Origin of the sequence: Mangrovimonas sp. ST2L15 (assembly GCF_001280515.1) — a bacterium.
GTDB lineage: Bacteria > Bacteroidota > Bacteroidia > Flavobacteriales > Flavobacteriaceae > Mangrovimonas > Mangrovimonas futianensis.
The window spans coordinates 1,036,924-1,094,594 of record NZ_LBIQ01000030.1; the positions used below are offsets into that span (position 1 = coordinate 1,036,924).

General features: G+C 36.9%; 40 protein-coding genes and 1 tRNA gene (2 of these 41 only partly in view). 30 read left to right on the forward strand and 11 right to left on the reverse strand.

Features of this window, described 5'->3' with window-relative positions; genetic code table 11:
• A protein-coding gene (locus tag ZA07_RS08435; protein ID WP_053971261.1) for an RMD1 family protein crosses the window boundary here: on the forward strand, positions 1–646 show its 3' portion. Its footprint begins 140 nt before the window's first position; only the last 646 of its 786 coding nucleotides appear in the window; its start codon lies off the left edge, out of view; the stop codon is at positions 644–646.
• On the opposite strand, the gene ZA07_RS08440 is transcribed toward ZA07_RS08435, so the two are convergent.
• From ZA07_RS08440 to ZA07_RS08450, 3 genes are all read right to left on the reverse strand, one after another.
• On the reverse strand, positions 643–1,338 hold the full coding sequence (locus ZA07_RS08440) for an alpha/beta hydrolase (protein ID WP_231628658.1): 696 nt from the start codon (positions 1,336–1,338) through the stop codon (positions 643–645). The two genes, ZA07_RS08435 and ZA07_RS08440, sit on opposite strands and share 4 nt — an antisense overlap.
• Before the next feature lie 132 nt (positions 1,339–1,470).
• The gene (locus tag ZA07_RS08445; protein WP_053971263.1) at positions 1,471–2,295 is read right to left on the reverse strand and encodes a purine-nucleoside phosphorylase; all 825 of its coding nucleotides are present in this window, start codon (positions 2,293–2,295) and stop codon (positions 1,471–1,473) included.
• Positions 2,296–2,402: 107 nt separating this feature from the next.
• The gene (locus ZA07_RS08450) at positions 2,403–3,092 is read right to left on the reverse strand and encodes an NUDIX domain-containing protein (protein WP_053971264.1); all 690 of its coding nucleotides are present in this window, start codon (positions 3,090–3,092) and stop codon (positions 2,403–2,405) included.
• 245 nt (positions 3,093–3,337) lie between these two features.
• On the opposite strand from ZA07_RS08450, the gene ZA07_RS08455 reads away from it, so the two are divergent.
• From ZA07_RS08455 to ZA07_RS08525, 15 genes are all read left to right on the forward strand, one after another.
• The gene (locus ZA07_RS08455; protein ID WP_053971265.1) at positions 3,338–6,388 is read left to right on the forward strand and encodes a TonB-dependent receptor; all 3,051 of its coding nucleotides are present in this window, start codon (positions 3,338–3,340) and stop codon (positions 6,386–6,388) included.
• 24 nt (positions 6,389–6,412) lie between these two features.
• Positions 6,413–7,987, forward strand: coding sequence for a RagB/SusD family nutrient uptake outer membrane protein (locus ZA07_RS08460; RefSeq protein ID WP_053971266.1), 1,575 nt, complete (start codon positions 6,413–6,415; stop codon positions 7,985–7,987).
• A 100-nt stretch (positions 7,988–8,087) separates the two neighbouring features.
• Positions 8,088–9,629, forward strand: a complete 1,542-nt coding sequence (locus ZA07_RS08465; protein WP_053971267.1) for an alpha-L-arabinofuranosidase C-terminal domain-containing protein — start codon at positions 8,088–8,090, stop codon at positions 9,627–9,629.
• An 11-nt stretch (positions 9,630–9,640) separates the two neighbouring features.
• Positions 9,641–11,242, forward strand: coding sequence for an arabinan endo-1,5-alpha-L-arabinosidase (locus ZA07_RS08470; RefSeq protein ID WP_053971268.1), 1,602 nt, complete (start codon positions 9,641–9,643; stop codon positions 11,240–11,242).
• A gap of 5 nt (positions 11,243–11,247) precedes the next feature.
• Positions 11,248–12,249 (forward strand): glycoside hydrolase family 43 protein, encoded by a 1,002-nt coding sequence (locus ZA07_RS08475; protein ID WP_053971269.1) that lies wholly within the window; start codon positions 11,248–11,250, stop codon positions 12,247–12,249.
• 4 nt (positions 12,250–12,253) lie between these two features.
• The gene (locus ZA07_RS08480) at positions 12,254–13,240 is read left to right on the forward strand and encodes an arabinan endo-1,5-alpha-L-arabinosidase (protein WP_053971270.1); all 987 of its coding nucleotides are present in this window, start codon (positions 12,254–12,256) and stop codon (positions 13,238–13,240) included.
• A gap of 10 nt (positions 13,241–13,250) precedes the next feature.
• A complete protein-coding gene (locus ZA07_RS08485) occupies positions 13,251–15,215 on the forward strand; it encodes a glycoside hydrolase family 127 protein (protein WP_053971271.1) in 1,965 nt (654 codons plus the stop codon).
• A 30-nt stretch (positions 15,216–15,245) separates the two neighbouring features.
• Positions 15,246–16,586: an MFS transporter gene (locus ZA07_RS08490; RefSeq protein WP_053971272.1), complete on the forward strand. Its 1,341-nt coding sequence runs from the start codon at positions 15,246–15,248 to the stop codon at positions 16,584–16,586.
• A gap of 1 nt (position 16,587) precedes the next feature.
• On the forward strand, positions 16,588–17,589 hold the full coding sequence (locus ZA07_RS08495) for a family 43 glycosylhydrolase (protein ID WP_053971273.1): 1,002 nt from the start codon (positions 16,588–16,590) through the stop codon (positions 17,587–17,589).
• 1 nt (position 17,590) lies between these two features.
• Positions 17,591–19,618, forward strand: a complete 2,028-nt coding sequence (locus tag ZA07_RS08500) for an alpha-L-arabinofuranosidase C-terminal domain-containing protein (protein WP_082316550.1) — start codon at positions 17,591–17,593, stop codon at positions 19,616–19,618.
• Between the two features lie 56 nt (positions 19,619–19,674).
• A complete protein-coding gene (locus ZA07_RS08505) occupies positions 19,675–21,366 on the forward strand; it encodes a ribulokinase (RefSeq protein ID WP_053971274.1) in 1,692 nt (563 codons plus the stop codon).
• A complete protein-coding gene (locus ZA07_RS08510; RefSeq protein ID WP_053971275.1) occupies positions 21,350–22,051 on the forward strand; it encodes an L-ribulose-5-phosphate 4-epimerase in 702 nt (233 codons plus the stop codon). Before ZA07_RS08505 ends, ZA07_RS08510 begins: the two co-directional genes overlap by 17 nt.
• An 18-nt stretch (positions 22,052–22,069) precedes the next feature.
• A complete protein-coding gene (gene araA, locus ZA07_RS08515) occupies positions 22,070–23,566 on the forward strand; it encodes an L-arabinose isomerase (RefSeq protein ID WP_053971276.1) in 1,497 nt (498 codons plus the stop codon).
• A 24-nt stretch (positions 23,567–23,590) separates the two neighbouring features.
• The gene (locus ZA07_RS08520) at positions 23,591–24,763 is read left to right on the forward strand and encodes an aldose epimerase family protein (RefSeq protein WP_053971277.1); all 1,173 of its coding nucleotides are present in this window, start codon (positions 23,591–23,593) and stop codon (positions 24,761–24,763) included.
• A gap of 22 nt (positions 24,764–24,785) precedes the next feature.
• Positions 24,786–26,489 carry a sodium:solute symporter gene (locus ZA07_RS08525; protein ID WP_053971278.1) on the forward strand — a complete coding sequence of 568 codons (1,704 nt, stop codon included), beginning with the start codon at positions 24,786–24,788 and terminating at the stop codon, positions 26,487–26,489.
• Positions 26,490–26,560: 71 nt separating this feature from the next.
• Here ZA07_RS08525 and ZA07_RS08530 read toward each other — a convergent pair whose 3' ends face one another.
• Positions 26,561–28,489, reverse strand: coding sequence for a glycoside hydrolase family 97 protein (locus ZA07_RS08530; RefSeq protein WP_053971279.1), 1,929 nt, complete (start codon positions 28,487–28,489; stop codon positions 26,561–26,563).
• Positions 28,490–28,994: 505 nt separating this feature from the next.
• Here ZA07_RS08530 and ZA07_RS08535 point away from each other — a divergent pair.
• Positions 28,995–31,883 (forward strand): PEP/pyruvate-binding domain-containing protein, encoded by a 2,889-nt coding sequence (locus ZA07_RS08535; RefSeq protein ID WP_053971280.1) that lies wholly within the window; start codon positions 28,995–28,997, stop codon positions 31,881–31,883.
• Here the strand turns inward: ZA07_RS08535 and ZA07_RS08540 are convergent.
• From ZA07_RS08540 to ZA07_RS08550, 3 genes are all read right to left on the reverse strand, one after another.
• Positions 31,878–34,733, reverse strand: coding sequence for an NTP/NDP exchange transporter (locus ZA07_RS08540; RefSeq protein ID WP_053971281.1), 2,856 nt, complete (start codon positions 34,731–34,733; stop codon positions 31,878–31,880). The genes ZA07_RS08535 and ZA07_RS08540 overlap by 6 nt on opposite strands.
• 2 nt (positions 34,734–34,735) lie before the next feature.
• A complete protein-coding gene (locus tag ZA07_RS08545) occupies positions 34,736–35,731 on the reverse strand; it encodes a serine hydrolase (protein WP_231628659.1) in 996 nt (331 codons plus the stop codon).
• A 286-nt stretch (positions 35,732–36,017) separates the two neighbouring features.
• A complete protein-coding gene (locus ZA07_RS08550; protein ID WP_053971282.1) occupies positions 36,018–36,752 on the reverse strand; it encodes an energy transducer TonB in 735 nt (244 codons plus the stop codon).
• A gap of 180 nt (positions 36,753–36,932) precedes the next feature.
• Between ZA07_RS08550 and ZA07_RS08555 the strand changes: the two genes are divergently transcribed.
• The 7 genes from ZA07_RS08555 to ZA07_RS08585 all read left to right on the forward strand — a co-directional run bounded on the left by ZA07_RS08555 (position 36,933) and on the right by ZA07_RS08585 (position 47,771).
• Positions 36,933–38,243 (forward strand): TolC family protein, encoded by a 1,311-nt coding sequence (locus ZA07_RS08555; RefSeq protein WP_053971283.1) that lies wholly within the window; start codon positions 36,933–36,935, stop codon positions 38,241–38,243.
• A gap of 9 nt (positions 38,244–38,252) precedes the next feature.
• Positions 38,253–39,326: an efflux RND transporter periplasmic adaptor subunit gene (locus ZA07_RS08560; protein WP_053971284.1), complete on the forward strand. Its 1,074-nt coding sequence runs from the start codon at positions 38,253–38,255 to the stop codon at positions 39,324–39,326.
• A gap of 12 nt (positions 39,327–39,338) precedes the next feature.
• The gene (locus ZA07_RS08565; RefSeq protein ID WP_053971285.1) at positions 39,339–42,536 is read left to right on the forward strand and encodes an efflux RND transporter permease subunit; all 3,198 of its coding nucleotides are present in this window, start codon (positions 39,339–39,341) and stop codon (positions 42,534–42,536) included.
• Positions 42,537–42,548: 12 nt separating this feature from the next.
• The gene (locus tag ZA07_RS08570) at positions 42,549–42,854 is read left to right on the forward strand and encodes a hypothetical protein (protein ID WP_053971286.1); all 306 of its coding nucleotides are present in this window, start codon (positions 42,549–42,551) and stop codon (positions 42,852–42,854) included.
• An 11-nt stretch (positions 42,855–42,865) separates the two neighbouring features.
• Positions 42,866–43,051, forward strand: a complete 186-nt coding sequence (locus ZA07_RS08575; protein WP_053971287.1) for a DUF2892 domain-containing protein — start codon at positions 42,866–42,868, stop codon at positions 43,049–43,051.
• 189 nt (positions 43,052–43,240) lie between these two features.
• Complete coding sequence (ppdK, locus tag ZA07_RS08580) at positions 43,241–45,973, forward strand: pyruvate, phosphate dikinase (protein WP_053971288.1); 2,733 nt, start codon at positions 43,241–43,243, stop codon at positions 45,971–45,973.
• Positions 45,974–46,103: 130 nt separating this feature from the next.
• Complete coding sequence (locus tag ZA07_RS08585; RefSeq protein WP_053971289.1) at positions 46,104–47,771, forward strand: formate--tetrahydrofolate ligase; 1,668 nt, start codon at positions 46,104–46,106, stop codon at positions 47,769–47,771.
• A 96-nt stretch (positions 47,772–47,867) separates the two neighbouring features.
• Here ZA07_RS08585 and ZA07_RS08590 read toward each other — a convergent pair whose 3' ends face one another.
• Both ZA07_RS08590 and ZA07_RS08595 read right to left on the reverse strand, forming a co-directional pair.
• Positions 47,868–48,251: a hypothetical protein gene (locus tag ZA07_RS08590; protein ID WP_053971290.1), complete on the reverse strand. Its 384-nt coding sequence runs from the start codon at positions 48,249–48,251 to the stop codon at positions 47,868–47,870.
• 22 nt (positions 48,252–48,273) lie between these two features.
• Entirely contained in the window at positions 48,274–50,391 is a 2,118-nt protein-coding gene (locus ZA07_RS08595; protein ID WP_053971291.1) for a translation factor GTPase family protein, read from the reverse strand.
• Positions 50,392–50,601: 210 nt separating this feature from the next.
• On the opposite strand from ZA07_RS08595, the gene ZA07_RS08600 reads away from it, so the two are divergent.
• Complete coding sequence (locus ZA07_RS08600) at positions 50,602–51,789, forward strand: thioredoxin family protein (RefSeq protein ID WP_197276716.1); 1,188 nt, start codon at positions 50,602–50,604, stop codon at positions 51,787–51,789.
• 4 nt (positions 51,790–51,793) lie between these two features.
• Here ZA07_RS08600 and ZA07_RS08605 read toward each other — a convergent pair whose 3' ends face one another.
• Positions 51,794–52,978 carry an MFS transporter gene (locus ZA07_RS08605; RefSeq protein WP_053971293.1) on the reverse strand — a complete coding sequence of 395 codons (1,185 nt, stop codon included), beginning with the start codon at positions 52,976–52,978 and terminating at the stop codon, positions 51,794–51,796.
• Positions 52,979–53,456: 478 nt separating this feature from the next.
• Here ZA07_RS08605 and ZA07_RS08610 point away from each other — a divergent pair, with 478 nt between their 5' ends.
• Positions 53,457–53,858: a hypothetical protein gene (locus ZA07_RS08610; protein ID WP_231628660.1), complete on the forward strand. Its 402-nt coding sequence runs from the start codon at positions 53,457–53,459 to the stop codon at positions 53,856–53,858.
• A 61-nt stretch (positions 53,859–53,919) separates the two neighbouring features.
• On the opposite strand, the gene ZA07_RS08615 is transcribed toward ZA07_RS08610, so the two are convergent.
• A tRNA-Phe gene (locus ZA07_RS08615) sits at positions 53,920–53,992 on the reverse strand.
• A gap of 101 nt (positions 53,993–54,093) precedes the next feature.
• On the opposite strand from ZA07_RS08615, the gene ZA07_RS08620 reads away from it, so the two are divergent.
• The 4 genes in view from ZA07_RS08620 to lptC are tightly spaced (at most 18 nt apart) and all read left to right on the forward strand, a layout consistent with a single transcriptional unit that may run on beyond the window.
• Positions 54,094–54,822 (forward strand): type III pantothenate kinase, encoded by a 729-nt coding sequence (locus ZA07_RS08620; RefSeq protein WP_053971295.1) that lies wholly within the window; start codon positions 54,094–54,096, stop codon positions 54,820–54,822.
• Positions 54,819–56,144 carry an outer membrane protein transport protein gene (locus ZA07_RS08625; protein WP_053971296.1) on the forward strand — a complete coding sequence of 442 codons (1,326 nt, stop codon included), beginning with the start codon at positions 54,819–54,821 and terminating at the stop codon, positions 56,142–56,144. The genes ZA07_RS08620 and ZA07_RS08625 overlap by 4 nt, the downstream gene beginning before the upstream one ends.
• 18 nt (positions 56,145–56,162) lie before the next feature.
• A complete protein-coding gene (locus ZA07_RS08630) occupies positions 56,163–57,536 on the forward strand; it encodes a M48 family metallopeptidase (protein ID WP_053972100.1) in 1,374 nt (457 codons plus the stop codon).
• Positions 57,536–57,671: the beginning of an LPS export ABC transporter periplasmic protein LptC gene (gene lptC, locus ZA07_RS08635; protein ID WP_053971297.1), read on the forward strand. The gene runs 419 nt beyond the window's last position; the window shows 136 of its 555 coding nt (coding positions 1–136); the start codon lies at positions 57,536–57,538; its stop codon lies beyond the right edge, outside the window. The genes ZA07_RS08630 and lptC overlap by 1 nt, the downstream gene beginning before the upstream one ends.

Genomic DNA, 57,671 nt, shown 5'->3' on the forward strand with positions numbered 1-57,671 from the left:
TATTTTCCATTATGGAATTGTTAGTTTTTTTAATCTCCAAACAGCAGAAATAGATGATGTTTTGGAGAAAATAAAGCCTTTTTGCAAAAACTATGATTCCAAAGTGCTTTCAGAAGATATGAAAGTAGAGATTCAACCAAATGCCTTAAGTGCCGAATTTGAAAAGGCTGTTCTTCCAAGGTTGGATAAAGAGATGATTCGCCTAGTGATGCTTAATACGTCACAATCTGTTGCATTAGACAAGTTTTCTGAAATAACAGAAGATCTTTTGGTGGAAACAAATAGTCATACACTTTTTCTTGAACAAAAGGGAAAATTGGATATTTCGGGAGCCAAATTGAAACGCTTTATTGCCAAGGTTCTAAACATTAAAAATAAGATATCAGAACACTTATATATTTTTGATTCTCCAGATAGTACTTGGGGAAATGAGGAATTGGACACCTTAAATACACAATTAAAAAAGTCGTTTGATCTACATGATCGATACCAACTTATTCACGATAGAATAGAGATCATTAAGGAAAATTTAGATCTTTTTAAAGATATTATGTATCACAGCGAGAGCAGCAAACTGGAATGGATAATTATCATCCTCATATTGGTTGAAGTGATTGATCTATTTATTGGTAAGATCTTTTTTTAAAGAATTCTCTTAAGGGCGTCGTAATAGGCTTTAGTAATGTGTAAGCCATTGTGCCCCCCATCTGTTATCATATTCAATTCTATTTGCTTGGGGTTAAGATCCTTTAGTTTTTTGGCATTTAGGTCAGGGTTAACCAAAAAATCTCTTGTCCCACTAAATATCTTAATAGGGCAAGTTACTGCCTTGATGTATTGGAATGTAGGAATGTCATAACGAACCAAAAATTCGGGAACGGGGGGAGCTATTTGTTCCGAAACCAATATTTTCCATGAATAGTAAGGCGCGTTCAAAATGAGCATTTTGGGATTGTTCTTAGAAGCCGCGTAAGTAGCTAACCCACTTCCTAAAGAATATCCAAGAACTATAATGTCCTTTTCAGCATAAGATTTTTTAGTGTAGTCATAAACCTTGAGAGCGTCATTCAATAATTGATCGGTATTTTCATAAGCACCATCGCTTTTACCATATCCGCGATAGTCAAAAAAGAGGATGTCATAACCGTTGTCTAGGTATAATGGCGCTCGTTTCCCCCAATCATGAATGGCCCCGGCATTACCATGGTAGTATAGTATGATACCTTTTGAGGGTTCTTTAGTTTTAAAAAGAAGGGCATTCAAATCAACGTTTTCTGCAACGGGAATATTGATTTCTTTAAATGGTTGTTCAAATTGAAAGGTGTAATCTTTCTTCAAAATTTTAGGGTTGAAGAAAAATTTCTCTTGTTTAAAATAGAGGAAGATGAAAAACAGGAGATGTAAAACTGCAATAACAATTAAAACTCTTAACGTTCTTCTAACAATCTTTTTTAAATTTATTTTCAAATATTACAGGGATTTAATCAGTTGCTTAAACAAAGTGATCATCTGGGGTTCTGCTTTATTGGCAATAGCCACAATTTCTTCCAAACTCACTGGTTTTAGGTTATCTGGATCACATTCATCTGTTAAAACCGAAACAGCAGCAACATTTAATTTTAGGTGATTGGCTACAATGACTTCGGGAACAGTACTCATACCCACGGCATCAGCTCCTATAATTTTTAACATTCTGTATTCTGCTTTGGTTTCAAGTTGAGGACCGAACATACTGGCATAAACTCCCGAATGAAGCACGATTCCTTCCCTTTTTGCAATTTCTTTAAACTGCGTGTTTATTTCCACATCATAGGGTTGACTCATATCCACAAAGCGTTCTCCTAAGAGTGAAACACCTTTAAAAGCTAATGGAGAATCACCTTGAAGATTGATGTGGTCTTCAATAAGCATCAACTCACCTTTTTTATAATTGAGGTTAATAGCACCAGAGGCATTTGATACCAAAAGCGTATGGATGCCCAGTTTATGCATGATTCGAACAGGGAAGGTTACGTCTTGCATGGTATACCCTTCATAAACATGAAAGCGACCTTGCATAACAATGACCTTTTTGCCTTCTAAAAGACCATAAATCAGTTTTCCTTTATGAAACTCAACTGTTGCCGTAGGAAAATTGGGAATGTGGTTATAACTTACCTCTTTGATTATTTCAATGTCATCTACCAATTGACCAAGTCCAGTTCCTAAAATAATTCCTACTTCTGCCTTTTCAAAACCGCGGCTTGTGAGATACTCAACAGTTTCGTTGATATAATTTATGGTGTAGTTAAACATGGTTGTTCTTTAATTTTTGAGATATAAAGATAGGAAGATTGGTTTTGACAAACCAACAGGAAGTTTATAAGAATGAAGTTTTTATTTATTCTTTCTAAAAGACAAGTTTAAATTTTAAACGTAAAACCTTCTGAAACTTTTTGGTCATACTTTTCTTTGTCAAATTTGTGGAGGTAGGAACCCTTTCGAGAAGATTCCATATCCTTTTCATCCAGTCTGATTAAGACATCCAAAGAATTAATTTTACTTATAAAATTTCGTTTATCCAATTTGGTGTCCAAAATAGATTCGTACAGATTCTGAAGTTGTTTCATCGTGAATTTTTCCGGCAATAACTCAAAACCAATGGGTTTTGTGGAGGCTCTATAACGAAGTCTTCTAATGGCGTGTTTGACCATTTGGTCGTGGTCAAAAATCAATTTAGGAGCCTTGTCAATACTAAACCACTGTGCAGAAAACTGCTCATTCAGTTCGTTGTTATGATCTTCAATATTTATAAGGGCATAATAACTGACAGATATGGTGCGCTCCTGTGGATCTCGATCAATTTCACTAAACGTATAAAACTGTTCCAAATAGACATCATCCAAACCAGTTAAGTGTTTTAAAACTCTACTAGCGGCATCATCTAAGTTTTCTTCTTGTTTTAAAAATCCACCAATTAATGACCATTTACCTTTCTCTGGTTCAAAGTCCCTTTTAATCAATAGGATTTTTAAACGATCGTTGTCAAAACCAAAAATGATACAGTCAACTGCTAGAAGAACCTTATCCTTTTCATTATAGTTGTTTAACATAGGGGAATTGGAATTTAGGGGTCAATATAATAAGAATGCACATGTTTTCATAGTGTTTACGAGTAATTACGTGAAATTAAATGTAAAAAACACAATTATTAATATGATAAATATAAGCGTATAAAAATAAATAAATATCAAATAATAGTAAAATAATTTGCGTATATCAAAAAACTTTGATTACTTTGAAAAGTGTGAAATAGACACTTATAAACTCTTTTAAACTAATTCAAAACTATTTTAATATGATAACAACCAAATTATCAATTGGGAATCATTTAAATACCAAGTTGAAACACGGCTTGTTTTTAATGATTTTGTTTTTGTTGTCCGCGAGTGGTTTCGCCCAACAGAAAAAAACAATTACAGGGACGGTCACTTCGCCTGTGGATAACTTACCGCTTCCGGGTGTAAATGTCATTATCAAAGGGACCACTACGGGTGTAGCGACCGATTTTGATGGGAATTATGCCATTGAAGCTGCTTCAGGTGACATTTTGGTCTTTTCTTTTATTGGATTTCAATCAAAAGAGGTGCCGGTAGGGGAAAATTCTATACTTAATATTTCACTTGAAGAAAATGTTTCTGCCTTAAACGAAATCGTTGTAGTTGGGTATGGAACCAAAAAGAAGTCTGATTTAACAGGTTCAGTAAGTGTCGTGGATGTTGAAGATGCGCAAAAAACGATCACTTATGATGTAGCAAAAATGATTCAAGGTCAAGCGCCTGGTGTTACCGTGCAATCTTCTGGGGAACCTGGAGGTTTTGTGAATATTAAAATTCGTGGTATTACATCTTTTAGGGATAATAACCCCTTGTTTGTAATTGATGGAGTGATTGTTAACGATCCTTATGATTTTCCAACTGGAGATATTGAGTCCATTCAGATTTTAAAAGATGCCTCCTCTGCTGCTATTTATGGTGCTCGTGGGGCTAATGGGGTTGTAATCATTACAACCAAAAAGGGAAAAGAAGGTAAAATTGGTGTTAGCTATAAAAACACCATTGGATTTCAGAATGTGCCAGAGAATAGATGGTACTCTATGATGAATAGAGAGGAATATCAGCGCATGATTCGTCAGGCGGAGGCTAACAATCCCAATGTACCAATAACACCTGGAAATTACCCAGATAATGATCTATATATAGATGATGTGGATACAGATTGGCAGGATGCCGCCTTTAGAACGGGAATGGTGGAAAATCATACCGTGACCTTTAATGGAGGGGCTAAAGCTCTGAACTATAATGCTAATTTTGACTACTTTAAGAATACCAGTTATATGGAAACGCCTCAGGCATACCAAAGATATGCGGGAACCATTAATATCAATGGAGAAAAAGGAAGGTTTAAATATGGGGCAAAGTTATCATACACAGAATCAGATAAAGAAAATTTCAACGAATACATAGCTGGAACAAGCTCGATGATTAACTTGTTACAAGCTATTCCAACTATGCCTGTTTATGATCCAAATCGTTTGGGGGGGTATGGAGGCGCCGACAACTTAACTCAAAAAGCAATTACCCTAAATGTAATAGGTTTCAACAATTTAATTACTAACGAGAATCTGAGAAACCGTTTTGTTGGGAATGTTTGGGGAGAATTAGAAATTTTAAAAGGACTAAAATATAAAATCAGCGTGAGTGCTGATAAATTGCATTGGAAAAACAGATTTTATAATCCTCCAAGTGATTTAGGCTGGTACTATATTACAACTCCAGATGAGGCTGCTTTGGATGTTAATACAGGGCAAAGCACTAGGACTATTTTAAATAATTTATTAACTTATGATGTGACCTTGGCTGAAAAACACCAGATTAATTTGCTTGCTGGTATGATTGAAGAACGCAACGATTACTATAACCATTTTTCTAGAGGGGTAGGTTTCCAACCGGGGTCTTTCTCATTGCTTCAATATGCAGATAGCAAAAATGCCGAAGAATACAACTCGGTTGAAACCTATAAATCTTATATCAGTCGATTGGATTATACCTTTGACGAAAAATATTTGTTAACCGTTAATTTCCGTCAAGATAAGTCATCAAAATTTTCTCAAAACTTTAATACGGGGAATTACTTTTCTGTATCTGGAGCCTGGAAATTGCATGAAGAAGAATTTGTTCATCTACCTTCTTGGTGGAACACATTGAAGCTAAGAGGTGGTTATGGCCAATTAGGTAATAATACAATAGGATTATATGAATTTGCAACTACAATAAATCCATTTGCCAGTTATGTTTTTGGTGATACCGAAGCTCCTGGTTCTACGGTTGTGAAAATAGTTGACCCAGATATCAAATGGGAAGATACTGAATCTACCAACGTAGCAGCTGAATTTGGACTTTTTGATAACAAATTGCAGTTTACGGCTGAGTGGTTTAAAAGAAAATCAACAGACTTATTGGCTGATGTGCCAATACCATATTCTTCAGGATCTTTTCCTATCTTATTGACTACTAATGCAGGGACTGTAGAAAATACAGGTTTGGAATTCACTTTGAATTATGGGAATTCAAATAAAGATTTTAAATACAACATCTCAGCTAATTTGGGTACATTAAAAAATGAAGTTGTCAAAATTGGAAACGATGATACACCAATAACCTCGGGAGTTGGAAGAACAGAAGTCGGACGTTCAGCAGGGGAAATTTATGTATATGAAACGGAAGGGATCTTTCAGAATCAAGATGAAATTGATAATCATGCCTTCCAAGCTAATGCAGCCCCAGGGGATGTGAAGTTCCGCGATGTGAATGGGGATGGATTAATTACAGATGCTGATAGAACATTCCAAGGAAGTGTAATTCCAAAAATTTCTTACGGACTGAATTTTAGTTGTAACTATAAAAATATTGATTTTTCGATGTTCTTTCAAGGGGCGGCTGGACATAAAATTTACAACGGAACCTATAATTCACTTATGACAGGTGATTATGTGAATAATCATACCGATATGAACAATTATTGGACACCAAATAATACCAATACGGATGTGCCTAGACCAGTTATTGGTGATCCTAATGCCAATAATAGAGCTTCAGATCGATTTGTGGAGAATGGTGATTACGTTAGGTTGCAAAGTTTAGAATTAGGCTATAACATTCCATTGCCTGAAAACAAAGTGCTTGAAAGAGCAAGAGTCTATGCATCTGGACAAAATTTATTTGTAATTACAAATTACAGCGGATATGACCCTGACTTCATTAGTGATGGCCTGTTTAATAGAGGATATGAATTTGGATCTTTCCCTAACCCACGAACGATTGCCTTTGGGGTTCAGGTTGATTTTTAAAAATTAATATGAAATTGAGAAAATATGAAAACTAAAAAAATAATATACTCTGTAGCAATTGTCTCTTCTCTATTGATGACCAATTGTGTTAAAGAAGATGATTTAATTCAAATAGACCCAAATCTAAAAAGTGCTGATACGTTTTGGGAAAATGAATCTGATGCCCTTAAAGGAGTTAATGCCGTTTATGGAAGTTTATTGACGGATGGAACTTATATGCGTAGTACACCATTATTATTGGATTTAAAGAGTGATGGTGCGCGAAGTTTAAGTCCATGGGGGGCCATGGCCAATGTGGGGAAATTCAATACCAGTGTATCAGATCCAGCTATATACGGATGGGCTTTTGAAACCTATTATCAAGGTGTCTATCGTGCCAACCAGGTTTTGGAATTTGTACCTAACATAGATATGGATCAAGAATTAAAAACAAGAATTCTTGGTCAAGCTCATTTTTTACGAGGGTTGTATTACTTTCACCTAGTAAATATGTTCAAAAATGTACCATTGCCTTTAACTAGTTTAGGCTCAACTTTAATATATCACGAGCAGAAATCACAAGAAGAAGGTTGGGCTCAAGTAAAATCAGACTTACAAGCAGCTGCAGAAATGTTGCCGATCTCTTATGATGATGTAGATGGGCCAGACAGTGGTCAAAAAGGTAGAGCAACCAAAGGAGCAGCCTTAGCATATTTGGGGAAAGCTTATTTATTTACGCAAGATTTTGCAAATGCTAAAAACGCATTCGAGGATGTGATCAATTTGAACACATATGCTCTAGTGGGCAATTATAGAGATAACTTCACGACAGCAAACGAAAATAATGAAGAGTCCATTTTTGAGGTGCAATTCAATAGAGACGCATTTGGTGTTGATCTTGGTTGGGGTGGAGCTCCTGCCTCAGGTTGGGGGAAAACTTCTGCACGAGCCATAACTTATGCGCCAAGGGCATTCGGTTGGACCGATGTTCAACCAACTTGGACTTTGTACAATGATTATCATATTGAAGCTACCATAAATGGAGAAGTGGATCCGAGGTTGGATGCGACTATGTTCTACAACAAACCAGGAGGAATGATGTTGTACGGTCATGATTTTGCAACTTTTTATGCAAACAGCCCTGGAGATTTAAATGATTTGTTCTGTAGAAAATATCAAAATTCTGATGGGGAATTTGCAGATGAGTTTGATTGGAGGTCTGGGATTAATGAGAGAATTATGAGATATGCCGATGTGTTATTGATGTATGCTGAATGTTTAAATGAAACAGGAAACACGTCATTGGCTTATGATTACATCCAAATGGTAAGAGACCGTGTTAATTTGCCAGATTTAAGTGTCACTCAACCAGGAATGACCCAACAACAAATGCGAGATCAAATTGCACATGAGAGATTCTTGGAATTTCCATTAGAAGGTCATAGAGCTGATGATATTCGTCGTTGGGGTTGGTTGCAAGATCCTGATAAATTACAATGGTTAAAAGATAGAGATCCAGAATTTGAAACCTATGTGCCAGGACACGAGTATTTCCCATTGCCGCAGTCAGAAATGGATAATAATCCATTGATGGTCATTGGTCAAAATGAGAATTATTAAATCAGAGATATTTATATTTTTTTGAATTGTTAGTCTTTAGTTTTGAAAAAGGCCGTGTCGAATAATCACGCGGCCTTTTTCATAAAATAATTTATAAAGTATGTTAAGAGTTAAAGCAGGAATTTTAGTGTTGGTATTGTGTTTTGTGCAAAATATGATAAGCCAAACCAAGGTGTCCTTTGAACAAAGTGATAGCGACCCCTTAATCAGTAAGCACATTTATGGACATTTTGCAGAACATTTAGGAAGGTGCATTTATGATGGATTTTATGTAGGGGAGGATAGTAGCATTCCTAATACCAATGGAGTAAGAAATGATATCATTGAAGCTTTGAAAGCCTTAAAAATTCCCAATTTGAGATGGCCGGGAGGCTGTTTTGCAGATACCTACCACTGGAAAGATGGTGTGGGGCCTAAAGAAGATCGACCAACCATGGTAAACAAATGGTGGGGTGGTGTTGTTGAAGACAATAGTTTTGGAACCCATGATTTTTTAAATCTGTGTGAGGTTTTGGGTACAGAGCCTTATTTAGCGGCTAATGTGGGAAGTAGCACGGTTCAGGAATTTACAGAATATACACAATATGTTACCCGAGAAGTAGGAGTTCCCATGTCGGATTATCGTGCTGAAAATGGTAGAAAAGAGCCATGGAAAGTGACATTTTGGGGGGTTGGTAACGAAATGTGGGGTTGTGGAGGTAATATGAGACCAGAACACTATGCTGATATTTATAGGCAATACGCCACCTTTATGACCGATTGGACGAATAGTGATGGGATGTTTAGAATTGCTTCTGGAGCAAATGTGGCCGATTATCATTGGACAGAAGTACTCATGAGAGACATTCCAAAAAGTTTGATTGAAGGAGTCGCATTACATTCCTATTCTTTTGTAGAATGGGATGAAAAAGGGTCTTCAACCAAATTTGATGAAAGCCAATATTTTTCTACGATGCAGACAGCTCTTAAAATGGAAGAATTGGTAGACAAACATGCCGCCATTATGGATAAATATGATCCAGAAAATGAAATAGCATTGGTAGTTGATGAATGGGGTGGATGGTATGAAGTGGAAGAAGGAACTAATCCAGGTTTCTTATACCAACAGAATACAATGAGAGATGCTATGATTGCCGGAATTACTTTAAATATTTTTAATAATCGAGCAGATAGAGTTAAAATGGCCAATTTGGCACAAACTGTTAATGTATTACAGGCCGTAATCTTGACTGATGGAGATAAGATGTTATTGACACCTACCTATCATGTTTTGAAAATGTATAATGTGCATCAGAATGCCACTTTAATCCCAGTTAAATTTGAGTCACCTAGTTATGAATTTAAAGGTGAAACTTTGCCAGCTATTTCAATTTCAGCATCAAAAGATCAGCAAGGAAAAAAGCATTTGTCTTTAGTAAACATAGATTCTAAAAAATCAAATGAAGTCGAACTTGATGTGGAAGCTTTGGGATTCAAAAAAGTTTCTGGAACTATTCTAAAGTCTGGAAAACTTCAAGATCATAACACTTTTGATTCACCAAACCAAATAACCCCTCAGGAGTTCGGTGATTTTAAGTTGAAAAAAGGAAAATTAACAGTAACCCTACCGCCATTTTCGGTGGTTGTCTTAGAGGGAGAATAAAATAAAAGTAAATGGTACGTCAAAAATTAAACTACTTAAAGGCTATTCTAGGCCTGATGTTAATTCTAGTTTTAGGTTGTTCTAAGGAAGATGAAGTAACGGCTCCACCATCAGGTGGAGATGGCAATAATGATCCGATAGAGGAAACTTTTGAAGGGCCAACCTATGCAGATGATTATACACCAATTGCCTCTTGGAGTAATAGAAGTCAATGGAATTTGGCCAATATTCATGACCCAACTGTTGTTAAGCAAGGAAACTATTGGTATATGTATCAAACAGATGCTTCATATGGGAATGCTCATGATGGCCATGGTCATTTTCATGGAAGACGTTCTACAGATCTAGTAAACTGGGAATATTTAGGTAGTACCATGGATCAAGCCCCTACCTGGGTAAAAGATTCCATGAATGACAATCGTATTGCTATGGGGTTGCCTATTATTGAAAATCCGAACTACGGCTATTGGGCACCTGCTGTTACCGAAGTCAATGGTGTTTATAGAATGTACTACAGTTTAGTTGTCAATGAACTTATTGTGGGCACAGATAATTGTGCCTCTTGGGGAGAGCGTCCTTATATTGGAATGATGGAAACAACAGATCTAGCTTCGAATAATTGGGAAGATAAAGGTATGGTTGTTACAGCAGTTCCAGATGGATTGGAAGATTATTATAGGGATAGCTGTAACGATTGGAGCGGCTATTACAAGTTTAATGCCATTGACCCCAGTTATATTCAAACCCCAGAAGGAGAGCATTGGCTTATTTATGGATCTTGGCATACCGGTATTGCTGCTGTTCAGTTAGATCCCATTACTGGGAAGCCTTTTCAATTGGAAACTATTGAAGATTATGGGACACGAATTGCTGGAAGAGGTAATTTAAATACCAATAGATGGCAAGGTTTGGAAGGGGCAGAAATTATTTATAATGAAGATACTGGGTATTACTACCTCTTTTTAGCTTATGATGAATTGTCAAAAGCCTATAACACTAGGGTGGCAAGGTCAACAAATATTTTAGGACCTTACATTGGTATGGATGGGGGAAATGTTTCAGAAGGGGCCGAATGCTGGCCTATGCTGACCCATCCATATAAATTTGATTATCATACTGGCTGGGTTGGTTTTTCACACTGTTCCATATTTAAAGATCCTATATCCCAAAAATGGTATTATGCTTCTCAAGCAAGATTACCAGAAGGGGTGCCAGGAATTAATGTGTCTAATGCCGTGATGATGGGACACGTTAGGGAAATAAGTTGGACCTCAGATGGTTGGCCTGCAGTAGCTCCAGAAAGATTTGCCGATGTTCCAGAAACTGAAATTACAGAAGAAAATATTGTTGGTTCATGGCAACAAATAACGATGCAATATCAATATCAAGTACAACAAACTGCTGTCAATGTGAATTTTTATGCAGATGGAACCGTAGCAGGAGGTGTATCGGGGACTTGGGAATTAGATAGCAATACCCGAACACTTTACATCAATGGAGTAGAATGTAAATTAATGGATGCTTGGGATTGGGAACGATCGCCAAGAAAAGTAACGATTACTTATACTGGATTTACGGATGACGGTAGACCAATTTGGGGTAAGAAAAATTAACGACCATGAGAAACTTTTTATTCGTCATACTAGGTTTGGCCAGTTTGGTGTCCTGTGATAATCAGAATAAGGTGAATCAAGAAGTAGCAACAGAAACTAAAGCGTCTGAAACTTCAAAACCTTTACAAATTAATAATCCTATTATAAAGGATAAGTTTACTGCAGATCCTGCAGCTTTGGTACATGAGGATACGGTTTATTTGTATGCGGGTCATGATGAGGCTCCCAATGATTTTCATTTTTACCGAATGAATGAATGGTTGGTTTTTTCATCAACCAATATGGTCGATTGGGAAGAGCACCCAGTACCATTAAAACCCACCGATTTTTCCTGGGCAAAGGGTGATGCTTGGGCGGCTCAGGTCATTGAACGCAACGGTAAATTTTATTGGTATGTAACGGTTGAACATGACGACACACATCCTGGGAAAGCAATTGGAGTTGCAGTATCTGATTCACCAATAGGTCCTTTCAAGGATGCTTTGGGACTTGCCTTGGTAACCAATGATATGACAACAGATACGGATATCTCATGGGATGATATTGATCCAACAGTTTTTATGGATGGCGACCAAGCTTACCTGTATTGGGGAAATACAAAATGCTATTGGGCAAAATTGAAGGATAATATGATAGAGTTTGATGGGGATATTCATACGGTTGACCTCCCTCATTTTACTGAAGCGCCATGGATTCATAAAAAAGGAGATTGGTATTATTTAAGTTATGCCTATCAATTTCCAGAGAAAACGGCTTATGCCATGAGTAAATCTATCGAAGGCCCTTGGGAGTATAAAGGTATTTTAAATGAATTGGCGGGGAATAGTAATACCAATCACCAAGCAATTTTAGAATATAAAGGCAAAGATTATTTTATTTATCATACTGGAGGCATTCAGCCAAATGGAGGCAGTTTTAGAAGGTCAGTATGCATTGATGAATTAAAATATAACGAAGATGGTACCCTTAAGAGGGTGGTAATGACATCTGAGGGAATTCAAAAATAAAATCATGAAAAAAGGTACGTATTATTTAACAATGTTGTTGGCTTTGGTGTCATTATGTTCTTGCGCCCAAACTGACAAGCCTATTACCCACGATCCTGTTGTGGCTAAACAAGGTGACACCTATTATTTGTTTTGTACTGGACCAGGTATTACAAGTTTTACTTCCAAAGATTTAAAAAGTTGGAAACAGGGAGATCCTGTCTTTGCTGAGAGTCCCAAGTGGGCTAAAGAAGTTGCACCTGGATTCAACGGGCATATTTGGGCTCCAGATATAACCCACCACAACGGAACATATTATTTGTATTACTCTATTTCGGCCTTTGGTAAAAACACTTCGGCTATTGGTTTAGTAACTAATAAAACTTTGAATCCTAAAGATCCTAATTATCAATGGGAAGATCAAGGTATAGTAATTCAATCAGTGCCAAATAGAGATATGTGGAATGCCATTGACCCTAATTTAATTTTTGATGAGAATGGAACAACATGGATGTCTTTTGGTTCTTTTTGGAGTGGGTTGAAGATGGTCAAACTAAATCCAGATTTGAAAACCATGGCACAACCAGAGGAATGGTATCCTATAGCAAGTAGGGAGCGTAGTCCTGAAATTCCAGATGTCGATGCAGGAGATGCTGCTTTAGAAGGTCCCTTTATCTTTAAAAAGGGAGCGTATTATTATTTGTTTTTGTCTTGGGATTACTGTTGCAGAGGTGAAAATAGCACCTATAAATTAGTGGTAGGTCGTTCAAAATCAGTAACAGGTCCTTATCTAGATCAAGAAGGGAAACCACTTAATGAAGGTGGTGGCTCTTTAGTAATTGAGGGCAATAAAAATTGGTATGGCGTGGGCCATAACAGTGTTTTTACATTTGATGGTAAAGACTACAATTTCATGCATGGATATGATGCCCATGATAAAGGGTTGCCAAAATTAATTGTCAAAGAAATGACTTGGGTTGATGGCTGGCCAACTTTAGACCCAATGGAGTAAAACTACAAAGATGGAATTTTCAAAACATATAATAATATTAGTGACTTTTGTGCTTCTTTTTAATTGTAAAACAGATAAAAGGGAAGTTTCAGAAATTCAAAAAGTTAAAACGGGTTATCAAATAGAACCTGTCGATATTCAGCATGTCAAGGTAACCGATGAGTTTTGGTTACCCATTATTAAACGGGTTCAAGAAAAGACCATAGACTATGCCATTGCAAAATGTGAAGAAGAAGGGCGGTTTGATAATTTTTTGATAGCAGGAGGTCAAATGAAAGGTGAAGTGAGAGGAGAAATGCCGTTTGATGATACAGACGTCTATAAAATTATTGAAGGAGCATCCAACTCTTTAATTAGTGCACCAAATAAGGAATTGGAAACCTTGGTAGATTCCTTAGTGTCTATTATTAAAGTAGGTCAAGAAAAGGATGGGTACTTAACCACATGGCGAACCATTGACCCTGCAAAACCTCCTGCAACTTGGGTTCAAACTCCTAAAGGGGAACGTTGGGATGGGTTATTTATGAGTCATGAGTTATACAATGCCGGTCATTTGTATGAAGCAGCTGCAGTTCATTACCGAGCAACAGGGAAAAGAAACTTTTTGGATATAGCAATAAAAAATGCTGATTTAATGGTGAAAAGCTTCGGTGATGAGGAAGGAAAAATAAAGGCTGTTCCGGGACATCAAATTATAGAATCTGGCTTGATAAAGTTATATAAGATTACTGGAAATGAAGATTACATCAATTTAGCTAAATACTTTTTGGATAATCGTGGAAACCCTGAAAATCATGAATTATTTGGGCCTTATTCTCAAGATAGCATTCCAGTAATCCAACAGGAAGAAGTTGTTGGTCATTCGGTAAGAGCCGTTTATATGTATGCAGCCATGACAGATATTGCTGCTATCCAGAATGATAGTTTATATGAAGCAGCAGTAAACAAATTATGGGACAATATGGTGTCCAAAAAAATATATATCACTGGAGGTATTGGAGCAAAACATGAAGGCGAACAGTTTGGGGCTAATTATGAACTACCTAACCTAACAGCTTATAATGAAACTTGCGCAGCCATAGGCGATGTGTATTGGAATCACAGAATGCACAATTTGTATGGTGACGTTAAATATTTTGATGTTATCGAAAGAACGTTATACAACGGTTTAATTTCCGGTTTGTCATTAGACGGCACCAACTTTTTCTATCCAAATGCCTTGGAGTCTGATGGAGTTTACAAATCCAATCGTGGTTCATGTACGCGTCAAGCTTGGTTTGATTGTTCGTGTTGTCCTACTAACGTGATTCGTTTTGTGCCCTCCATTCCTGGTTTGATTTATTCGAAAGGGAATAATTCTGTTTACGTGAATTTATATGCATCCAATGAAGCCGAAATAGATTTAGACGGAAAGGCTGTTAAAGTTACCCAAAACACATCCTATCCATGGAATGGAACGGTAAACATGACTGTTGAAGCAGACTCTGAAGTAACAGTAAAATTCCGTGTGCCTGGTTGGAGTAGAAATGAAGTGTTGCCAAGTGATTTATATTCTTATGCAAATTCTTATGAATCACAACCTACTTTATCCATCAATGGAGAAAAGGTAGAAACATCTATTCAGGATGGTTATTTAGAAGTTACAAGAAACTGGAGTGCAGATGATGCCATTGAAATCCATTTCCCAATGGAAGTTCGTGCCGTAAAAGCAAATGAAAACGTGGAAGAAGATAGAGGTAAATTATCTTTGGAATATGGCCCGTTAGTGTATGCGGTAGAAGAAGTGGATAACCCAAATTTCGATACTATTTCAGTATCAGCAAATGACCAATTTTCAGTTCAAAAAGAAGATATCTTAGAAGGTGTCAATACCATTTCAAATGATCAATTGAAAGCAATCCCTTATTATGCCTGGTCAAATCGTGGGGTAAACAAAATGAAGGTTTGGTTGCCGGAAACAAAAAACAATAACTAATTCATTTCAACCTAGAGTTGAAGACTATATATGAAATCAGATAATCAAAAATTAAGCATCCTTGAAAAAATAGGATATGGTTCAGGCGATGCAGCAGTAAACGTTGTAATTTCTTCAATGTTCTTAATCATCACCTTCTTTTATACCGATGTGTATGGCTTGAAACCAAAGGACATGGCGGTATTATTCCTTTTGGTTAGATTGATAGACGCCATTACAGACCCGTTAATGGGATTGATTACTGATAAGTTTACAACTAAATGGGGAAGGTATAGGCACTATTTTCTTTATCTATCAGTCCCGTTTGGTATTTCAGTGTTTTTAACCTTTACAACACCAGGTTTTGATTATACAGGAAAGCTCATTTATGCTTACATCACCTATATTTTTGTGACCATCATGTTCACATCTGTGACGATTCCCTATATCTCATTAATTAGTGTTTTGACTAGTGACCCACAAGAAAAATTATCGGCTAATGGATACCGATTATTTTTTGCAAAGATTGCCGCCTTTTTAGTGTCAATTGTAGTGCCAATTTTAGCAGAAAAACTAGGGAAAAATGACTTAGCTAGAGGGTATCAACTAGCAATGGGAATTATGGCCCTCATGGGAACACTGTTATTCCTTTTTAGCTTCTTTACAACAAGAGAACGTGTAGAACATAAAGTAGATGACAAACCGCTATTGGAGCAATTTAAATTATTGATTAAAAACGGACAATGGACACTGCTGTTTGGGGTTTGTTTCACAGGGACTGTGGGTTATGTAATTCGTGGTTCGGTAGCTATTTTTTATGCTAAATATTTTCTGGGTGGTGATGCCAGTGTGCAATCAACTTTTATGGGAACAGGGGTTGCAGCAGCCATTTTGGCGATGCCGGTATCCACTTTGATTACCAAGAATTATTGTAAAGTCAAGATGTTTAAGTATACCCAATTGGCAGTGGGTGTTATTAGTGTGATTATGTTTTTTATGATTAAACCAGGTGATATGATGTTGGCCTACATTTTATATTTCATCTTATCATTTGTAGTCGATTTACATGCACCTGTTTTCTGGTCTGCCATTGCAGAAGCCGTGGATTATGGACATGCAGAAACGGGTAAACGGGTATCTGGATTGTCTTTTGGAGGCATTTCATTCGCTCAGAAATTCGGAATGGGAATCGCTGGAGCAGCCGTTGGATATTTGTTGGATTTCTTTGGATACATTCCTGATACAGTACAAAGCGAAACAGCATTGGTTGGTATTGCCCTGATGTTAACGATTATTCCGGGAGTCTTCCATGTGATAATGGGATTATTGATGTTCCGATACAAAATCACCGATTCATATTACGAAACGATCAAAGCAAAATTGAATATTTAAAATGGATACAAGCCGATCAAATAAACCTATTGTATTGCAACGCGCCGACCCGTTTATTTATAAACATACGGATGGTTATTACTATTTCACAGGTTCAGTGCCTACCTATGACGTTATTGAACTTAGACGTGCTAAAACCATAAATGAATTACAAGATGCTGAAACATTTAATGTATGGAAAAAGCATGATAGCGGACCTATGAGCCGCCATATTTGGGCACCAGAAATCCATTATTTAGACGGAAAATGGTTTGTGTATTTTGCGGCTAGTGAAGAGGAAGATATTTGGAAACTAAGACCATATGTATTGGAGTGTTCAGGCCAAGATCCTTTAAATGATGAATGGATTGAGCTGGGACAAATGCAACCCGCCGATGGAGATAACAAAACATTTATCGATTTTTCTCTTGATGGTACCGTTTTCGACCACAATGGAAAGCGCTATTTCTGTTGGGCTGAGAAAACAGGGGGGCAATTTGCAGCTTCTAATTTGTATTTGGCTGAAATGGAATCACCCATAAAATTAAAAACCACCCAGTTTATGCTCACCACTCCAGATTACGATTGGGAGCGCATCGATTTTTGGGTCAATGAAGGACCTGCAGTCATTAAAAACAACGGTAAAATTTACATCACTTTTTCTGCAAGTGCGACTGGAGCATGTTATTGTATGGGACTTATGGAGGCTGATGAAGATGCCGACTTATTAGATAGAAATTCTTGGAAGAAATCCAGATATCCTGTTTTGCAGACTGATGAAGATAAAGGGATTTATGGGCCTGGGCACAACTCTTTTACAGTTGATGAGAATGGAAAACCATTAAGCGTTTATCACGCTCGAGATTATGAAAAGGCAGTTGGTGATCCAGAATTTGTCCCAAAAACAGATAAGCGGCCTTTAAAAGAAATAATAGCAGATCCATTATATGATCCAAACCGTCACGCCCGAGTGATGGAAGTAAAATTTGATGAAAACGGCAGACCCAATTTCGAATATTATTAAAATGAAACATTCATTTTTTAAATACACGTTTTTAATTGCCATAACTCTTGGAATTTGTTTGAGTTGCAAGGAGCAGGAAGCAACTCCAGGAAAAGGTTCTGGGTCTACAGAGGTGGCTCATTTGCAGGTGGACTTAAGTGATACTGGGATAAAAGTCCAACCAACCATGTATGGTATTTTCTTTGAAGACATCAACTTTGCCGCAGATGGAGGGTTATATGCTGAAATGATTAAAAATCGCTCGTTTGAATTTTTGTTACCAAAAATTGGATGGAGTGAACCAAATAGCAATAAACACAGTCATAATAATGAATCGGGGATCTTAAATCCTATTCAATATACCGGTGAAAATTCCAACCATCGCTATGCTCGTGTTGAGGTGAAAGGACCGAACTACGAATTAATTAATGAAGGATTCCGTGGTATGGGTGTCAAAAAAGATGGGAAATATAACTTGACACTTGATGCCAAAAAAGTAAGCGGTGATATCAAAAAAATACAAGTTCAATTAATAGATACACTTCAAAATGTTTTAGGTGAAGCATTTATTATTCCCGATGGTGAAACTTGGAAAAACTACAAGGCTCAATTAACCGCCTCAAAAACTGAAGGAAAAGCGCAGCTTAAATTGACATTTGAGGGTGCAGGAGTTATTGATTTGGATATGATTTCCATGTTTCCAGAAGATACATGGAAAGGAAGAGAAAGAGGGTTGAGAAAAGACTTAGTGCAATTATTAGCTGATTTAAATCTGGGGTTTTTGAGATTTCCTGGAGGCTGTATCGTTGAAGGTAGAACTTTGGAAAGACGCTACCAATGGAAGAAAACGGTTGGAGGTATAGAAGATCGTGAGGTATTGGTAAACCGTTGGAATACCGAATTTATGCACAAATTCACTCCAGATTATTATCAAAGTTTTGGATTGGGCTTTTTTGAATATTTCCAGCTTTCTGAAGATTTAGGTGCAGAACCTTTGCCTATTTTAAGTTGCGGGATTGCGTGCCAATTTAATACAGGTGAACTTGTTCCTATGGAAGAATTGGATCCCTATGTTCAAGATGCTTTGGATATGATAGAATTTGCCAACGGAAGTGTTTCTACAGAATGGGGAAAACTGCGGGCAGAAATGGGACATCCTGAACCATTCAACTTAAAATACATAGGAATAGGTAATGAACAATGGGGAGAAGTTTACATAGAACGATATAAAGTCTTTCATAAAGCGATTAAAGAAGTCTATCCAGAGATTGTGATTGTGTCTGGTAGTGGTCCATTTCCTGATGGAGATTATTTCGAGTACGGTTGGGAACAGCTTAAGGCCATGAATGCTGAAATTGTTGATGAACACTATTACCGATCACCCGAGTGGTTTTTAGAAAATGCAGACAGATATGATGGCTATGACCGCAAGGGACCAAAAGTTTTTGCAGGTGAATATGCAGCGCATCCAAAAGATGTGGAAGATGGCCCCAAGGAAAACAATTGGGAAGGCGCACTTGCTGAAGCTGCTTTTATGACTGGTTTGGAACGTAATGCAGATGTGGTAACAATGACATCTTACGCCCCTTTAATGGCTCATATTGACGCATTTCAATGGGCGCCAGATATGATTTGGTTTAATAACTTGGAGTCTTATGGTACACCCAATTATTATGTTCAAAAGCTTTTCGCTAATAACCCTGGTACCGATGTGGTCCATATTACAAAAAATGGGGAAGTGCTCGCAGGTGAGGGTGATTTGTATGCGTCAGCCGTAAAAGATAGCAACGCTGGAGAGTTGATTATAAAGATCATTAATACTTCCAAATGGAGTCAGAAGATTCAAATTGGAATACAAAATGGAGCTATTCATGATACAGCCGAACATGTTGTTTTAAAAAGCGAGGAATTATCAGATTCAAACACATTTGAAACTCCAGAAAAAATTAGCCCAAAATCAATTGAAATCAATGTAAATGATGAGCAAATTGAGTTAGAATTACAGTCTAACTCAGTAAATATGTTAAAAGTAAAAATTAAAAGTGTATAAAATACACTTAAATTAATCTAAAACGTATCTTTGTTAAGCAAACTAAAGTAGTAAAGATGAAAACATATGTTATAGGGTTAGATTACGGTTCAGATTCTGTTCGTGCCGTTTTAATTGATACCCAAAATGGTGCAGAATTGGCTTCAGAGGTTTTTTGGTATCCTAGATGGAAGCAAAATAAATATTGCAATCCAGGAATTAATCAGTTCCGTCAACATCCCCTGGATCATATTGAGGGATTGGAGCATACTATTACTTCTGTAATGAACCAAAGTGGTGTTAATCCCGAAGCTGTTAAAGGGATATGTATTGATACCACAGGATCATCTCCTATGCCTTTGACTGTTGATGGGACTCCATTGGCTTTAGTAGAAGGATTTGAAGAAAACCCAAACGCCATGATGGTGCTTTGGAAAGATCATACATCAGTAAAAGAGGCCAATGAAATTAATGAATTGGCTCGCTCTTGGGGAGGTGAAGATTACACTAGGTTTGAAGGAGGTATTTATTCTTCAGAATGGTTCTGGGCCAAGATTTTGCATATAGCAAGAGAAGATAAACAAGTGAAAGAACAGGCTCATACTTGGATGGAACATTGTGATTTCATAACCTACCTGTTAGCTGATAATAAGGATTTAAAATCTTTTAAAAGAAGTCGATGTGCGGCAGGACATAAAGCCATGTGGCATGAGAGCTGGGGCGGTCTGCCTGCCAAGGAATTTTTATCCCAGTTAGATCCTTATTTGGCAAATTTAAAGGACAACTTATACGAACACACGTTCACATCAGATGATATAGCAGGTCATTTAAACGAAGAATGGGCGGAAAAATTGGGACTTACAACCAAAACGATCATTGCCGTTGGAACTTTTGATGCGCATTCAGGAGCTGTTGGAGCTAAAGTAGATCACAATGCGTTGGTTCGCGTTATGGGAACTTCAACCTGTGATATAATGGTATCGCCCAACGAGGTAATAGGAGATAATTGTGTAAAAGGAATTTGCGGACAAGTAGATGGTTCTGTGATTCCCGGGATGATTGGTTTGGAAGCAGGACAATCAGCATTTGGAGATGTATTGGCTTGGTTTAAGGATGTCCTTTCCTGGCCCATAGATAATTTGGTTATGACCTCAAATGTTTTGACCGATGATCAAAAGAAATCCCTAAATGACGAAATAGAAGCTAAGTTTATTAGAACCTTAGCAGAACAGGCAGAGCGTATTCCTATTTCTGAGGCTATTCCAATTGCCTTGGATTGGGTTAACGGAAGACGAACTCCAGACGCTAATCAAGAGTTGAAGAGTGCCATTTCTGGAATATCCTTAGGGACCAAAGCACCTCACATTTTCAAAGCTTTAGTAAACTCTATTTGTTTTGGATCTAAAATGATTGTTGATCGTTTTGAAAGTGAAGGTGTGAATATTGATTCCGTCATCGGCATTGGTGGTGTAGCTAGAAAATCCCCGTTCATTATGCAGACCTTGGCAAATGTCTTGAACATGCCTATTAAAGTTGCCGAGTCTGATCAAGCACCTGCTTTAGGAGCTGCTATCTACGCAGCAGTTGCGGCAGGCATATATGAAGATGTTATTGAAGCAAGCAAGGTGATGGGAAGTGATTTTGAAGCTGAATATTTTCCACAGTCAGAACAAGTGAAAATTTACGCCAATTATATGGAGTCCTACAAGACCTTGGCGGCATTTATTGAAAGTACTTTAAATCAAAAGAAATATGAGCACCAAGTATAAATCATTAAAAGAAGAATGTTATGAAGCCAATATGCAACTCAATGCTCTTGACTTGGTTGTGTATACCTTCGGAAATGTAAGTGCTGTAGATCGTCAAAATGGTGTATTTGCCATTAAACCTAGTGGCGTTCCTTATGAGGTTTTAAAACCAGAAGACATAGTCATTCTGGATTATGATAACAATATAGTAGAAGGCAGTATGAGACCTTCTTCTGATACCAAAACGCATTCGTTTTTATACAAAAACTGGGATGATATTGGAGGTATCGCCCATACTCATGCCAAGTATTCCGTTTCTTGGGCACAAGCACAAAGGGATGTTCCAATTTTTGGGACTACTCATGCCGACCACTTAACAGCTGATATACCTTGTGCGCCACCTATGAGTGATGATTTGATTGCGGGTAATTATGAACACAATACAGGCATTCAAATCATTGATTGTTTCAAAGAAAAAAATCTGTCTCACCAAGAGGTCGAAATGGTGCTTATTGGAAACCATGGACCTTTTACCTGGGGTAAAAACGCTGATAAAGCTGTATATAATAGCAAAGTATTAGAGGTAGTAGCTGAAATGGCCTATTTGACATTACAAATTAATCCTGAAGCACCTCGATTAAAAGATTCATTAATTAAAAAACACTATGAGCGTAAACATGGTAAAAATGCCTATTACGGTCAATAAATATTAAAACTTAATCTCATGATAGATATATCAACAAAGGAAGTTTGGTTTATAACAGGAAGCCAACACCTATACGGACCAGAAACTTTAGAGCAAGTAGCGCAAAATTCAACAACCATAGCAAAGGCTCTTAACGATTCTTCATTGATTCCAGTCAATGTGGTTTTTAAACCAACGGTCAAATCAACTGAGGAAATATATGAAACACTAACAGCAGCTAATCAAGCTGAAAACTGTATTGGGATTATCACATGGATGCATACGTTTTCACCAGCAAAAATGTGGATAAGAGGCTTAACTGCGCTTCAAAAACCGATGCTTCACTTACATACCCAATTCAACAGAGATATTCCTTGGGGAACTATTGATATGGATTTTATGAATTTAAATCAAGCGGCCCATGGAGATCGTGAGTTTGGATTTATGGTAAGTCGCCTTAGAAAGAACAGAAAGGTTGTTGTTGGACACTGGAAAGAAGATTCTGTACAAAAGCAAATTGGAGATTGGACACGTGTAGCAGCTGGTTGGGATGATTGGCAAGGAGCAAAATTTGCACGTTTTGGTGATAATATGAGATTTGTTGCGGTGACAGATGGAGATAAAGTAGAAGCTGAAACAAAATTTGGTTTTTCTGTAAACACCTATGCTGTGGGTGATTTGGTTGAATTTATCAATGCAGTTACTGATGAGCAAATAGATACTTTGGTAAAAGAATATGAATCGTCTTATCATATGGCTGATAGCCTTTTGGAGGGTGGAGCCAATAGGAGCTCTTTAGTCGAGGCTGCAAGAATAGAGCTTGGATTGGAAAAATTCTTGGTTGATGGAGGCTTTAAAGGGTTTACAGATACTTTTGAAGATTTACATGGAATGAGACAATTACCGGGAATTGCCGTACAAAGGTTGATGGAAAAAGGGTATGGTTTTGCTGGAGAAGGCGATTGGAAAACAGCAGCATTGGTAAGAGCTATGAAAGTGATGGGTTCTGGTTTGGAAGGTGGAAATGCCTTTATGGAAGATTATACCTATCACCTAGATCCAAAAGCTCCAAGGATTTTAGGTTCACATATGTTGGAAGTAGATCCAGTTTTGGCAGCAGATAAACCTAGTTGTGAAGTACATCCTTTGGGAATTGGAGGTAAAGAAGACCCTGTACGTCTTGTATTCAATGGAAGGGAAGGTGACTCTTTGGTGGCGGCTTTAATGGATTTTGGCAACAGATTTAGATTGTTGGTTAATAAAACAGTGGGAGAAAAAGTTAAAGAAGCTTTGCCTAAATTGCCCGTAGCAAGAATCATGTGGAAACCACTTCCTGATTTTGAAACAGCTTGTATGGCTTGGATTTTAGGAGGAGGTGCTCATCATACGTGTTATAGTGAGAATGTGAGTGTGGAACAACTTGAAGATTTCGCTGAAATGGCTGGAATAGAATCTTTGGTTATTGATGAAGATACGACCATCAGAAATTTTAAAAACACCATTCATTCTAATGAGGCCTATTTTAGGTTCCAATAGGATTAACTTTAAAAATCCATCTATATGAATATCTTAAAACGTTCCATACATTGTATATTGGTTGCATTGATTTTTATCAATGTGTCTTGTAAAGACAATAAAACGGAACAAAAAACAGAAAATGAAATGGAAGTGGAGAATAAATCTACAATAACAAAAACGACATTCGGGCAAATGCCTGATTCAACAACTGTTGATCAATATACTTTAAAGAATAGCAATGGAGTTGAGATGAATGTCATTACTTATGGCGGAAGAATCACCTCATTTAAAGTTCCAAATAAACAAGGAGCGTTTGAGAATGTCATTTTAGGATTTGACAATTTAGAAGATTATCTAGGGGATAATCCATTTTTTGGGGCCTTGATAGGACGCTATGGGAATCGAATTGCCAATGCCAAATTCACTTTGGATGGTTCAGAATATACTTTGGCAACCAATGATGGTCCTAATTCCCTTCACGGAGGTGTTAATGGTTTTGATAGGGTAGTTTGGAATGCTGAGCCCATTGAAGGAGGGGATGCTGCCGTTTTAAAACTAACTTATACTAGCAAAGATGGAGAAGAAGGTTTTCCTGGAACTTTAGAAGTGACCGTTGTTTATACCTTAACCAATGATGATGCCCTAGAGGTATCTTATGAGGCTACAACTGATAAAACAACAGTGGTAAATTTAACGCAACACAGTTACTTTAATTTATCGGGAGATTTTTCTAAAACAATTTTAGATCATGAGGTGGTATTGAATTCAGATGCTTATTTACCGGTTGATGCTACTTTGATTCCAACTGGAGAAATTAGAAAAGTGGAAGGGACACCGTTTGATTTCAGACAATCAAAATTAATTGGTAAAGAAATTAATGCTGAAAATGAGCAATTGGATCTTGGGAAAGGTTATGACCATTGTTGGGTCTTGAATGGAGAAGGCATGCGATTGGTTGCCTCTGCCTATGAGGCCAATAGTGGAAGGTTTATGGAAGTATATACCGATGAACCTGGAATTCAATTTTACACAGGTAACTTTTTGGATGGAACATTGCCTATGCCAAATGGCGGGACCTATGGACACAGAACAGGATTTTGTTTAGAAACCCAACATTATCCAGATTCTCCAAACCAATCAGAATTTCCAACAACTGTTTTAAAACCAGGAGAAACGTATCAGTCTAAAACCACTTTTAAATTTTCAACTAAATAACTCATTATAACTAACTAAACTTATGCAAGCATTAGAATTATATGATTGGCTAGTGATTGGAATATTTGCCGTTGTACTCATAGGAATTATAGTCTATGTGGTAAAGCAAAAACAATCCAATTCGGCCGACTATTTTCTAGGTGGTAAGGACGCCACTTGGATAGCAATAGGGTCCTCCATTTTTGCATCAAATATTGGTTCAGAACATTTAATTGGTTTGGCAGGTGCCGGAGCCTCAAGTGGAATGGCCATGGCACATTGGGAAATCCAAGGTTGGATGATTTTGATTTTAGGATGGGTTTTTGTCCCATTTTACACCCGAAGTATGGTGTATACCATGCCCGAGTTTTTAGAAAGAAGATACAATAAAGAATCTAGGACCATACTTTCAGTAATTTCCCTGATTAGTTATGTGTTGACCAAAGTAGCAGTTACGGTTTATGCTGGAGGTTTGGTCTTTCAACAGGTTTTTGGAATTGAAACCTTGTGGGGAATCGATTTCTTTTGGATAGCAGCTATTGGATTGGTTGTTATTACAGCTTTGTATACTATTTTTGGTGGGATGAAATCGGTACTTTATACCTCGGTTTTACAAACCCCAATTCTTCTTTTAGGATCTTTAATAATCGTGGTTTTAGGACTACGTGAATTAGGTGGCTGGGACAAAATGATGGAAATTACAAGTGCCGTAACCGTAAATGATTATGGCAATTCCATGACAGATTTGATTAGAAGTAACAAAGATCCAAATTTCCCTTGGTTGGGAGCTTTAATAGGTTCTTCTATTATCGGATTTTGGTATTGGTGTACCGATCAGTATATTGTTCAGAGAGTACTTTCTGGTAAAAATTTAAAGGAATCCAGACGGGGAACTATTTTTGGAGCTTATTTGAAGTTGTTGCCTGTATTTTTGTTTTTGATTCCAGGGATGATTGCCTTTGCAATCCATCAACAAAGTGTTGGTGCAGGAGGAGAGGGATTCTTACCTTTTCTAGAAAATGGAAATCCAAATGCCGATGCTGCGTTCCCAACTATGGTTGCTAAATTGTTGCCTGCTGGTGTTAAGGGATTGGTTGTTTGCGGTATTCTTGCGGCTTTAATGAGTTCTTTGGCTTCGTTGTTTAATTCATCAGCGATGTTATTTACAATAGACTTTTATAAAAAAATAAGACCTAATACTCCTGAGAAAAAGTTAGTGACCATTGGTCAAATAGCCACTTTGGTGATTGTGATTTTAGGAATCCTATGGATTCCAATTATGAGAAGTGTGGGTGATGTCCTTTATACCTATTTACAGGATGTACAATCTGTTTTGGCGCCGGGTATAGCTGCAGCCTTCTTATTGGGAATCACATGGAAGAGAACCACAGCACAAGGAGGTATGTGGGGCTTGATTAGTGGTTTGGTTATTGGATTAACCCGTTTGGGAGCCAAGGTATATTATACTAATAATTTGGACGCCGCTGATTCGGTATTTAAATACCTGTTCTTTGACTTGAATTGGCTGTTCTTCTGTGGATGGATGTTCTTGTTCTGTATTTTAATAGTAGTTGGAGTTAGTATGATGACTAAAGCACCAAGTCCTGAGAAGATTAAAGGATTGGTTTTTGGTACATCTACTCCAGAAGAAAGAGCCGAAGTACGAGCAAGCTGGAACCATTGGGATGTGATTCATACCGTAATTATCCTATTGTTCACAGGTGCTTTCTATTATTACTTCTGGTAATCTAATGGTTAGATAGAAATATAAAAAAACCGGGTATTTACCCGGTTTTTTTATTCTTGTATTTATGTAATTTAGTCTAGTTTTAGAACAAAACCACCATAGCCTTTAAGCTCCAATTCTTTTAATTGATCTGAGGTAACATTTTCAATTTGGAATGAGTTTTTCTGTTTATCAGTAAATAAGGTGCCCGTTTTTGAACCTGTGAATGACAAATCCAATGGAATGGTTTTAGGGATATTTTCACCATTTATTCCTACCACAAACCATGTGCTTCCTTTTCTTCTTGCCATGACAGCATCTTTTCCTGGATATCCTGATAGTAATTTGGATTCATCCCAATCTACGGGTATATTTTTAAGTAAATCAATAACTTCCTCAGGCTGTTTACTCATGCCTTCCGGTATCTCTGCCATATGTTGTACGCCAGAGGTAAATAGGATAGGTAGTGCAAGCTCAAATGCTTTGGATGTTCTCCTGTGCATTCTTGGAATGGAGTCTAAAACCATCGGCGTAAAATCCATGGGGTCATAAACATTTCTGGTAAATGGGATGGTGGCGCAATGACTTGGTTGTAAATCTGCATTGACTTGTTCAAAAGTGACAAATTCCTCGCCTTTAATGGATTCCATGGTCATTAAATTTGGATAGGTTCTCTGCCATCCTCGCGGCAATGTGGTACCATGAAAGTTTACAAGAAGTTCAAAGGCTGCAGCATCTTTTAGGATGTCGTGATAATAGGCTATCATGGATTGACCATCGCCTCCAAAAAAGTCAATTTTCACCCCTGCAATACCGATGTTTTTTAATTTTTTGAATTCTGATTCTCGAGCCTCGTGGGTTAAAAGCTTGCTTCTTGGCGTATAGGGAGTGGTATTCCAACTTCCTGCCGAATTGTACCAAACCAAAACTTTGACATCTTTTGATTGGGCATAAGAAGCGAGTTCTGCCAATTTTTCAAATCCGATTTTTTGGTCCCAATCACAATCGATCAAACAATAGTCCCAATTCATGTTTGAGGCATAATCAATAAATTTCTTGGACGTTTCATAATTGGTGAAGTCATCTTTTAGCAACACCCAACTCCAAGATGAAAGGCCTCCTTTAATAAAATCGGTATTCATTTCAATAGCCGGGTCGGCCAGGTCTGTTCCTAAAGTGCTTTCAGCAATATCTGCTAATGATCCTACGGTAATGATACGCCAGGGTGTTTCCCATGGAGTGACAGATTCTGGATTTAAAGCACCACCAGGAAATACTTCTTCAGTTTGTGGAAAAGTAACCTGAAGCGCTCCAAACTGCTCATTGTATTTTAGCCTAGAACCACAAAAATTTTCCTTAAGTCCAGTTTCAGAAATCAGCGCCCAAACGCTATCTGTTTTAAATAAGGCTGGATAAACCCAGCCTTCACCAATAGGAGAAGGTTTGTCTTGTGAAATAGCCATTTCATAATGCTCCTCGTATGAGGGATTTGTGTGTTCCCATCCTGTTTTCGCCTTGGCCATGGGTTGCAACCAAGATTTGGTTTCTGGTCCAAATTTGTAAGTAGTAAATTCTTCTTCAATCCTTTTCAAATCTTCTGATGTTTCTGGAAATTGGTATTTCAAGGCAACCCCATTTTCGGATAATTGAAACAGGATATTAAATTCTTGGTCTTGATTGTTTTTTAAATGAACCGTATACTGTTTTGCTTGATATTCCATTTGTTGTTGTTTACCATGGAACATGGTGTACGAATCAGTTATGTTCTCAGGTTCTGAAACGGAAACCAAACTTAGCTGGCTTTCAAAATTCCCATCGGTTCTTTTTAAGCCTAGTCTTGATGTGTCTAAGACCATTTTCCCCTGATATTTTAATAAATAGTAGGGTTGAAGATTTTTATTTAAATCGAAGGTTAATTCTATACTACCATCAGCATTTGACAAAATATGCTGGGTAGACTTGTCATGTTTTTGACATCCCCAAAGAATTATGAGGAGACTGCAGATAAAAAAATGTTTCATTAGTATAAGTGTGAAAAATACATTTTAAAGATAGGAAATAACCTAGTTCTGTGAAAATATGAAGGCTAAAATGATAAGTGTTTTGTTTTAAAAAGCTCGAAAATACAGGGGTTTATAATTTTTAGATAAAAATTTTAAAAAAAAATGAGAAGTTGACAAATGTCATGTTTTGATAGATATTCTGGTTGTATTTTTACACTGTGGTTAAGGAAAAATAAAAATTCAATTTTCATATCCACTCTACAGTTTGGCCACGTTGCCAATTTTATACTGTAGTTTATTTGTCATTAATTGGCTTTTTTTAAAGTGACTTTATTTCTAGTGGAAAAATAAAGAATTCAACAAAGGCTAATTTTTGTTTGATGAGGTTTTGGGAAAAAGAGGGTTGTAAAGCAACCCTCTTTTTTATTGGAGTCTACTCGTCTCTTTCCATTAAGAATTAATCGTTTAGAGTATTAAATCAAACATTTAATTTGTAATTTAGATTTCCATCAAAATAAAATCAATGAGGCCACTTTTAATCTTCACCTTACTTATTCCTTTTATTGCTTTTTCACAGAATTCATCCTATCAGATTGATAATAAGCATGTTCAAGCCCTAATTTCCAAATATAAAAAGGATCCAAGAGGTCCCTATAAAGATATTCGTTGGTTTTGTGATGATAGCACCATTCAAATGCCCAAAGAACCCTGCGAGGAGGGAGGGATTCAACATGCACGATATAAGGATGAGGTGGAAGCTTTGGGTGATAAGAGCCATATTTTTCTTGGACAAATTCTTGCTTATACCTCGTTTGATGAATTTTGGGATCAGGAGAATTACCACTCAAGAATCAAACAATACATGATTGAAAAATACCTAAAATCGGTAGATGATGGTTGGGTAAATAGACGGGGACAGTATTATAGAGGAGCTATTCAGGCAGAAGATGAAGCAGCTTGGGGAATAGATTTTTTTCATTGGTTGTTGAAAGAGGATGAAAACATAGCGAAGCACTTTTATTTTGTGAGACAAGCTATCAAAGACATTCCACATATTGGCGATGATAATGTGACCCTACGTATGCGAAGCGAATCTAAGTCCATTGCGGATGAATTTGAGCCTTTTATGAATTTAAGAATCAAAATTCATGGTCAGCCACAAGTAGCAGATATCCAAGATGTATTGGCATTTAAGGAAAAGCAGGCTGCCAATTTGACTCCAGAATTGAACAAGCAAATTAATAAACTGGTTAAAACCATGAAGGAATATTTTAAACCAGTTGAAGTGGAGTCTCTTACTAAGTACCTGAAGGAAGTTGAAGAAGAAAAAATTCGAAATCAGATTGAAAATTATATTTCTTTATATCAAAACGAAAGCGCCCAAATGAAAATACAGGGAGCCTCGGAGTTAATGTGGTTTATTCGAGAACATATTTTAGAAGAAAAGAATGTTGCAGGTAGGTTAGCTTTATTTGATCTTTCCTTAAAACTAGAGTCTCTAATTACCAAACAAATTGATGAATATCCAGATGATGACCTAACAACCCTAACAGATAAAATATGTTATTTAAGCACTGCATCTGCGGCTTCTGGGTACACTGAAACTTGGGAATGGGAGATGCTACAAACCAGTTTGAGTACGGTGGATGGTAAAAATACCACCCTGGAAGAACTCAATGCGTTTTTAGTAGCTGCTCGAAATCAATTGGAGTGGGGCACAGGTAAAAATAATGCGGTTTTTAATCCAATAGTAGAGCTTTATGAAGGATTTGAGCCTTTGGTTCATAGTTTTTTAGATGACCGTATTAGAGGTTCGGTGGCCTTATATCTTGGGAATAGTATTGGAAAACTAGGACAGTTTATTACCGAACAGTCTTCTTTAAGTAATCAAGTTTTAGATATTTCCAACCAAAGTCATTTACATGGGTTAAATCCGGGGTATGCTTATGGGAAGTTGGTCGTGGTTGAAGGTTCGGCAGAAGATTTAAGTGTTAATCCCAATCATATTTATGTATTTGCGAGACCACCATCCGATCTGAAACCTGTAGCTGGTATTTTAAATGTTTCAGAAGGTAATTTGGTTTCACATCTTCAGTTATTAGCAAGAAATCTAGGAATCCCCAATACCTCTTTATCTAGCGATAATGTTAATGCCTTAAAAGCCTTTGACGGCCAAATGGTTTTTTATGCTGTTTCCAATAAAGGGAACGTCATAATGAAATTGGAAAAGGATATGACGGATATAGAACGGAAGCTTTTTGAAAAGAAGGAGCGAAATACCAACATGATTACAGTTCCTACAGATAAGATCAAATTAGATCGCACAACCATTATCAATTTAAGGGAATTAAATGCCAAATCTTCAGGAATCTATTGCGGACCAAAGGCAGCAAATTTGGGAGAATTGAAAGAAAATTTTCCCGATGATGTGGTTGAGGGATTTGTCATACCGTTTGGGATTTTTCTGGATCACATGAAACAAACCATTCCTGGAGAACAACAAACTTATTGGGACTATTTGAATGGTATTTTTGCTAAGGCAGAAAATATGAAGTCTTCAGGAGAGACCGATTCTAATATTGAAGCGTATCAACTTTCAGAATTGGAAAACTTAAGACAATTGATAAGTCAAATGTCTTTAAAAGATAGTTTTCTAAAAGATATTAATCGCTCCTTTGATAGTATTTTGGGAGTTCCTTTTGGGGAGCAAGCCGTATTTTTAAGAAGTGATACCAATATGGAGGATCTTGGGAATTTTACTGGCGCAGGATTAAATTTAACTTTATTTAATGTCCTTGAAAAGGAGAAAATTCTAAATGGAATTAAAACAGTCTGGGCTTCCCCTTATACGGAACGTAGCTTTAAATGGCGACAAAAGCTTTTGAACAATCCAGAAAATGTATATCCATCCATTGTAGTAATCCCGGGTGTTAACAATGATTATTCTGGTGTCATGATAACGAAGGGAGTCACCACCGGAAAAACAGATGAAGTAACCGTGGCTTTTAGTAAAGGCGTGGGCGGTGCTGTTGATGGTCAGGCTGCTGAAACATGGACTGTCAAACATCAAGGTGAGTTCCATTTGATTGCGCCAGCAAGGGAACCTTTTTACAAATCATTATTAGAAGAGGGCGGTATCGAAACCAAGATGACTACGTTTGAAACCCCCATATTAAGTGTTCAGAATATCAAACAACTTAATTTATTTAGAGAAGAATTGGAATCAAAAATGGAAGCCAAGGGAATCCATGGGCCATTTGATGTGGAGTTAGGGTTTAAGGAAAATAAAATATGGCTATTTCAAGTGAGGCCATTTGTAGAGAATAAAAATGCATTGAGTTCAGATTATCTGCAATCTATCACCCCTGATGTTGATTTGAATAAAGAAATTGCTTTGGATGCCAGCTTATAAATTGGGCTGATTATCCAAAATATTTAAGGTTTGGAGAGCTTGTTCTCTAATTAATTTACTTGGGTCGTTTAGTACTATTTTGACCAATGGTATGAAACGTTTTTCACCAGATTTTTCTATCAAGTAAAGAACAGCATGCTTAATTTTAATATCATGCCGTTCCAGAAGAATTTGGTAACATTTGTACTCACTGTAAACCTGTAAGTTTAGTTTTTTAATAATATCTTCAGAAATCTCGTTATCGATAAAGGCAGATTCAGCAATTGGTATTAATTCCTTTTTCAAATCAATATTGAGGAGATTGTCCAAAAACTCGATGGCATAGGCGCGTTGTTCTTCCTCTCCAGAACGAATGATATCCAACAAAGGATCTATATCTTCTGGCAAGTATTTTATACCTAGAAAACTAAAAATACGATGTAATTGCCTATCCAAACGTTGTTCCAGTATTTGCATCAATCCTTTTCTGGCTGCTATTTCCTGAGAGGTATTAATTTTGGCTTCTTTGTAGCTAATTATGATTTGCGAATGTAAAGACGATAAGATATTTTGATACACTTGGCATTCATCTAATATTTTACCAATCACAAAACCATCCCTTACTTTTAGGTTTTTATGCTTCCATTTAAGCCGTTTCAAGGACTCAATAGCCTCAATTGAAACAGAATGTTCTGTAGTGTCTATCAATTTGATTAAAGCATTTATTGCTTTTTGGGATTCAAACTGCTCAATCACTTTTGGAATGAATTGGCTATTTTTTAAAGATATTTTATCGTCTAAAATACATTTAGTCAAATAATCGATGATGCCTTCCCCATAGGCATGTAAGGCATCAAATAATTCATCTCTTAATGTTTTTTCCCAAAGTCTAGATAGCATGGGGTCAATGAAATCTTTTGATTTTATTTCTTTAACTGAAATTAAGGCCTGAATCACAATATCATTTTGGTTTGAAGCGAGCGATTGAGTGATAATAGAATAGAACTCTTTGGTCTTAATATTGCCGATGACTTCCAGAATGGTTTTTAACTTGTTGGATTTCATTGGACCTTCTTCAAAATGAATCCATTCATTAACGGCTTCCTCTAAGGTGGATGTGAAATTAAATTTTTTCTGGAGTGTGGGACTGTTGTGTAATTCTTGGGACAGTGCAATAAGAACAGCATTCTCTATGGATTCATCGTCCTTTATTTTGGAATATTTATTGAAAATATTTGAAGCTTCCGATGGTTTATTTTTAATGATATACCGAAGCGCATGAGTAGTTATTTCTTGATCCTCTTCAAAAATCAAGGGCTCAATTAACGAACTTAAATCGTCAGTTTTTAGAAAGTAAAGGTTTTCAATAGCTAATGCTCTTACGGCTTCCGACTCGTGGTTGAGGAGATTTTTTAAATCTTCAAAAAAACGTTCGTCAGGCGTCTCTAAAGTGCGATGGAGCATGTGAAGAATTTGGGACTCGTTTCCGTTTTTGAATACGTTTTTTATAGAGCCAACAATGGTGTTTATAGGCACCTCTTTTTTAGGTTGTTCCAGCTTTTTGCTTTTAGAGTGTGGTCTTTCTAAAAGCGATTTAAAGGCATTGATGTATTCCTTTTTAAGTCTGAAAATAAAAAACATCCAAACTAAAATAAATACAATTGTTAAGATGCTTACAAAGAAATAGGAGCCTTTAAAGACATGTATTACAAACATGAGGAGAAAACCAGCAATTCCAGTTGCAATACTATCGATTACAACATCTATAAAGGTTTTTGTCTTCTTTTTAACTTCAAGAGGAACGGGAATCATTAAAAGCTCAGTGGCCGCTTTGTTTACAGATTGTTTTAAGCTTCCGTCTGCTATTTTAATAAAGATGACAACCCACAATTCTGGAAAAAACAAAAGCAATACAGATCCAATTAAGATTCCTGTAGGTAACCATAAAAGGGACTTGCCAACTCCTAACCTTCCTACAATTCGATTAGTCAAAAACAACTGAACCAAAAGGGAAATAACACTTAAGGTAGAAAGCCAAAATGCAAAAAAGGCAGTAAGTTCTTGTTTGTCTGTTATTATTTCCGATGCAAAATGACTGTATTGATAATCTACTAGTTTAGCAACAATAACTCCAATTCCAATGACAATCCCAATAGAACTCAGCAGAGGAGAAGATTTAATCATTTTAAAAGGAGATTTCTCAATATGCTCACTTTTTAAATGTGCTAATTGATAATGGCTTAATCTAACAACCTCCTTACTCCAAATGAATTTGGTGATGGGTATACACCAAAAAAGCAAAAAGGCAGCTACCAATAAGAGGTTTTCAGAACTCATGAAGCTTGAAAGAGCACTAGTCAAATAGCCTCCAAAAATGCCTCCAGCAATGGCTCCAGCTCCAATAAATCCAAAAACGCGTTTAGCTTCTCTAGCGTTGTAAACGATGTTGGCTAAAATCCAAAATTGAGAAGTTGTTAAAAGGCCATATATGGCAACCCAGATATAGGGAATGTAAAGTAAAAGCCCTAATTTAAGTTTAAGATTGAGGGCCAAACAAAATAGGACCAAGGTGATAATGGAGCCTATTAAGGTCCTTATGATAATTTTGTTTAGGGAAAAATGAGCTAAGGCTTTATCGTAAAAAAAAGAGCCAATGATGGCAAATATAGCTGTTAAAACATAACCTGCAGGTAATGCACTGGCCGAAAGTTCTGATAAGAATAGGGAATTAATAGTAGGCTTAACAATGAGGAGGGTTGTTAAGATTAGAAAAATATTGAGCTGCAATAACAGGGTTTTTTGCAGCTCATCTTCAGTAATATCAAATACTTTTAAAAGGTATAAAGTTAACCTTTTAGGTGTTGTTGGCATAGTTAACTTGCATTGATAGCCCTTTCAATAGGGGTTACTAAATTTCTGATGATCTGTTCGCCACCTTCATTCTCTATCAAAGCTACTAAAATATATTTTCTTTCACTATCCCAAACCAAAATGGAATCGGAATGCCAATTTCTCCAAGATCCTGATTTTCTGAACAACTGAGCACCTGGAGCTATTCTTTCAAGGGTATTAACAAATTTGTGATGTAATTCAGGATTGCCCATCATTTCAAGCATGTGCTTGGAGCGCTCTTCATTGACCAATTTTCCATTCACCATCATATAGTAAAACCTACAAACTTGGTCTGCGGTTGCCGCATGACTTAAATTTTTTAATGGTTCTCTGTTAGTCGGTCCGCTGGCAGCATATCTCTTGCCTACCCATAATCCACCACCGTGATTTTCTTGATAAAAGTGATATCTTTTTGATGTTAATACATCAGCAATTTTCTGAAAACCTAACAAATCAATCATGCGCGTTGTTGCCTGGTTGTTTGATTTGCTTATCATTAATCGCATATCGTTTTTGATTTGCGTATTTTCTATTAATTCACCTCTTTCCAAAGCGTCTTCAGCAGCAAGCAATACAGCAATTTTTGGTAAGCTCGCAGCATACATCATTTCACTGCCGTTAATGGAAGCAAATCGCGGTTGAGAAGGATTATTTAGATCCACGATGCCAACAGACATTTTTTTGCTGTCGATTAATCGTTTCCATTGGTGGTTTTTGAATAACTCATTTTGTAAGGCAGAGGTTAGATCACTATTTGAATAGGTGTCCAAAGGCTTGAAATCTTCATCCGGGATAGCTATGGGCAAATGGGAATAATCGACCTCAGTTAATGATTCAATTTTTTTCAAAGCAGATAGGTTAGACCTATTTTTTGAAAAAGTAGAAGTAAATGAAATGGCCAAATAAGCTACCAAGGCTAGTACAAAAAGTAAGTGAAATTTGGTGCTGGGGCGCGTTTTTTCTTGTCTGTTCATCATCTATAACTCATTAAAAACTAGTGCAATGATAAAATTATTTTTTAAAAATTAAAATTTATTAACGTTAAATTATTAGAAATCGATTGCGATTTGGGTTTAACCCTAAAACATCTAAATTTCCAATTATCAAACTTTAAACTGAACGTTTAATAAGCTCTTTTATTATGTGATAGCCAGATCATATTACGTTTTAAATTTGATTTTGGATGTTATGTTATCATAAACAAACCCATTAAGAATTTCTTAATGGGTTTGCAGAAAACGAATCGACATATTGCCAGTTACCCTATTGGGGAACATATTTAAAGTTTATAGGCAATCCGAAAGTTACTTTTACTGGTTTGCCACGCTGTTTACCTGGCTCCATGGCAGGCAATAGGCTAATGATTCGTCTGGCTTCTTCTTCCAAAATTTTGTCTGGACCTCGGGTTTTAATGGCAGACACATGTCCGTCCCTGTCAACTGTAAAACTTACCATAACTCTACCATGCATACCCAATTGTAAAGCAACTTCTGGATATTTGAAGTTCTTTTTAACATGGCCTAGAACTCCAGATTGGAAGCAAGCTCTTAAATCTTGGTTGCTTTTACCTTCACAACCAGGGAAAATAGGAACTGATTCAACTATTGCAAAAGGAACATCAATTTCTTCCTCTACTTCTTCCACTTCAACTTCTTCCACTTGTACTACCTTTTCTTCAATTTTGTCAGATTGATTGGATTCAGTACTTTCTATGATTGATTCTTGTACTTCTTCCACGTCTTCTACCACATTTATAATTTCAGGTGCAGCAGCAGCTGGTGGTGGAGGTGGAGGAGGAGGTGTATTTAAGTTGGTAATTGGTATGTCTTCTTCAAATTGCTGCTCCATTTGTAAAACGTCGGCAAGCAAAACGTCTTTCTCATAGGATTTATAGTTCAAACCAAAATAGGTAAATAATAGCATGATGTTTAACCCTATGGCGAAGTACAAACCGCTATTTCGGCCAATTTCTACTTCTGGATTTTTTTTAGGTAACATGACTAAAAGTGTTTTTGTTTTCTAATAATAAAGGTACGAAAACGCTTTCGTGGAATATATGACATTTGTCATGAGGTTGGATTTTTAAAGGCTTGTTAAACAGTGGTTTGTTTTAGGTAACATGTGTTACTGACAGCGGATAGAGCCAAATGTATTTTTGCTTTATAAATTTTAAGATACATGAAGAATCATACCTATAAATTAATACTGCTCTTGATAATATCATATTCCTATATGAATGCTCAGGAAAGGGTGGCAATCTCAAAAATGGAGGCCCAAACGGCAGTAAAAGAAAATAACCAAACCCTTAAAATGTCTCAGGAAGATTTTATTCAGGCTAGGGCTGATTTTAGACAGACCAATGCTGTATTTCTTCCCAATATTACAGCATCACATACTGGGTTGTCAACTACCAATCCTCTCATGGCTTTTGGGTCAAAATTGAATCAGGGTATCTTGACGGCTTCAGATTTTAATCCAGACCTTTTAAATAATCCAGATGCGGTTCAAAATTTCGCTACCAAATTTGAAATCCAACAACCATTAATCAATATGGATGGTTTCCTTCAACGGAAGGCGGCGAAATCTAAAATGGACGCCATGTCTTTAAAGCAAGAGCGCACAGAAGATTACATGGTGTTTGAAGTTGATAAAGCCTACATGCAATTGCAATTAGCTTATAAAGGTGTTGAGGTTTTGGAAAAGGCACTCCTGACAGCAGAGGCTAATTACAAGATGGCAACAGATAATTTTAATCAAGGTTACCTACAAAAATCAGATTTGCTAGCTGTTGAAGTTCGCGTTACTGAAATCCAAAACCAACTTCAAATAGCAAAAAGCAATGTCCAAAATGGCTCCAATTATTTAGCATTTTTAATGGATGCAAATCAGGATCTCATTTATAAACCTACTGATAGCTTGCAAGTTGAAAACTTGAATGATTTCAACGAGACTGCTGTTGCAGAGGATCGATCAGATATAAAGGCTATGGCCATGGCTACAGATGCTTACAAGACCATGTATCAGGCCGATAAAATGACTTTTCTGCCTAGGTTGAATGCCTTTGGGAGTTATGAATTGTATGATGAACATATTTTTCAAGCGGGCTCTAATGGGTATGTAGTGGGCGCCCAGTTAAGTTGGGATATTCTCAATGGGACCAAACGTTTTGGTAAGGCCCAGAAAAGTAAATCGGAATATCAAAAATCCCAATTAGAATATGAGCAGTATGTCTCGCAAAGTCAATTAGAATTGAACAAAGCCAAACGCATGCTCGTAGATGCGAAAAATAAATTAGGGTTGAGTAAACTGGCTATGGAACAGTCTGAAGAATCCTTGCGAATTAGGAAAAATAGATTTGAACAAGGGCTGGAAAAAACAACCGATTTGTTGATGTCTGAGACGCAATATGCTCAGAAACAATTAGAATATTATCAAACGATTTTTGAATACAATTACGCACAGTCTTATGTGCAGTTTCTTACTAAATAAAACAAACACATGAAAAAAGTATATACCATTTCCACTCTATTATTTGTTGCAACCTTATTTAATTGTGGAGGGAAAGAAGAAAAGAATAGTCAAAAGGATATATCACCTATACAAGTGCAAGTATATGAAGCGACTTCCAATAAAGGGAATCCTTTTTTGGCTGTAAGCGGAAAAATTCAAGCGGTCAATAGTGCTGATTTAAGTACCCGAATGATGGGGTACGTTAATGAGGTCTATGTCCATGTAGGTGATCAAGTTAAAAAGGGTCAATTGTTGGTTTCCATTAACAATTCAGATCTTCAAGCAAAGCGAGCTCAAGTTGATGCTAGTATTTTGGAAGCGAAAGCCGCTTATGAAAATGCTAAAAAAGATTATGAAAGATTTCAAACCTTATATAAGCAACAAAGTGCTTCTCAAAAGGAATTTGATGATATGACTGCGAGATACCAAATGGCAAATGCCAGAATGGAGGCAGCAAAACAAATGAAGAATGAAGTAAATGCGCAATTTGCATACGTGAATATCACCGCTCCTTTTGAAGGGGTAGTCACTCAAAAAACAGTAAAAAAAGGCGATATGGCCAATCCTGGAATGCCCTTGATAACCGTTGAGAATCCAAATAAATTTGAGGTGATAGCCATGGTTCCAGAAACTGAAATTTCCCAAATCACAAAGGATAGTTCAGTAGAGGTTCAAGTGAAATCACTTAATAAAACTTTAAAAGGAACCGTATCTCAAGTTAGTACGTCAGCAAAACATACCGGAGGACAATATTTGGTGACCATTCAAATGGAAGAGTCCAAAGATGTTATGTCGGGTATGTTTGTTACGGTTCAATTTCCTGTTGAGAAGAAACAGCAATCAGAAGTGGTATTGGTTCCTAAAAGTGCACTTGTAACCAAAGGGCAATTATCAGGGATTTATACAGTAAGTGAAAGCCAGACTGCTATACTAAGATGGGTTCGTTTGGGAAGAACTTATGGAGATATGGTTGAAGTGCTGTCGGGATTATCAATCGATGAGTCGTATATCACATCTTCAGAAGGAAAATTGTTTAATGGTGCCAAAGTATTGGTTCAATAATCAAGTGAAAAGATGAAAGAAGGATTAGCTGGTAAGATAGCCAAAGGCTTTATAAGTTCTAAACTTACAGTACTTCTCATGATTGTTTTCATGGTGATTGGTGTATATAGTTCGTTTTTGATTCCACGAGAAGAAGAACCTCAAATTGATGTGCCTATGGCAGATATTTTTGTAGGGTATGCTGGTGCCAGTCCAACGGAGGTAGAGTCTAGGGTGATTAAGCCTTTGGAGAAAATCATCTCCAATATAAAAGGTGTGGAATATGTGTATTCCACTTCTATGGAAGAACAAGGAATGGTCATCGTACAGTTTTATGTAGGTGAAGATATTGAGCGCTCTTTTGTAAAACTTTACAATGAAATAAATAAGCACATGGACCAAATGCCCAAGGGTGTCACGATGCCTTTGGTTAAAACACGAGCCATTGATGATGTGCCTATGCTGGCATTAACATTATGGAGTGATAATTATGATGATTTTCAATTGAAACAAATAGCTCAGGAGCTTAAGAGTGAGATTGAAAAAGTAGAAGATGTGGCAATAACCCATGATATTGGTGGTAGAAATAGAGAGTTGCGTGTGGTTTTGGATAAAGATCGTTTGGCGGCAGCTGGTTTGGATATGTTATCTGTTTCTCAAATGATTCAAGCTAATAACCAACAAATGGGAGCTGGGACTTTCGATAAAAATGACGAAGAGTTTTTTGTGACCACAGGCCAATTTTTAAAGTCGATAGAAGATGTAGAAAATTTGGTAGTTGGCGTACAGCAACAACAACCTATTTATTTAAAACAAGTAGCCCAAGTATTTGACGGACCTCAAATACCCGTGAATTATGTGAGTTTAGGGTTTGGGCAAGCAAGTGAAAAGCAGGATGTATTTCAGTCTGAATATCCAGCGGTGACCATTTCCATAGCCAAAAGAAAAGGTGCCGATGCCATGAAAATTGCAGATGTTATATTGGACAAGGTAGAGCACTTAAAGAAAAATCTGGTGCCTGATGATGTTCATGTTGAAATCACGAGAAATTATGGAGAAACTGCTTCTCAAAAAGTGTCAGAACTTTTAATGCACTTAATCGGGGCAATCATAGCAGTTACTTTAGTGGTTATGCTGGCTATGGGCTGGCGAGGTGGATTGGTTGTCTTTTTGTCGGTGCCCATAACGTTTGCATTGACATTGTTGAGTTATTATTTACTGGATTATACCTTAAATAGAATCACCCTGTTTGCCTTGGTCTTTGTAACGGGTATTGTGGTGGATGACTCCATTATCATTGCAGAGAATATGCATCGACATTTCAAGATGAAACGCCTCCCATTTAAGCAAGCAGCGCTTTATGCCATTAATGAAGTTGGGAACCCAACCATTTTGGCAACCTTTACAGTTATTGCTTCTGTGTTGCCAATGGCATTTGTATCTGGATTAATGGGGCCTTATATGAGTCCGATGCCAATAGGAGCTTCCATAGCCATGTTATTGTCATTGTTTGTAGCTTTAACCATTACCCCATATCTAGGTTATATTTTCTTAAGGGAAAAGGATAAAAAGGCTGAAGATGACCCAGAGAAGAAGGATGTTTCTGGAACCTTCATTTTTAGAATGTATGAGAAGTTTGAAAAACCACTGATTGAGAATAAAACCAAACGTTGGACCTTTTTAGGAATTACCATTTTCTTGCTTTTGGGTTCTGTGTCTTTGTTCTTTACCAAATCCGTGGCGGTAAAAATGCTTCCATTTGATAACAAAAATGAATTTCAGGTGGTCATTGATATGCCAGAAGGAACCACTTTAGAAAGAACTTCGGTGGTAGCAAGGGAAATTGGGCAATATTTAGCAACAAGACCTGAGGTGGTGAACTACCAAAGCTATGTTGGGGCTTCTGCTCCAATAACCTTTAACGGATTGGTAAGGCATTATGATTTACGCGGAGGTAGTAATATGGCAGACATTCAGGTAAACTTAACCGATAAGCATGACCGGGATGTTCAAAGTCATGACATTGCTAAATCTATGCGTCCTGATATTCAAAAGATAGCTAAGAAATATCAAGCTAATGTCAAGTTGGTTGAGGTTCCACCGGGACCACCAGTTTTATCTACCATTGTTGCTGAAATCTACGGTCCCGATTACGATCAACAAATGGAAGTGGCAAATCATGTTCAGGACATTCTTAAAAATACCAATGATGTGGTTGATATTGATTGGATGGTAGAAGACGACCAAGTGGAGTATCAATTTGTTGTGGATAGGGAAAAAGCCATGTTAAATGGTATCGCTCCCCAGCAAATTGTGTATACCATGAATATGGCATTGTCCAATAAGCCAGTTGCTGCTTTGTATGATAAGAATGCTGTTCATCAAGTAGGAATTGTACTTGCTTTAGACGAGAAGGAAAAGTCAACCCTTATGGATATTTCACAATTAAAAGTGGCATCCAATCAAGGAGGCATGGTCCCCATCGCAGACCTTGTCGATATTCAACAAGTAACTAAGGCCAAAAGTATTTATAGAAAAAATCAGAAAAGAGTTGTTTATGTGATGGCTGATATGGCTGGAAATCTTGAGAGTCCCGTATATGCCATTTTAGGAATGAGTGATAAACTTCAAAATATTCCTTTACCTGATGGGTATGCTATGGATGAGTTGTACATAAAGCAGCCTCGTTTTGAAGATGACTATACCGTTAAGTGGGATGGAGAGTGGCAAATTACCTTAGAAGTTTTTAGGGATTTAGGTATAGCATTCTTAGGTGTCATAATCATTATATACATATTGATTGTAGGATGGTTTCAAAACTTTAAAGCACCCGTTGTAATGATGGTTGCCATTCCATTGTCCCTAGTTGGAATTGTCTTGGGACATTGGATGATGGGGGCTTTCTTTACAGCTACTTCCTTTATTGGGATGATTGCTTTAGCTGGGATTATGGTTCGAAATTCGGTTTTGCTTATTGATTTTGTGAATTTGAGGTTGGCAGAGGGCATTCCTTTAAAACAAGCAGTTATTGAAGCTGGAGCAGTAAGAACCACACCTATTTTATTAACGGCCGGTACGGTTGTTATAGGGGCTTTTGTGATTTTATTTGATCCTATTTTTCAAGGGTTGGCTATTTCACTTATGGGAGGAACTATTGTTTCAACCATTCTGACCTTATTGGTAGTGCCTTTAGTTTACTACATGATTGAACGTAAAAATTATCAAGATTAAAAAAACAGGTATATGAAATTAGTCATAGTAACAGCAGTAGAAGTCTTTGAAAAGGATGTTTTGAGACTTTTTAAGAAAGCTGGAATAGAAAGTTTCAGCAGTTCTGAAATTGACGGTTATAAGAATGCGCCCACTTTGTTGGCAACTTCTAGTTGGTTTCCTAATGTAAAAGGAGGTAATGAATCAAGTATGTTCTTTTCATTTACAGATGAAGAGCACATTGATACTTTGTTTGGATTGATTTCAGATTTCAATAAAGATTTGGAAACCAATAATCCCATGAAAGCCATTGTAGTTCCAATTGAAAAACACATTTAAAATTAAATAAGATGATTAATAGGTATATAAGAGCAATTGCAGGAACGTTTGTAATAATTAGTGTGCTGCTAGGAATGTATGTAAACGAAAATTGGTTTTGGTTTACAATATTTGTTGGGGCCAATTTACTGCAATCTTCAATTACCAAATGGTGCTTAATGGAAGATATTTTAAAGAAAATAGGGATTAAGGATTAATCCATTTATAGCCCAACAAATTTTAGGTAATTAGATAACCCAGGCAGATTCATTGTCTGGGTTTTTTGGTTTTAAAATGATTCTAATTAATGGTTAAAAAATGAACGAAACATGACTATTGTCATAGTTATTCTTCAAGAGCTAGTTTACCTTTAACATGTTGAAAATGAAATTAAAAATGTTCGTATTATGGAACTAAAAAACAAAACCAAAACTCGAGTCTACACCTTTGGTGACAAAAAAGCCGATGGAGATAGTTCGATGAAGAACTTGTTAGGTGGTAAAGGAGCCAACCTAGCAGAAATGAGTGCTATAGGAATTCCGGTTCCTCCAGGATTTACCATTACTACAGAAGTATGTACTGAATATAATCAATTAGGAAAAGAAGCTGTTATTAGTCTTCTCAAGAAAGATGTAGAAACCGCAGTGAACAACGTTGAAAAAACAATGGGAACCAAATTTGGAGACTCCAAAAACCCGTTGTTGCTCTCTGTTCGTTCAGGGGCACGTGTTTCTATGCCTGGGATGATGGATACCGTTCTTAATCTTGGTTTGAATGATGACGTAGTGCAAGGACTGGCCAAAAAGACTAAGAATGATCGTTTTGCATGGGATTCTTACCGTCGTTTTGTTCAAATGTATGGTAGTGTGGTAATGGGAATGAAACCTATAAATAAGGATGATTTAGATCCTTTTGAAGAAATAATTGATAACCTTAAGGAGAAACGTGAAATAGAGTTGGATACCGAATTCACCGTTCAAGATCTTAAGGATTTGGTGTTTGATTTCAAAAAAGCCATCTATCGCCGTTTAGGAAAAGAATTCCCTTCAGACCCATGGGATCAGTTATGGCTGGCGGTCATGGCCGTATTTGATAGCTGGAATGGAAAACGTGCTGTATATTACAGAAATATGCATGGATATCCAGCAGATTGGGGAACAGCTGTAAACGTTCAGGCCATGGTATTTGGAAATATGGGTGATAATTCGGGTACCGGAGTGTGTTTCACTAGAGATGCAGGTTCTGGAGAGAACCTATTCAATGGCGAATATTTATTGAACGCTCAAGGTGAAGATGTTGTTGCTGGTGTTCGTACGCCCCAACAAATTACCAAAATCGGATCTCAAAGATGGGCAGAACTTGCTCAAGTTACTGAGAAAATAAGAAAATCCAAATTTGCTTCATTAGAAGAGTTGATGCCTGAGATTTTTAATGAATTAAATGGTTATCAAGAAACGCTTGAAAAGCATTATCGAGATATGCAGGATATGGAGTTTACCATTCAAGAAGGTAAATTATGGATTCTACAAACTAGAAATGGAAAACGTACTGGTGCAGCTATGGTAAAAATTGCTATAGACTTGCTTGAGCAAGGAGCAATTTCTGAGGAAGAAGCGCTTTTACGCATCGAACCAAATAAATTAGATGAATTACTACATCCTGTTTTTGATCCTAAGGCACTTAAATCTGCCCATGTGATTACCCAAGGTCTTCCTGCTTCTCCAGGAGCCGCTACAGGTCAATTGGTGTTCTTTGCTGAAGATGCCAATAAATTTAAAAATAGCATTTTAGCTCGTGTAGAAACCTCTCCTGAAGATTTGGAAGGAATGAATTTATCTAAAGGTATTTTAACTGCTAGAGGAGGAATGACTTCACATGCTGCTGTTGTAGCCAGAGGAATGGGTAAATGCTGTGTGGCTGGTGCTGGAGCGATTAAAATAAATTATAAATCTAAAACCATGAGAGTGGAAGGAAAAGAGTATCATGAAGGAGACTGGATTTCACTCAATGGTTCTACAGGAAATATTATTGATGGCAAAGTAGCTACAGTTGAGCCCGAATTAACGGGTGAGTTTGCAAAAATCATGGAGTTGTCAGATAAGTATAGCAGCATGAAAGTGCGTGCCAATGCGGATACGCCACAAGATGCAAAAATTGCTAGAAGTTTTGGAGCTTCAGGTGTTGGATTAACCCGTACTGAGCATATGTTTTTTGAAGTAGATCGTATTAAAGCTATGCGTGAAATGATTTTGGCAGATACCGTTAAGGGAAGAAAACAAGCCCTTGCCAAATTATTACCTATGCAACGTAGTGACTTTGAAGGATTGTTTGAAGCCATGGAAGGTCTGCCAGTAACTATTCGTTTATTGGATCCACCATTGCACGAATTCGTCCCTCACCAATTGGCAACGTTACGTGAGTTGGCAGAGGAGATGCATGTGTCTTTAGAATCTGTAAAATCTAAAGTAGCAGACTTGGAAGAATTTAACCCTATGTTGGGTCACCGTGGTTGCCGTTTAGGAAATACCTATCCAGAAATTACAGAAATGCAAACACGTGCCATTATTGAAGCAGCGTTGAATTTGAAACAACGAGGTATTGAGACAAAACCAGAAATCATGATTCCTTTGGTAGGTATTTATGAGGAGTTTGTGGCTCAGGAAACCATTGTTAGAGAAACTGCTGAAACCATTTTTGAGGAAAGAAAAGATCGCGTTGAATATTTCGTTGGAACCATGATGGAAGTTCCTCGCGCCACTTTGATGGCAGATCAAATAGCTAAAAGAGCAGACTTCTTCTCTTTCGGAACAAATGACTTAACCCAAATGACCTTTGGTTACTCAAGAGATGATTCTGGTAAGTTCTTACCTATTTACTTAGAAAAAGGTATCCTTAAGAACGATCCTTTTGAAGTGCTAGATCAAGCAGGTGTTGGGCAATTGGTTCAATTAGGTACAGGAAGAGGTAGAAGTGTCAATCCGATGCTAAAAGTAGGAATATGTGGAGAGCATGGTGGTGAACCTTCTTCAGTTGAGTTCTGCTATAATACTGGATTAGATTATGTAAGCTGTTCACCTTATAGAGTTCCCATAGCAAGAGTGGCTGCTGCACAAGCAGCTATTAAAAGTGTCCTAAATTAAAGGAAACTTGTTTGGTGAGAAAACCCGAAATCTAATAATTATTTCGGGTTTTTTTATTGGTTTAAATGCTGATAATTGTCATAGAAGATTTTAACATTTGGAGGTAACTTTGTAAATAATAAGGAATTATATGATATCAGATATTGAAATAGCCCAAAGTTGTGAGTTAAAGCCCATATCGGAAATTGCTGAAAAACTTAAAGTTCCAACAGATGAATTAGAGCTTTATGGAAAGTATAAAGCTAAACTTCCTCTTTCTTTAATCCAGGATGATGCCATTGAGAAAAGTCATTTGATTTTAGTGACTGCTATTACTCCTACTCCAGCTGGAGAGGGTAAAACGACTGTTTCAATTGGTTTGGCTGAAGGTTTAAGTGAAATAGGAAAGCAAGCTGTGGTAGTATTACGGGAACCATCGTTGGGTCCTGTTTTTGGAATTAAGGGCGGTGCTGCAGGCGGAGGTAATGCCCAAGTGGTTCCAATGGAAGATATCAATTTACATTTTACTGGAGATTTTAATGCGGTAGAAAAGGCAAATAACTTATTGGCTGCCTTAATCGATAATGAAATCCATTTTAATGGCAATGATCTAAACATAGATTCTAGAACCGTGACCTGGAAGCGGGTCATGGATATAAATGATCGGGCACTACGTCAGGTCATTACTGGGTTGGGAGGAAAAATAAATGGTGTTCCTCGCGAAACAGGGTTTGATATTACTCCGGCATCAGAAGTGATGGCTATTTTATGTATGGCTAAGGATTTTGAAGATCTTAAGACAAGGTTGGGAAATATATTGGTTGGTTTTACACATGATCGACTACCGGTATTTGCTAGGGATTTGAAAGGGGAGGATGCCATGGCGATCTTATTGAAGGATGCTATGAAGCCCAATTTGGTTCAGACTCTTAATGGGACTCCAGCTATTATCCATGGTGGTCCTTTTGCTAATATTGCTCAAGGAACAAATACCTTAGTGGCAACAAAAATGGGGTTGAGTCTTGCCAATTTTGTTGTAACCGAAGCTGGATTTGGAGCTGATTTGGGTGCTGAAAAGTTTTTGAATATTAAATCGGTTGCTGGAGGGCTAAAGCCTGAGATTGTAGTTGTGGTTGCCACCATTAGAGCCCTTAAGCATCATGGAGGGGTAGGAAAAGAGCAATATAATATTCCAGATGTTGATGCTGTAACTAAAGGGTTTTCAAATTTGCAGAAGCATTTGGAGAACATTCAAAAGTTTAATTTAATTCCCATAGTAGCAATCAATAAGTTTGAATCTGACAGTGATGAAGAAATTGCTCAAGTAATAGCCTTGTGTAACGAACTAAGGGTTCAAGCAGTGGTATCAAATAGCCATAGATTAGGAGGAAAAGGAAATATGGAGCTTGCACAAATGGTAATGGATAGTCTTGATGAGCCAACAAATTTTAGGCCCTTATATGCTTCAACACAAAGTATTCAAGATAAAATAGATGTCGTTGCAAAGGAAATTTATGGAGCTAGCCGAATTGAATATGATAAAAGAGCTTTAAATAAATTGAAAACCATAAAGAACTTGAATATGGAACATTTGGCGGTATGTATTGCCAAAACCCAGATGTCATTTTCTCAAGATCCTAAAAAAATAGGAAGACCCACCGACTTTACGATTGTAATTAGAGATATAGAAATTGCCTCAGGAGCAGGTTTTGTAATTCCCATAGTTGGAGACATGATGCGAATGCCAGGGCTTCCTAAACATCCTGCTTCAGAAAATATGCAGATTGATGCTTTTGGTAAAATTAAAGGGCTTTCATAAACTTCCCTAAGTTGATTAATAGCAAACAATTGGTCCTTTAATGAATAAGCCCCACCTTTAATAGTGGGGCTTAACTTTTAATTCTGGAATAAATAGTTAATTAAGCCACTTTAAGAAATAATCCATCATTTCTTCTTTTAGCTCATAGTGTAGCTTTAAATAGGTTTTAATATCGTCGCGTAATGGTCGTTGTTCATAAAGCAACCTACCGTCTATCGCTTCGGTCATGTCTGCTATTTCCAAGTTGTGCATTTTTTGCTTGCACCGGTGAATTAATTTTGAAATAGCATCCTTTTCTAGGGCAATGCGATTTTCAAACATCTCAAGAGGTTTAAAAACTTCAGAAGTATATTCTCGAGAAGCTATTTCCTCTAATTTGGTTTTAAACGTTTCCATCTCATTGAAATGAAAACGTAGTTCTCTAATCCAGGTTTCTAGATTAAATTTTAGGTCACTTAAATAAGATATTTTGGTTTCCATAAACTATCTGTTTTTATGTGTGTTAATGTTCTACTAATTCTCCAGAGACCAATTCGCTTTGCACATAGGCGGGAACAGGCTCATAGGACCTAAATTTTGATGTAAAGGTTGCTTTTCCCTGTGTTAAGGAACGCAATTCTGTGGAGAAGCCAAATAATTCTGCTTCAGGCATGGAGCATTTTAAAGTTTGATATTTATGTGTGCTTTCAATACTTTGTATAACAGCTCTTCTGGCTTGTAGTTCAGTCATTACTCCACCAACATTATCTTCTGGAACTAGAACCGTAAGTGATAAAAGAGGCTCTAGTAATTTGGGTTTTGAGTTTAGGAAAGCTTCCTTAAAGGCATGGGCTCCTGCAATTTTAAATGAAATGTCATTGCTGTCTACCTGGTGCATTTTTCCATCGTAAACCATAACCCTAATATCGCGAACCTTGGAGCCTGTTAACGGGCCATTTTCCATAACTTCCATAATACCTTTCTGAATGGAAGGTAAAAATCGAGCATCAATAACACCTCCTACGATACAGTTGTAGAAGATTAATTTTCCTCCCCAAGAAAGGGAGACTTCTTCTTTCCCTCTAATACTGACTCCTGTAGGTTCATCCATACCTTCTTCAAAAGGTTCGATTCTCAAATGAACCTCTCCAAACTGACCTGCACCTCCAGATTGTTTTTTGTGTCTGTAAACAGCTTTAGCACTGCCTTCAATGGTTTCCCGATAATTAATTTTCGGTTTTTTGAATATGGCTTCAATATCGTGGTGATTTTGAAGCTCCCATTTAATGGTTGCTAAATGCAGTTCTCCTTGACAGGCTAGTATGTGTTGGTTTGTTTCAGGAGAATATCTCAAAACCATGGTAGGATCTTGACTATGTATTTTTTTAAGGGCCTCAAAAAGTTTTTCCTCATGGTTTTTATTTTCGGCTGCCACTGATTTGTAAATTCTAGGCTCTGGGAAATCAATGGGCGACAAGGTGATAATTTCGTCTCCGGTGTAAAGGGTGTCATTCACTTCTGCATCCTTATGCTTAATAGTGGCGCCAATATCACCAGTTGATAATTTATCTACCGCATGTCGTTTTTTGCCATCCATAATATACAATTGGTTGATAACTTCCATTTCGCCTGTTCTGGCATTGGTTAACTTATCTCCAACCTTAATCTCACCCGATTTTACTTTGAAATAACTGACTTTGCCAATATTCGGCAGGTAAAGTGTTTTGAAAACAAACAAAGTGGTTGGATCTTCTTTAATGGGTTTAATTTGATGGCCTTCTAAGCTTATTTCAGGAAGCATATCGGTAGCCGCTGGCGCTACATTGTCAATAAATCCCATTAATCTTCCAGACCCCATATCATTGATAGCAGACACACAAAATACTGGGAATAAATCGTGCTGAAGCATTCCAGCCTTTATCCCTTGACGCATTTCGTCTTCGTTTAAGCTGCCTTTTTCAAAATAGAGTTCCATTAAGCTTTCATCGTTTTCAGCCGCTTTTTCGACCAATTCATTATGTAATTGGTTGGCTTTTTCGAACTCGCTATCTGGAATTGGGAGTTTTTCAGGTTTTCCTCCATTTGGCCCAAATTTGTAAAGACGCATTTTGAGAATATCAATAATACCTTGGGCTCCATCAATTTTTATTGGATACTGTATTTTAACCGCTTTGTTTCCTACCAGTTCTTGAAGACTTATAAAAGCATCTTCAAAATGAACCGATGGATGATCGATTTGATTCATCACAAACACAGTTGGCTTGTGGTATTGATCAATGTAATTCCATATGATTTCTGTCCCTATTTCAATGCCTTGTTTGGCATCAATAATTGTTAATATGGTATCAGAAACACGAATGGATGAAATTATCTCGCCAATAAAATCATCCAATCCAGGAGTGTCAATGATATTGATCTTGTAGTTTCGCCACTCCGTATGTAATGGAGTGGCAAACACTGAGGCTCCACGCTCGTGTTCAATATCGTGAAAGTCTGATACTGTATTGTTGTTTTCTACAGTACCTCTTCTGTTAATTAGGCCGGCTTCAAAAAGCATGGTTTCAGCGAGGGTTGTTTTGCCGCTATGATGGGCTCCAACAAACACCACATTTTTGATGTGCTTATCGTCAAATACTTCCATATTTTTGGTGTTTAAATGTTACTTAAAGATACACTAACAACTCAAGTTAAAATATGATATTTGTTAGTTCTAGGTATTTTATACCTTAAGGATCAGTAGGTTTTGTTGGCCAAATATGAAGACTATATCTTAATGAAAGGGTATTAAAGATAAGCATAAAAACCGGTTTAAATGGTACATTTTCGCTATTTTCGAAGTCCAATTAATTGCATGATGAGACAAAAATTTTATTGGATATTTTTATGGCTTATTTGTTTGGTATTTTCTTGTTCTCAAGAACCTGTACTGGAAGGGGAAATAGAAAATGTGCAAAATAAGGACTATACCTTATATGTGTTGAAACCAAACAATTTGAAAGAATTATTTACGCCTTATTTGGGAGAGGTTTTTGGCTCTACCATTGTAGGAGTAGATGGACATTTTTCAATTGATCTGCTGCCGTTAAAACTTAATAATGAGTTGGTGGTATTGGTATTGCAGCCTTCCGATGAACCTGTTGGGAAGTTAGAATTGAATCAAGTTGATTCATCCAATTTTATGCCTATAACTTTGTCTTCAGATAAATCTATCTCCATTAAATCAAGTGTTACCTCGTTTCAAAAGGACTTTAGTATTCTTGATCCTTCAGCTACTAACAAGGATTTAATAGTGCTTGTGGGAATTAATCAGGAAAGTTATGCCACTTATTTAAAGGGTGGAAAATGGGATTTGGAAGAAGGGTCCAATCTGTTGGAAAAGGAAGCGGCAATTTTACATTATCAAAAGGAATTAATGAATTTTGCCGATTCTACTTCAAGCGTTGTTTCTGCTTTATCGGCTATTAGGTTGGTGAGTCCAAACCAGGATTATGAAAGAATTCCCGAGTTTTTGGTAAGACAATGTAATCGATGGGAAGGTGCTAGTTCCAATGATTCTCTATGGATAAGGGATTTATGTGAAATGGCAGAAGCTCATAATTTACCCGTATTGAAAGGAGATGTATTTCCAGATTCACAATGGCCAATGATTTCGGGTGATACCATATCAATCAAAAGTCATTTTGGTTCTAAACTAACCATCGTTGATCTATGGGCGTCTTGGTGTGCTCCATGCAGAAAAGAGAATAGAATGGTCTTACGTCCCTTGTATGAAACCTATAAGAAGCAGGGATTGGAAATTTTGGCATATGGTTTAGAAAGTGATAGGAAAGGTTGGGAAATAGCTATTGATAAAGATGGCGCCGAAAAATGGCTTCATGGCTCTCATTTGAAAGGGGACGATAATGCTTTCATGAAAGAGATTAGAGTTCAAACGATTCCAGCAAATTTTATATTAGACTCTCAAGGAGTGGTTTTAGAGAAAAATTTACATGGAGAGGAATTGTCTGGGTTTGTAAAAACCTATTTAGAGACAAAATAACACTTTAAGAGTAAGATGTACTTAATTTAGTGTGCTTTTTAACCTTGCTTCTTCTTAATAGGATGATACCAAGAGCAATAAAGATTCCGCATCCCGCCATGGCCGCTCCTACCCAATCGGCAGCGGTATAACCGTAACCCATAGCAATGGGTAAGCCAGCAAAATAAGCTCCAGAAGCGTTTCCAATATTGAAGGCACTTTGATTAAGAGATGATCCTAGAGTTTCTGATCCTTTTGAAGCGTTAATTATGGTCATCTGTATTGGGGTAGAGATACAGAAGGAGACCACTCCAATTAAAAAGGTCATCACTAATACTAATACTTTATTAGTCGCTACAAAAGTGTTTAAAGAGAGAAGAATCACCATAAAAATGAGGGTTACAATAACGGCGTATATAGGTGATACTTTTTCAGTCAGTTTAGCGCCTATAAAATTACCTATAACCATACCAAGACCGGCAAGAATCATGGCATAGGAGACTACTTGCTCAGGGTGTCCAGCCACTTCTGTAATGAGAGGGGCGATATAGCTATACCATGCGAAAAAACCTCCGGTGCCAATAGTTGTGAGTATGATAATCATCCATAATTCCAGTTTTTTAAATATTCGTAGTTCACGAACAAAACTGCTTTCTGAGGTTTGTTTTATAAGGGGCATCCAAAATTTAATGCTCAAAACAGTTAGAATACCAACAATACCAACCATCAAAAATGAAATACTCCAATTAAGGTGCTTGCCCAAATAGGTTCCTAAAGGAACGCCTAAAAGATTGGCTACTGTAAGACCGCTAAACATAATGGCGATACCTTGGGCCTGTTTGCCTTCTTTAGATAGTTTTCCTGCTACAACAGCACCAATTCCAAAAAAAGCACCATGAGGTAACCCTGATAAAAACCTTAAGACCAAGAATGAAGTATAACCAGTAGCAAAAGCCGAAAGGGTATTAAAAATAGTAAACCAAACCATTAAGCCAAACAAAACCTTTTGTGGTTGCCATTTGCTGCAAAGCCCCGTTAAGGTAGGAGCTCCTACAACAACGCCTAAGGCATATGCTGAAATGAAATGTCCTGCAATGGGGATGCTTATTCCAAAGGCATTTGCTACATCGGGTAAAATGCCCATAATTACAAATTCGGTAAGGCCTATGCCAAAACCTCCTATTGCAAGGGAAAGTAACGCTTTATTCATGGTTATTGTTTGATGGTTTTGATTTTTTAAAGGTGTTGAAATAACACTTTTAAAAGGCCAAAGGTAGAGGATAATAATGGCAAGCCTCAGGTGGTAAATGGTAAAAAAAAGTTAATTGGAGAATCTGAAAATAATCTAGGTGCTATTTCTTTTTTGCATAGCATTTAGACATTCTTTTTGCCAAATTGATAGCTAGATGTTTTAATTGGTAAATTGGGATTCAAGGTTCTTCTTTCAGTTTTTTGACAGAAAAGTTGTATTTATTTGGTTTTTAGATGGTTACTTGGTTTTATTTCTTTGAAATTATGAAATGTTTTTGTACATTTCCAATTCTTCACACAAGAACTAATTAGCGTAGCGCTCCAAATGGTAGCATGATATTAACTTGAAAGTGGTTTTTGATTATTGATTTCAAGCAAAAAAGAGGTCTAATACATTTTGTTGTTAGGCCAACCAACCATAACCAAAACCGATGATGATGAAACTAACAACCACTCCTTTGGGCATCTGCCTGTTATTCGCTTTTATTGGCTATCAGGGGTATAGTCAAACAGGTGTTTATGAATTGAAACATTTAAAAGGATTGAATCCAAATCATGCTGAATCCGTGCTAAAGCATTTGGGATATCAATTTTCTAATAATGTACAACTGAGTAATGAGAAACGTATTTCATACTGGAATAGTAGTGAAAATGCTTGTGTGACGGCTAATATAAAACGGGAAAAAATAACGTCCGTAATTAATGTTCCTGATGAAGATTGTCATAAAAGCTTGAAGACTTATAAGTTTGAGGCGTCCAATAGACTATTCAATCAAAGGGTCATGAACACGCTAAGTTTTATAGAAAACAGTTGGTGTCTATTATTTGTGACTAGGTGAATGTAACTAAGAGCTCATTTAATAAACAAAAAAACCCGAACAATTGTTCGGGTTTTTAATGTGGTGCCTCCAGGAATCGAACCAGGGACACAAGGATTTTCAGTCCTTTGCTCTACCAACTGAGCTAAGGCACCAGTCGCATAATTGCGGATGCAAATATAAGGGCATTTTTAATATTCACAAAAATAAAAATATAAAAATTGTCTTTTGTACCTTTGCGACTTAAAATTCAGACATGAATTTAGTTGTAGATGTAGGTAACACATTGATTAAAATGGCTGTCTTTCAGGAGGGTGGCTTAATGAGTAAGGTTTCTGCTCCTGTTCAGGAATTTCAGCAACTTTTTTTTGATTTATTGTCTAAATACTCCATAAAGCATTGTTTGATATCTTCTGTAGGGAGGTTAAATGAAGAAAATAGAGATTTATTAAACGAGCATTTAAATTGTCTTTTTCTAGATCATACAACCTTAGTTCCTTTTAAGAATAGGTATGCTACGCCCCAAACTCTAGGGGTAGATAGAATAGCCTTGGTAAGTGCATCAGTTGCCCAATTTCCAGACTCTAATGTTTTGATTATTGATGCAGGTACTTGCATTACTTATGACTTCATTAATGAAAACAATGAATATCTTGGTGGTGCCATCTCTCCAGGGCTTCAAATGAGGTACAAATCCATGCACAATCAAACAGCAAGCCTTCCGTTACTTGAAATGGAAGAACCTCAAAGTTTTTTTGGGGATTCAACAAATAGTTCAATGCATGTGGGTGTTGTGTTGGGAATTGTAAATGAAATTGATGGTTTTGTTAAAGAATATCAAACCAATTACAAAGATTTAACAGTTATTTTAACAGGCGGAGACAGTAAAATTTTGTGTAAGCGATTAAAAAGTGGCATATTTGCCAACTCTAATTTCCTCTTAGAAGGACTTAATAATATATTGGAATATAATACAAGCGAATGATTAAAAGGTTTTTACTGGTATTTGCTATCGTTTTTGGGCTGAAAGGATATGCGCAACTTGATGTTGAAAATGCGTCACCTTATTCCTACTATGGAATAGGAAGCTTGAAGTTCAAAGGAACAGTGGAAAATAGAAGTATGGGAGGGTTGAGTATTTACAACGATAGTATTCATGTCAACCTGAGAAATCCAGCTTCTTACGCTAGTAGTAATCTTAGATATTACAATAATGAAGGGAGACCTGTGAAATTTGCCATTGGAGGTACTCATACATCTACCAATTTAAAAACCAATAGCAACGAAAACAGGATTAATTCAACTTCTTTTGATTATATGGCTTTATCCTTGCCAATGGGTCGTTTTGGCGTAGGATTGGGGATTATGCCCTACACAACCGTAAATTATAAATTACAGAGTCTAACTGATTTTAATGCACTTTCTACACGGTTTTCTGGAAAAGGTGGTGTGAACAAAGTATTTCTTTCAGTTGGATATCGGGTGATGGATGGATTAAGTATTGGGGTTGATGCCAATTATAATTTCGGTAAATTGGAGAACTCCTTCATTAGGTATCTATATGATGATGAGCAAAACATCATCCAGTATCAAACAAGAGAACAAAACAAATCACAGTTAAGTGGTTTTGGGGTAAATTTAGGGGTTACTTACCAAAAAATGATCTCTACTAAACTGGAATTGCAGGCTGGATTAACATACAAGCCTAAAACGAATATTAACTCAGACAACGAACGCATTTTCGAGACTATTACCATAAGTTCTGGATCAGGAGAAGAAACGCCTATAAATTCCATTACCGCAGATTTAGATGCAAATGGGTTGGCTAATACAAAATTGAGTTTGCCTTCCAAATTTTCTTTTGGAGCTGGTATAGGAGAGCCCAGAAAATGGTTTGCTGGAGCTGAATTGACCTTTCAAAATTATAGCGTGTTTAAAAATGAATTATACGAAGCAAGTAATTCAGCTGGTAATTTGAGTTATGAAGATGCCATAGGTTTATCAGTTGGAGGTTTTTATATTCCAGAGTACAATTCGTTTTCAAGTTACTTAAAAAGAATGGTTTATAGAACTGGATTCAGGTTTGAAAATACAGGATTAAACATCAATGACACGTCTATAAATGAGTTTGGCATGTCTTTTGGAGTAGGAATACCGATGGGGAATTTCTTTTCTAATGCCAACGTTGGATTTGAATTCGGTAGAAGAGGAACCCTTGATAGAAATTTAATACAAGAAAACTTTATTAATTTCCAGATAAGTCTATCGCTAAATGATAGATGGTTTGAAAAAAGAAAATATAATTAAGCATAATTTGAAATGACCATGAAAACTAGAATTACATTATTAATAGCTGTGCTTTTTGTAAGTTTTGGGACGTTTGCCCAAGATCAGGATTTGCAAGCTCTATCATTGATGACCGAGGCGGTTAAGGCCAAGAAGTTTGATGAAGCTTACAAACCTTTTATGGAATTAAGACAAAGAAACCCTAAATATCACTTAGGTATTTATACCAATGGTGAAAAAATTCTTGAGCACAAAATCGAGAAATCTACTGGTGCTGAGCAAGTGGCATTCATTAATGACCTTGTAAAAATGTACGGTGAGAGAGAAGATAATTTTGCAAGCAAAACGCCAAAAGGAGAGTTTGGAGCTAAATCTTGTCAGCTAAAATATGACTACAAAGAGGCTTTAGGTCTATCTACAGAGGAGCTTTACAAGTGTTTTGATGAAGCTTATAAGGCAGACCCAGATACATTCACTAACCCTAAGGCGCTTTATACTTATTTCTCATTGATGGTAGATTTGTTTGATGATGGTAAGAAAGAGGCTCAAGAGTTGTTTACTAAGTATGATGATGTGGTTGCCAAAATAGAGCAGGAGGTTCAGAACTATTCAGAGAAATTGAATCCTTATGTTGAAAAGGAAGAAGCTGGTACAGCTTTAACTAGCAAGGAAGAAAGATATAAGAGATCTTATGAAAGTTATTTGAAAGCTTATGACCAAGTAGCTGCTGGGGTTGATCAAAAATTAGGTACTAGAGCTAATTGTGAAACACTGATTCCTCTTTATGAAAAATCTTTTGAAGAAAACAAGAACAATGCTGATTGGTTAAAAGGAGCAGTAAACAGAATGTTTAACAAAGAATGTACAGATGATCCTTTGTATATCAAATTGGTAAAAGCCTATGATAATGCGGCGCCTTCTGCAGATACTAAATACTTCGTTGCAGGATTGTTGTTGAAGGATGGTAAAACTAATGAAGCTTTAAATTACTTTAAGGAGTCTTTGGAATTAGAGAAAGATGCCTATAAGAAAGGTACTAAAAGTTATAAGATTGGGTTAATCTTGAAGAAAAAAGGTCAATTTGGACAGGCTAGAAACTATTTTAGAGAAGCGATTAAGTTGAATCCATCTAATGGTAGACCATATTTGGCTATAGCTCAAATGTATGCTTCTAGTGCCAATGATTGTGGAGATTCAAACTTCAACAAAAGAGCTGTATTCTGGTTGGCCGCTGCCGAAGCAGAGAAAGCAGGTAAGGTGGATCCTACAATTCAGAAAGATGCTAACTCCTTTGCGGCAAACTATAGAGCAAAGGCCCCTTCAAAAGGAGATATTTTTAACGAAGGTAATGCCGGCACAACTATAAACATTGGTTGTTGGATTGGTGGAAGCGTTAAGGTTCCTAGCCTATAATGAAAAGAATAAAAACATATAATTTTCTAAACATAGTCATGGCTTTTGCCATGACTATGTTTTTTTCATGCAACCGAAGTTTGGAGGATGTAAAGAAACTTGGGGTTTCTGAAAATGAACCCATAGGGGTTGCTG

What these genes read in the sequence shown, in the direction of transcription:
- ZA07_RS08630 (WP_053972100.1), top strand. Translation starts at nt 56,163, where the DNA reads ATGAAAACTAGAATTACATTATTAATAGCTGTGCTTTTTGTAAGTTTT.
- ZA07_RS08475 (WP_053971269.1), top strand. Translation starts at nt 11,248, where the DNA reads ATGAGAAACTTTTTATTCGTCATACTAGGTTTGGCCAGTTTGGTGTCC.
- ZA07_RS08450 (WP_053971264.1), bottom strand. Translation starts at nt 3,092, where the DNA reads ATGTTAAACAACTATAATGAAAAGGATAAGGTTCTTCTAGCAGTTGAC.
- ZA07_RS08550 (WP_053971282.1), bottom strand. Translation starts at nt 36,752, where the DNA reads ATGTTACCTAAAAAAAATCCAGAAGTAGAAATTGGCCGAAATAGCGGT.
- ZA07_RS08480 (WP_053971270.1), top strand. Translation starts at nt 12,254, where the DNA reads ATGAAAAAAGGTACGTATTATTTAACAATGTTGTTGGCTTTGGTGTCA.
- ZA07_RS08500 (WP_082316550.1), top strand. Translation starts at nt 17,591, where the DNA reads ATGAAACATTCATTTTTTAAATACACGTTTTTAATTGCCATAACTCTT.
- ZA07_RS08540 (WP_053971281.1), bottom strand. Translation starts at nt 34,733, where the DNA reads ATGCCAACAACACCTAAAAGGTTAACTTTATACCTTTTAAAAGTATTT.
- ZA07_RS08505 (WP_053971274.1), top strand. Translation starts at nt 19,675, where the DNA reads ATGAAAACATATGTTATAGGGTTAGATTACGGTTCAGATTCTGTTCGT.
- ZA07_RS08470 (WP_053971268.1), top strand. Translation starts at nt 9,641, where the DNA reads ATGGTACGTCAAAAATTAAACTACTTAAAGGCTATTCTAGGCCTGATG.
- ZA07_RS08555 (WP_053971283.1), top strand. Translation starts at nt 36,933, where the DNA reads ATGAAGAATCATACCTATAAATTAATACTGCTCTTGATAATATCATAT.
- ZA07_RS08490 (WP_053971272.1), top strand. Translation starts at nt 15,246, where the DNA reads ATGAAATCAGATAATCAAAAATTAAGCATCCTTGAAAAAATAGGATAT.
- ZA07_RS08495 (WP_053971273.1), top strand. Translation starts at nt 16,588, where the DNA reads ATGGATACAAGCCGATCAAATAAACCTATTGTATTGCAACGCGCCGAC.
- ZA07_RS08535 (WP_053971280.1), top strand. Translation starts at nt 28,995, where the DNA reads ATGAGGCCACTTTTAATCTTCACCTTACTTATTCCTTTTATTGCTTTT.
- ZA07_RS08585 (WP_053971289.1), top strand. Translation starts at nt 46,104, where the DNA reads ATGATATCAGATATTGAAATAGCCCAAAGTTGTGAGTTAAAGCCCATA.
- ZA07_RS08625 (WP_053971296.1), top strand. Translation starts at nt 54,819, where the DNA reads ATGATTAAAAGGTTTTTACTGGTATTTGCTATCGTTTTTGGGCTGAAA.
- ZA07_RS08605 (WP_053971293.1), bottom strand. Translation starts at nt 52,978, where the DNA reads ATGAATAAAGCGTTACTTTCCCTTGCAATAGGAGGTTTTGGCATAGGC.
- ZA07_RS08455 (WP_053971265.1), top strand. Translation starts at nt 3,338, where the DNA reads ATGATAACAACCAAATTATCAATTGGGAATCATTTAAATACCAAGTTG.
- ZA07_RS08465 (WP_053971267.1), top strand. Translation starts at nt 8,088, where the DNA reads ATGTTAAGAGTTAAAGCAGGAATTTTAGTGTTGGTATTGTGTTTTGTG.
- ZA07_RS08565 (WP_053971285.1), top strand. Translation starts at nt 39,339, where the DNA reads ATGAAAGAAGGATTAGCTGGTAAGATAGCCAAAGGCTTTATAAGTTCT.
- ZA07_RS08600 (WP_197276716.1), top strand. Translation starts at nt 50,602, where the DNA reads ATGATGAGACAAAAATTTTATTGGATATTTTTATGGCTTATTTGTTTG.
- araA (WP_053971276.1), top strand. Translation starts at nt 22,070, where the DNA reads ATGATAGATATATCAACAAAGGAAGTTTGGTTTATAACAGGAAGCCAA.
- ZA07_RS08445 (WP_053971263.1), bottom strand. Translation starts at nt 2,295, where the DNA reads ATGTTTAACTACACCATAAATTATATCAACGAAACTGTTGAGTATCTC.
- ZA07_RS08575 (WP_053971287.1), top strand. Translation starts at nt 42,866, where the DNA reads ATGATTAATAGGTATATAAGAGCAATTGCAGGAACGTTTGTAATAATT.
- ZA07_RS08595 (WP_053971291.1), bottom strand. Translation starts at nt 50,391, where the DNA reads ATGGAAGTATTTGACGATAAGCACATCAAAAATGTGGTGTTTGTTGGA.
- ZA07_RS08620 (WP_053971295.1), top strand. Translation starts at nt 54,094, where the DNA reads ATGAATTTAGTTGTAGATGTAGGTAACACATTGATTAAAATGGCTGTC.
- ppdK (WP_053971288.1), top strand. Translation starts at nt 43,241, where the DNA reads ATGGAACTAAAAAACAAAACCAAAACTCGAGTCTACACCTTTGGTGAC.
- ZA07_RS08525 (WP_053971278.1), top strand. Translation starts at nt 24,786, where the DNA reads ATGCAAGCATTAGAATTATATGATTGGCTAGTGATTGGAATATTTGCC.
- ZA07_RS08560 (WP_053971284.1), top strand. Translation starts at nt 38,253, where the DNA reads ATGAAAAAAGTATATACCATTTCCACTCTATTATTTGTTGCAACCTTA.
- ZA07_RS08520 (WP_053971277.1), top strand. Translation starts at nt 23,591, where the DNA reads ATGAATATCTTAAAACGTTCCATACATTGTATATTGGTTGCATTGATT.
- ZA07_RS08485 (WP_053971271.1), top strand. Translation starts at nt 13,251, where the DNA reads ATGGAATTTTCAAAACATATAATAATATTAGTGACTTTTGTGCTTCTT.
- ZA07_RS08545 (WP_231628659.1), bottom strand. Translation starts at nt 35,731, where the DNA reads ATGATGAACAGACAAGAAAAAACGCGCCCCAGCACCAAATTTCACTTA.
- ZA07_RS08530 (WP_053971279.1), bottom strand. Translation starts at nt 28,489, where the DNA reads ATGAAACATTTTTTTATCTGCAGTCTCCTCATAATTCTTTGGGGATGT.
- ZA07_RS08590 (WP_053971290.1), bottom strand. Translation starts at nt 48,251, where the DNA reads ATGGAAACCAAAATATCTTATTTAAGTGACCTAAAATTTAATCTAGAA.
- ZA07_RS08610 (WP_231628660.1), top strand. Translation starts at nt 53,457, where the DNA reads ATGAAACTAACAACCACTCCTTTGGGCATCTGCCTGTTATTCGCTTTT.
- ZA07_RS08510 (WP_053971275.1), top strand. Translation starts at nt 21,350, where the DNA reads ATGAGCACCAAGTATAAATCATTAAAAGAAGAATGTTATGAAGCCAAT.
- ZA07_RS08570 (WP_053971286.1), top strand. Translation starts at nt 42,549, where the DNA reads ATGAAATTAGTCATAGTAACAGCAGTAGAAGTCTTTGAAAAGGATGTT.
- ZA07_RS08460 (WP_053971266.1), top strand. Translation starts at nt 6,413, where the DNA reads ATGAAAACTAAAAAAATAATATACTCTGTAGCAATTGTCTCTTCTCTA.